The sequence below is a fragment of the Sandaracinobacter neustonicus genome, from assembly GCF_006385875.1.
Lineage (GTDB): Bacteria > Pseudomonadota > Alphaproteobacteria > Sphingomonadales > Sphingomonadaceae > Sandaracinobacteroides > Sandaracinobacteroides neustonicus.
Genome location: NZ_VFSU01000016.1, coordinates 1 through 56,022, shown reverse-complemented (window position 1 = coordinate 56,022; position 56,022 = coordinate 1). Strand labels below are relative to the sequence as shown.

The window sequence follows — 56,022 nt, the reverse complement described above, 5'->3', positions numbered from 1 at the left end:
GCAGGACAGCTGAGGCTGACTGCGGCCGCGCACAGGCGCATGAAGGGCGGTGCCGCAAGGTGCCGCCCTTTTGCGTTACGATTGAAGGGGTTGACCGGCGACGTGAATAAGGCACATAGTCTGTATTCCGACGACAGGGGCAGACCATGATCCGATCCGAGCTGGTGCAGAAGATTGCCGACGCGAACCCGCATCTGGGGCAGCGCGAGGCCGAGCGTGTGGTTTCGACCATCCTCGATTCGATCACCGACCGGCTGACGGAAGGCGGCCGCGTGGAGCTTCGCGGCTTTGGCGCCTTCTCCACCCGCGGCCGCAACGCCCGCACCGGCCGCAACCCGCGCACCGGCGAGTCGGTGGACGTGGACGCGAAGCGGGTGCCGCACTTCAAGCCCGGCAAGGAATTGCGCGAACGCCTCAACATGGATTGAGAGGCCCGGCCTTTCCGGCCCGACGCGCGTTTCGCCACGAACATCGGCGCAGCAGGTTGCGCCACCTGATATGCCGTCGCACCCCCGTGCCGCTCGCGGATCAAGCGCCCGCTTGCTGTTGCCAATAAATACAGCCGCCTCTAGGCGTTACCCTTATGCGGACGTGGCGAAACTGGTAGACGCACGGGACTTAAAATCCCTTTCCCCTCGGGGAGTGCGGGTTCGAGTCCCGCCGTCCGCACCAATCTTGCCCTCACGCTGGCCGTGCCCGCCAATTTTCATTGCCCCCCGTTTTCACGCCCTTCGCTTTGCGCTAGCAGCGCGCGATGAACGTGTTTGACCTCAGCTTCATGGCCGAGCCGGGCGCCTGGGCGGCGCTGGGCAAGGTGATCATGATCGACCTTGTGCTGGCGGGTGACAACGCCATCGTGATCGGCGCGCTGGCTGCCGGTCTTCCGCCTGCCGAGCGCAAGAAGGTGATCGCGCTGGGCATGGTGGCCGCGCTGGTGATGCGCATCGCCTTCGCGCTGGTGGTGACGCAGTTGCTGGATGTCGTGGGCATCCGGCTGGCGGGCGGCATCCTGCTGCTGTGGGTCTGCTGGAAAATGTATCGAGAACTGCAGCCCGATACCAAGGTGGTGCTGGACGACGGCACCATCGCCCATGATGCGCCGCGATCCGCCAAGACCTTCTGGGGCGCGGCCTGGGCCGTGGCCATCGCCGATCTTTCCATGAGCCTGGACAATGTGCTCGCCGTGGCGGGTGCGTCGCGCGACCACACCGAAATCATGATTCTGGGGCTGGTGCTGTCTGTCGCGCTGATGGGCGTGGCGGCCAACTACATCGCCCGGCTGATCGAACGCTATCACTGGATCGGCTGGATCGGTCTGGCGCTGATCTTCTATGTGGCGATGGAGATGATCATTTCCGGCGGGCGCGATGTCGTGCCGCTGATCCCGGTGCAGGCGCTGGAAAGCGCCGTTGCCAGCGGCTGACGGCGCGCCCGCAAACCGACAATTCTTCAGGGGATCAGCAGCGACGACCCCACCGTCTGCCGCGCTTCCAGTGCCTTGTGCGCGGCAACGGCATCCGCCAGCGCGAAACTTTGGCCGATATGCGCCTTCAGCACGCCGGAAGCGATTTTCGCGAACACGGCCGCCGTGCCTGCCGCGAAATCCTCGGGCGTGGCATAATAATCGAACAGGGTGGGCCGGGTGACGAACAGCGAGCCTTTGCGGGCGAGCAAGCCGATATCCAGCGGCGCGGCCGGGCCGGAAGCGTTGCCGAAACTGGCGAGGATGCCGCGCCGCTTCAGACTGTCCAGCGAACTGTCGAAGGTGGATTTGCCCACCCCGTCGATCGCGGCGTCCACGCCCTTGCCGCCCGTGATCTCGCGCACGCGGGCGGGGACTTCCTCGTAAGACAGCACATGGTCGGCCCCCGCCGCGCGGGCGATGTCCACCTTCGCGGGTGAGCCGACGGTGCCGATCACGGTGACATCCTTCGATTTCAGCCATTGGCACAGCAGCACGCCCACGCCCCCGGCTGCCGCGGGCACCAGCACCGTCTGCCCCGGCTGCACCCGGGCGCAGCGCTCCACCAGCGATTCGACAGTGCAGGCCTTTAACCACAGGGCCGCCGCCTGCTCGTCAGACACGCTGTCCGGCAGCTTCACCAGCGGGCGGGCGTCCATCAGCCGATGGGTGGCATAGGCACCGGGCGGGTTGGCGAAATAGATCACCCTGTCTCCCACGGAGACATGGGAGACGCCCTCCCCCACCGCCTCCACCACGCCGGCCGCTTCCATCCCCAGCCCGGAGGGCAGCTGCATCGGATAAAGGCCGGAGCGGTGATAGGTGTCGATGAAGTTCACGCCGATCACGCTGTGGCGAACGCGGGCCTGCCCGGGGCCGGGCTCTCCCACCTCCACGTCCAGCAGCTTCATCACCTGAGGGCCGCCGGTTTCGGCGAAGCGGATGGCTTTCATTGTTTCACTCCCAGCAGGCAGATGGTGCCGTCGCGGTCGGCGGATTTCAGCGCGCGCCATGCCACGACGGGCTGATCGCTGGCGATCAGCGCCACGCCGCGTTCCGCCAACGCTGCATATTCGCTGGCGTTGCCGTCCGCCAGATAGCGGTCGTCCAGCCGCTCGCCGGCTTTGCCCAGCGTGCCGGTGATGGCTTCCACCCCGGCGGCGTCCAGCCGGGCGATCAGCGCCGGGTCCGGCTCTGCAACGCCGGTGAAGAACAGCATGCGCGGGTTCGCCATGGCAAGGATCGCGGCGTTCTCGCTGGCGTTGCGGCCGCTGGCGGAAATCATCATTTCCGGCGCGGCGCGCTGGAAATTGCGCACGTCCGCCAGACTATAGGCGATCAGGATCACCTGATTTTCCATCCGCTGCTCGCGCACCTGTTCCAGCACATCGGCCAACGGCACGCCCGGCTTGATATCCAGTTGCAGCACCCCGCCGTTGCGCCGCGCCCACACCAGCGCTTCCTCCAGCGTGGGGATGCGCTCATCGGTGATGGCGCCCTTGCCGTCTTTCAGCCAGGCGCGGCGGAGCTGCTGATAGCTATAGCCCGCCAGCGGGCCGAGGCCGGTGGTGGTGCGATCCAGCGTCTGATCGTGCATCAGCATCAGCACGCCGTCTGCCGAGCGGGAGACATCCACCTCGATGAAGATGGGGCCGCGCTCAATGGTATCCGCGAACGAAGCGATGCTGTTTTCCGCCGCCATCGGATCCTTCTGCCCGCGATGCGCAGACACCAGCGCCAGGCGGCGTTCGCGCAGGCAATCGAATACGTCGGGCATGGCCCGCATCACCGGCGCGGGCGGGCGATGGGTATCCACCCGGCCCATGGCGCAGGCGGACAGGATCAGCAGCGCGGGCATCAACATGGCGGAAAGGAACTGGCGGATACGCATCCCCCTTTCCTAACCGCTCGGGCCGGGGGGGCAAGGGCAGGCGAAACACTCTGTCGCGCAGTTTTCAGCATTATGCGGAGGGTTTCTCCGCGTAACGGGCTGGGCTAGGAAGGGGCAGGCCTTTGGGAGAAGGCGGGAGGAATTCGAGTGGACGACTTTGATTTCGTGATCGTGGGCGCGGGTTCGGCCGGATGCGTGCTGGCAGCGCGCCTGTCTGAAGATGCGGGTACGCGGGTGGCGCTGCTGGAAGCGGGCGGCAGCGACAAGGCCATGCTGGTGCAGATGCCCGCCGGAATCGGCGAAATCATCCCGCCGGAAAAGAACAGCGATCTGAACTGGGGCTTCTGGACGGAGCCGCAGGCGCAGCTGAACGGGCGCAAACTCTATTGGCCGCGCGGGCGGACGCTGGGCGGATCTTCGTCCATCAACGGCATGGTCTATATCCGTGGCCACAGCAGCGATTATGACCGTTGGGCGCAGATCGGCTGCACCGGCTGGGGCTGGGCCGATGTGCTGCCCTATTTCCGCAAGGCAGAGGATTCAGACCGGGGATCGTCCGACTGGCATGGCAGCGGCGGCCCGCTGGCGACCACGCGGCGGGTGCTGCCGCACGTGCTGAACGAGGCCTTCATCGAAGCGGGCGCAGAGGCCGGATGGCCGCGAACCGACGATTTCAACGGCCCGCAGTTCGAAGGTGTGGGCGGCTATGATTCCACCATCCGGGGCGGGCAGCGCTGCTCCGCCGCGCGCGCCTACCTAACAGACGCGGTGCAGCGGCGGCCGAACCTGAAGATCATCACCGGCGCGCTGGCGGAGAAGGTGATTTTCGAAGGCAAACGCGCGGTCGGCGTCAGCTATTCCGGCGGGCAGACCGTGCGCGGGCGGCGGGTGATCCTGTCTGGCGGGGCGATCAATTCGCCGCAACTGCTGTTGCTGTCCGGCGTGGGGCCGGGGGCGCAACTGAAGGCGCTGGGGCTGCAGACGGTGGCGGACCGGGCGCAGGTGGGGCAGAATCTGCAGGACCATCTGGACGTGCTGGTGCAATGGAAGTGCAGCCAGCCGATCACGCTGAACGCCAACACCAACCCGCTGGTGAAGCTGTGGACGGGGCTGAACTGGATCCTGCGCAAGCAGGGCAACGCCAGCTATATGCCAACCGCCGTCGGCGCGTTCGTCTCCACGCGCGAGGGGCTGGCCGCGCCGGATATCCAGATGCACTTCATGCCGGTGAAGGGCATGGCGCATGGCGTGGGCGGGCTGACGCCGGAGCATGGCTATCAGGTGCATGTGTGCCAGGTGCGGCCGGAAAGCCGGGGGGCGATCTGGCTGAAATCGCCTGATCCGCGCGCGCATCCCGCCATCGATCCGCGCTATCTCTCCGCGCCGGAAGACCTCGATACACTGCTGAAGGGCGTGGAAATCGCCCGCGCCATCGGGAGGCAACCTGCGCTCGCGCCCTATAATGCGGGCGAGGCATGGCCGGGCGAAGCCGTGCAGGGCGCGGCGCTGGCGGACAAGCTGAAGGGCTGGGCCGAAACCATCTATCACCCCGTAGGCACCTGCCGCATGGGCGCAGACGTCGACGCCGTGACCGACATCGCCCTGAACGTGAACGGCGTGGAAGGGCTGATGGTGGTGGACGCCTCGGTGATGCCCTATCTCGTGAGCGGCAACACCAACGCTCCCACCATCATGATCGCGGAAAAGGCGGCGGACCAGCTCCGGCGCGCGCAGAAATCCGGCGCGAAGCTGGCCGCATGAGCGTGACCCCCTTCACCGTGCCCGCCCACCCCGAGGAATGGGAGTGGGTGCGGCAACGCGTGGAGGAGTTCCGCTTCTTCGAGGAACCCGAAGGCCATCATTGGGAGCATGGGGCCAACCGCGCCTATATGAAGCGGCTGCGCGCGCACTGGCTGACCGGCTATGACTGGGCGGCGAGCGTCAACCGCATCAACGCCTTCCCGCATGTGCGGGTGGAGGTGGAGCCGGGCTTTTCCCTGCACGCGATCCACCTGCGATCCTCCCGCGCGGATGCGCAGCCGCTGCTGATCGCCCATGGCTGGCCCGGCTCCATCCTTGAGTTCGAAAGCATCTACCGGCGGCTGGCCGAACCCGAAGACCCGGCCGCACCCGCCTTCCATGTGATCGCCCCTTCCCTGCCGGGTTATGCGTGGAGCGACCGGCCCAAGGTGCCGATCGGCCCGCGTGCGGTGGCGGGCCTGTATGACCGGCTGATGCAGGTGCTGGGCTATGACAGTTTCCTGTATCAGGGGGGAGACTGGGGCTGTGTGATCGGCGGCTGGATCGGGCTGGACAGCCGCCATGTCCGCGCCATCCACCTGAACGGCTATGGCCTGCGCTCCGCCAACATGCGCCCCACCACCGAGGCGGAGACGCGCTGGCTGCAGCGCGCCGCCGTTACGCAGGCGGCCGAAACCGGCTATCTCCACCTGCAATCCACCAAGCCGCAAAGCCTTGGCTTCGCCATGATGGATTCCCCCATGGGCGTGGCCGCATGGTTCGCGGAAAAATATTGCGGCTGGTCAGACCAGACAAAGGGCGCGATCGACCCACCCTTCCCGATGGATGTCCTGCTGGACACCATCATGATCTACCTCTCCACCCGCAGCTTCCTGTCCGCCACATGGATCTATCGCGGCATGGCGCTGGAAGGCGGCTTCAGCATCCCCGAAGGCCGCCGCATCGAAGTGCCCGTCGGCGTCGCCTCCTTCCCCTACGACCTGCTCGCCTTCCCGCCCCGCTCCATGGTGGAACGCGGCTATAATGTGGTGCACTGGACGGATATGCCCCGCGGCGGCCACTTCATCGGACTGGAAGAACCGGAGCTGCTGCTGGCTGACCTGCGGGCCTTTGTGCTGACAATTGGTTAACGAACCAACTGATTGTTAAGGTCTTTCTATATTTGACATATATAATGCCATCAGGCAGCTTCCCGGCCTGCCGCATGTCAGGGGCGCGGCTGTCAGGGGGGAGGGGTTCATGAGCATCATCTTGTTCGCCGCGCGCGCATCATTGGCCGCAAGCATGGTTCTGCTTGGGGCTGGGGCAGCTTCGGCGCAGGCGCAGAATTTCGGTTCGGCCGCTTTTCAGAGCGTGCGGAACTGCTGGGGCCTTCCCGGCAATGTGGACTGCATGGGGACCGGGAACCCGGACCTTGGCCGCAAGGAAACCTATATCCCCGGCGGGCCGGGCGCTTCGGTCAACAATGTGGTCTATCCGCAAAGCGGCGGCACGATCGTTTCACGCGTGCAGTTCGGCGAACTTGACTTGCCGCTGGTGAAGTCCGGCGTGTGGGCCGGAGACGACAACCGCATCGGCAGTACGATCGTTACCTATATGGGTTTTGACTTCAATGGCCCGGACGGCAGCGCCTATGCGCTGGATGCACTGATCGACTGGACATCGTCTGGCGCTCCGCTGCGCGTGGCGAACGGCTTCGGTGAGTATTCAGGCGAGGCTATCGGCGGCTTCTATATGTTCCTGTTCGACGCAGCCTATGTGCCGAACTTTGCCAATGCCAGCCAGATCATCGATTTCCCGACCGGCAAGGGATGCGGATCAGCCGGCGTTCTGGGCTATTCCGAGACCAGCATGATCACGGCGACCGCAGGCTATCACGAAGCATCCGCCACGCTGGGCACGGACTGCGACGGCAATCCGCTGACGCTGCAGTCCGGCGGCGAATATGTGCTGCTCACGATGAAGCAGACCATTGCAAACCGGCTCGGCTATATGGACGCAACCAACACCGTTCGTGTGAAGCTTTCGGATTCGCTGGGCGAGGACGCGAAGCAGGTTCTGCTGGAAAATGTGGTGACGGCCCGCTCGATGGTGCCGGAGCCTGCCACATGGGCGATGCTGATCATCGGCTTTGGTGCCGTGGGCATGGCGGCCCGCCGGCAGAGGAGCCATGCCGCCGCCTGAGGGGGTTGTTTACGCCATCGGGGAGGGCCTAGGGGAGCGGAAGCATGCCTTCCGCCCCTTCCAGCCTCGATTTTCCGGCCGCACGCTCGCGGACATGGCCCTTTGTTGCGCTGATCCTCGGCTCGGCCTGCCTTGCGTTCGGGCCGATGCTGGTGCGGCTGTCGGACGTGTCGGCGCTGTCGTCCGCTTTCTGGCGGATGGGGCTGGCGCTGCCGGTGCTCACGCTGGTCGCCGTGCTAGCACGGCGGCGGGAGGTGGCCCCGCTGGCGGTCCGGGCGCTGCCCTGGGGGCTGACGCTGGCGGCTGGCGCGATGTTCGCTGCCGATCTTGCCGCATGGCATATGGGCATTCACCGCACCACCGTCGCCAACGCCACTTTGTTCGGCAATGGCGCGGCCTTCATGCTGGCGGGCTGGGCGATGCTGGCGGGGTGGGAACGGCCGGAACGGCAAAAGCTGATGGCGCTGGGCATGGCGTTGGCGGGCACATTGCTGCTGCTCGGCGCGTCGGCCGAACTCAGCCCCCGGCATCTGGCGGGCGATCTGCTGTGTCTGCTGGCGGCTGGTTTCTATGCCGGCTACCTGATCGTGGTGATGCGGCTGCGCGGGCAGCTTCCCACCGCCACCCTGCTGGCGATGAGCACGGGATTTTCCGCGCTGCTGTTGCTGCCGGTGGCGCTGCTGGGACCGGGGGCCTTCTGGCCCGGCGATTGGCGGCCACTGCTGGCGCTGGCGGTGACGAGCCAGCTGGTGGGGCAAGGGCTGCTGGTGTTCGCCACCGGATCGCTGCCCGCTGCCGTGATCGGCGTGGGGCTGCTGGTGCAGCCGTTGCTGGCCGCCACCATCGGCTGGCTGGTGTTCGGCGAAACCATGGGGCCGCTGGAACTGCTGGGGGCCGCCATCATCTGCGCCGCGCTGGTGCTGGTGCGGCGCTGACGCTCTTGCCGCCGTAACGCGTGCGGCGCTAGGACTGCGCCATGGATCGTCGCACTTTCGTTGCCGGCAGCCTTGCCGCCGCCCTGCCCGCCCCACCCCTTCTTACACAGCCCCTTCTCGCCAAAGATGGAAAGCCCCGAATGAAGCCACCCGTTGCGCGCCGTGGAAATCACAAGATCACGGTGCAGGGGGTCACCATCGAGGATCCTTACGCATGGCTGCGCGACAAGGACTATCCCAAGGTCGATGATGCGGAAATCCTTGGTTATCTGAAGGCGGAAAACGCCTATTTCGCCGAATGGCAGCGCGAAGCCTCCATGCTGACAGAGGCGCTGTTCGAGGAAATGAAGGGCCGCATCAAAGAGGATGATTCTTCCGTGCCGAACCCCGATGGGGACTGGCTCTATTGGTGGGCGTTCGAAACCGGGGCGCAATATCGCAACTGGTATCGCAAGCCCAAGGCGGGCGGCGACGCGCAACTCCTGCTCTCCGAACCCGAACTCGCCAAGGGCAAGGAGTATTTCCGGCTGGGGACGATGGATGTCTCCCCCGATGGCAAGCTGATGGCCTTTTCGGTGGATAGCAACGGTTCGGAGCGGTTCGAACTGAAAATCCGTGACATCGCCAGCGGCAAGGACATCGCCACCGTCGCCCCGGATTCGCTGGGTGGCGTGGCATGGACGTCGGATTCGAAGGGGCTGGTGTGGGCGCAGGCCTCCGCCGAATGGCGGCCGACGAAAATCTGGCTGCACCGGCTGGGGGCTGCGGCCAGCGAGCTTATCCATGAGGAGAAAGAGGCCGGTTACTGGCTGCTGCCCTCCACCACGCAGGACCGCAAGTGGATCCTGCTGAACAGCTACACCGAAACCAGCAACGACATCCGCCTGCTGGACCCGGCAGACCCTGCGAAGCCGCTCGTGCTGGTAAAGCCGCGGAAGGCGGGCGTGCGCTATTCCATCGATTCCCGTGGCGACAAGCTGTTCGTGCTGACGAACGACGATCATGTGAACTTCCGCATCGCCACCGCGCCCGTTGCCGATCCCGGCAACTGGACGACGCTGGTCGCCGGGTCAGACGATGTCTACCTCACCGATATCACCGCCTTCACCTCCTATCTGGCGGTGGAACAACGGCTGCGCGGGCTGGACCAGATCCGCCTGATCTTCCCGGACGGCACGGAGCGGCAAGTGCAGTTCCCCGAGGCCAGCTACACCGCCAGCCTTGGTGCCAACGCAGAGCCGGACGCGCCCGCGCTGCGGATCAGCTATTCCTCGATGATCACGCCCAACACGGTGTTCGATTACAAGCTGGCGTCCTCCGAACTGCTCACGCTGAAGGTCCAGGAAATCCCATCGGGCTATGACGCCAGCCAATATGCGACCGAGCGGCTCTATGCCCCGGCGCGCGACGGCACGCGGGTGCCGGTTTCGGTGGTGTATCGACGCGATTATGTGAAGGACGGCACCAAGCCGCTGCATGTCTATGGCTATGGTGCCTATGGCATCGCCACGCCGCCCAGCTTCTCCTCCACCCGGCTGTCCATGCTGGATCGCGGCTTTGCCTATGCCATCATCCACACGCGCGGCGGCGACGATCTGGGCTACCAATGGTATCTGGACGGCAAGCTGGAGAAGCGGGAAAACACCTTCAACGATTTCGTGGACGCCACCCGTTATCTGAACAAGCAGGGCTTCGGCCGGCCGGGGCTGAATTCCGCCAGCGGCGGATCGGCGGGCGGCTGGCTGATGGGCGCGGTGGTGGTGCAGGCCCCGCAGCTGTGGGGCGCGATCGTGGCGCATGTGCCCTTCGTGGATATCGTGAACACCATGCTGGACGATAGCCTGCCGCTGACGCCGGGCGAATGGCCGGAATGGGGCGACCCGCGCACGGACGAGGTCGTGCTGAAGCGGCTGATCCACCTTTCCCCGTATGAGCAGGTGAAGCCGGGGCCGTTCCCGCCGATGCTGATCACCGGCGGCCTGTCAGACCCGCGCGTGACCTATTGGGAACCCGCCAAATGGGCCGCGCGCATCCGCGCGGTGAAGACGGACGACAATCTGCTGCTTCTGAAGATCAACATGGGCGCGGGCCATGGCGGCAAATCCGGCCGCTTCGACCGCCTGCGCGAAACGGCGGAGGAATATGCCTTCATCATGATGGCGCTGGACGGCCGGGCGAAGGCGTAATGGCCCTGAGCCGGATGGCGATACGATAATGGCCGACTCGTTCCGCATGGCGTTGAATCCCGCGCCGGAGGACATCGACGAGAACGGGCATGTGAACAACATCGTCTATGTGAAGTGGCTGCAGGATGTGGCCACTTCGCACTGGGCGGCGATTGCCCCGGCGGAGGCGCAGGCGCGTTACCTGTGGGTGATTTCCCGGCAGGAAATCGATTATCGCGCCCCCAGCTTCGCGGGCGAGACGCTGCAGGCGGAAACATGGGCGGAAAACCCAAAGGGTGCCCGCTTCGATCGCTACACCCGGATCACCGGGCCGGACGGCAGCCTGCGCGTGCAGGCGAAAACCACATGGGTGATCATGGACCGGGAATTGAAACGCCCGGCGCGGCTGCGGCCGGAGCTGATCGCGCTGTTCCTGAAAAGCTGAGCCTTACTGCGCCGGGGCCTCGTTCAGCGCGCGGGCCGCGAGCGTCGCCGCATCCGTGCCCGGCGATTGCTGCACCACTTGCCCCCACAGCTTGCGCGCGCCGGGAATGTCGCCGGATGCGGCGAGGATCGCGCCCTGTTCGAACTGCACATCGGCATCCTTGGGTGCCAGTTCGGCGGCCTTGGCGATATCGGTGCGGGCGCGGGCGAGATCGTCCTGCCGCCGCGCCAGCGTGGCCGAAAGCAGCCAGCCGGTCGGCTCCGTGGGGGCGAGGCTGGTTGCCTTGTCCAGATCGGCGCGGGCGGATTTCAGCTCTTTCAGCTCGGTGTTGGCGCGGGCGCGGTCGATCAGCAAATTGGCGGTGCGCACGGGCGCGAACTCGCCTGCCGCGACGATGCCGCTGGAGAAATGGGCGACCGCCCCGCGCGCATCGCCCGCCAGCAACGCGGCATTGCCCGCCTGCCCCCAGAAATCCGCGGCCATCGGGCTTTTCTGCGCTTCGGCTGCCTGCGCCGCCTTCGCCAGCGTCAGCGCGGCGGCCGCATTCTTGCCCTGCTGCAACTGCGCCAGCGCCTGACAGTGGCGCGCGGGCAGGCCGCCGCCCATGCCCTGCCATTGCACGGCGAACTCCTCTGCCTTCGCCGCATCGGTGGGGATGGCGCGAACGCAACCATCATAGCGTTTCGGATCGAGCGAGGGATCATAGGCTTCCTGCGCAAGCGCCGGGGCGGCGGCGAGCAGGAGGATCATCAAAGCAGTGCGCATCGCTGCGAGGTAGGCGCTGCATGGCCACAAGAAAAGGGCCGCAGCGGCAGGCTGCGGCCCTTTCCGACCCTTCTTGCGACAGGCCGATCAGGCCGTCGCGGTTTCCCGGCGGCGGCGGGCCGCCAGACCGACGAGGCCGAAGCCCGCGATCAGCATCGCCCAGGTCGACGCTTCCGGCACCGCCCCGAACTGCGGGAAGGCCGCGTTCAGGATCTGCGCGCTGTTGAAGGTGTAGGTCGGCGTGGTGAGGATATCCCACGCCAGTGTCCAGCCGATGGCGTCCATCACGGCAAGGTCGGCCGCTGTCACAATACCCTGCTGGCAGATGCCGCCTGTGGGATCCATGATGCCGATCTGCGGCTCCAGAAGCTGGGTGCAGGTGACGCCATCATGGATGCGCGCGCCGTCTTTCCAGTGCGAGGTCTGGCGGCCATCCGCCCCGGTGGACATCCAGCTGCGATCGAAGATCTGGGTCTCGCCGCCGTCGATGGAGAGATACGGATCCCCGCCCCACGCCATGCTCCAGCTGCCATTCTGGTAGCGCAGCAGATCGGTGTTGGCGGCCTGCCCGTTGCCGCTCTGCGTCACGCCGGAGGCCCAGCCCAGCGCATGGCCGATTTCATGCACGGCGACGCTGATGAAATCCGACGAATAGCCGGTGAAACCGTCGTTCGTGTTGAAATCCCACGCGAACGTATTGTTGAAACGAATGGTGGAATCATTGTTGGTGGTGTTGGTGTACAGCCCCAGCGCCTTGCCCAGCGCGGTGTAGACCCGATAATTGTTCGAGGTGAGATTATCGAGATTGGCCACCACGCTGTCATCCAGATCGGACGTGGCGCTGGCGGCAAGCGCCGTCTTGTAGGCGGCCGTGGTGTAAGTCGCGCCGGAACTGGACGCCGAACCCAGCGTTGTCGCGCCAAGATCGGAGAAGCCCACCCGGATGTTCACCGTGACATCGTTGGTGAGCACCGATTCCCAATATTTCGCGGCGGCGGTGAAGCCGATCCACGCATCGGTGCCTTCTTCGACACCGCCCATGTTGGTAAGCACAATGCTGAGCGCATTGGCCGGAACAGCCGACATCGCAACCGCTGCGAAACCGGCAAGCATCATCGTCTTGCGAACACGAATCATCGTGGCAACCCCCTTCTGGTTGTGTGGTGACGAACGCATGGAAACACGCCCCTTCCCCCCATCCTGGCCGGAGCGTGGTTTCAGACAATCATGGTTAAAAGCAATTGGCAACCCCCTGATTGCAGGGCAGTTACATCAGGGTACAAATTCCGTCAGCGTGCGTTCCAGCAGGGCAAGGTCAGACGGCGACGACAGGCGGTGATCCCCGCCCTTCACCAGCGCCAGCTGCACATCGGCCGAGCGCAGCTCCACCATCAGACATTGCGAGATGTGCCATGGCACATCCGCATCCGCCGTGCCGTGGATCAGCCGCACCGGCATGTCCAGCGCGACGGGGCCATCCAGCAGGCAGGCGGTTTCGGCATCCTCGATCAGCGCCCGGCTGTAGCGATAGGGGCTGTCGGCATAGGCTGACGGACGGGTGGTGAAGCCCTGATGCGCCAGAGCCTCCACATCGTTTGCGTCCAGAGACAGGCCCCAGCGGGTGAAATCCGGCGCGGCGGCGATCCCCACCATCGCGTGGATTCGCGAAGGCTCCGCCAGCGCCAGATGCAGCATGATCCAGCCGCCCATCGACGAGCCGATAGGGATGAGCGGCCCCGGTGCCAGCGCATCCACCACCGCCTTCGCATCCGCTGCCCAGCGCCGGATGGAGCCGGCCTCGAACGCCCCTTCCGAAGCGCCGCAGCCGGAATAATCCATGAGCAGGCACTGGCGGCCGGTTGCGGCAGCCCATTGCAGCAGATGCTGCGCCTTGGTTCCCGACATGTCCGACATATAGCCGGGCAGGAACATCAGCGTGGGGCCACGGCCGGGCTGGAAGCGGGCGGCGAGGCGGATTCCATCGCCCCTGTCGATCATCTGCTCAATCATATGGTTCATGCCTGCTGCTTTAGCGTTGCGGACGGGCATCATGCCAGCGCACAAGCGGCGGCATGATTCGAGACCCTGAAGAAGCGCTGCATTCCGTTTTCGGCTTCGAAGGGTTCCGCGGCGTGCAGGGCCGGGTGATCGCCGACGTGGTGGCGGGGCGCGATATGGCGCTGGTGATGCCCACCGGCGCGGGCAAGTCGCTCTGCTACCAGATCCCCGCCATCTGCCGCGAGGGCTGCGGCATCGTCATTTCGCCGCTGATCGCGCTGATGGCGGATCAGGTGCGGGCGCTCGAGCTTGCGGGCGTGAAGGCCGCCGCGCTGAACAGCCAGTCCGGCGATGGCGCGGAAACCGCGCGCGCCTTCCGCGCAGGCGAGTTGGACCTTCTGTATGTCGCCCCGGAACGCGCTGCGATGGAGGGGTTCCGCACGCTGGTTTCGCAAGGGCCGGTCAGCCTGATTGCCATCGACGAAGCGCATTGCGTGAGCCAGTGGGGCCATGATTTTCGCCCGGATTACCGGCGGTTGAAGGCACTGTGCGATCTGCTGCCCGGCGTGCCGCGCGTGGCGCTGACCGCCACCGCAGACGCCGCAACCCGCGCCGACATCTGCGAGCAACTGGGGATTTCGCCCGAACGGTTGCTGGTGGCCGGGTTCGACCGCCCCAACATCCAGTATCGCGCCGAATCCAAGCGGCGGCCCGCCGAACAACTGGCGGCCTTTGTGAAGGCGCAGGGCGAAGTGGCGGGCATCGTTTACTGCCAGACCCGCGCCGGGGCGGAACAGGCAGCAGAGACGCTGACGGCATCGGGCATGGAAGCGCGCGTCTATCATGCCGGGCTGCCCGCCGAGGAACGCTCCGCCAGCCAGCGCTGGTTCCAGCGCGCCGAAGCGGGCGTGATGTGCGCGACCGTGGCGTTCGGCATGGGCATCGACAAGCCAGACATCCGTTTCGTGGCGCATATGGGCCTGCCGAAATCCATCGAAGCCTATTATCAGGAAACCGGCCGCGCCGGGCGCGACGGCGCGCCCGCCACCGCCATGCTGTTCTGGGGCGCGCAGGATGTGACGCTGGCGCGCCAGCGCATCAATGACGGCGAGGCGGACGAAGCCCGCAAGGCGCATGAGCTGAAGATGCTGAACAAGCTGGCCAGCTGGGCGGAAACGCTGGGCTGCCGCCGCGTGCCGCTGCTGCTGCACTTCGGAGAGGCCGACCCGAAGCCTTGCGGCAATTGCGACAACTGCCTTGAAGCGCCCGTTACGGTGGAAGTGACGGAAGCCGCGCGCAAGCTGCTCTCGGCCGTCTATCGCACCGGGCAGATGTTCGGCGTGCGGCATGTGGCGCAGGTGCTGCGCGGCGCGAAGGACGAGAAGGTCGAGCGCTTCGCGCATGACAAGCTGAGCCTGTTCGGCATCGGCGCCGATCTCGCCGAAACGCAATGGCTGAAGCTGGGGCGGATGCTGGAAGCGGGCAATGCGCTGGCGCGCGACGAGCATGGCGGCGTGCGCCTTGGCCCCGCCGCGCGCGACATATTGAAGGGCGAAGTGCCCGTCGCCGTGCGCAAGGATGATTGGGCCCCCGAACGGCGCGTTCGCGCCAAACGCACCGAACGCGCTGTCGCCGAACTGGGTGCCGCCGACGCCGGGCTGTTCGAAAAGCTGCGCGCATGGCGGCGCACCCGCGCCGAGGCCGAGGATGTGCCCGCCTTCGTGATCCTGCACGACAGCGCCCTGAAAGCCATCGCCGCGATCCGCCCCGAAACCCGCGCCGACCTCGCCGCCGTGCCCGGCATTGGAGACGCCAAACTGACCCGCTTCGGCGACGAATTGCTCGCGCTGGTGGCAGACGAGTGACGAAACCATATGCCGTTCAGGCAGTTTGCGTCAGAGTGAAGACTGAGAGGAGATTGAACATGCGGAGTCTGACCCTTGGGCTGGTGGCAATCGCCATGACCACCGCCCCAGCGCTGCCGCTGGCCGCGAAAGAGAAAAAGCAGACCGTCTGGGAATATGACGGCCACCATTATGAAAGCTACGAAGCCTGCAAGAAGGCCAAGCAGAAAAGCAAGGAACGCGCAGCCATCGTCGGCGCTGCCTCCGCCGGAACCGTGGCGGCAATCGCGGGCGGCAACCTTGGCGAGACGGCGCTGGTGGCCGGTGCAGGGGCACTGACCGGGGCAGTGATCGGGAAGAACGCGAAGAAGTGCTAGGCGGGATCGGGGGTTCAGGAACGAAAGTTTAAGGCTTTGGCCTTGGCCCCCACCCCCGGTTGTTTGCGCGCCGCGCGGGCAGGGCTTTGCCCTGCACCCAGCAGGGAAATGATTTCCCTGCACCCTCGATATTGGCGTTGCGATTCTACTTAAGCCTCGCGGGAGTGGTCCACTTTGATTGCCTGCGGCGCTACACAGCTCTCTCCCCCTGCAAGGGGGAGAGTACGAGAGGGGGTGTCATCGGTTGGCCTGATCCGCTATCCTTCCCACCTCCACACCCGTCATCCCCCCCAACCCGCTCAGGCTGAGCTTGTCGAAGCCCCCGAAGCGAAAGCGCAATGGCTGAGCCCGGGGGTCATACCGCATGGGGCTTCGACAAGCTCAGCCTGAGCGGGGGGAGAGATAGCGGGGTTCATCCAAAAGCGCCGCAGGCACTAAACCTTTAACCTCGCGCCAAGCGAATGGCCCCCACCCCAACCCCTCCCCTGCAGGGGAGGGGCTAAGTAAAAAGTCCGGGGGTGCAGGGGAATCATTCCCCTGCCGGGGGAGTTTGATGGGGCAGCGCCCCCTCAACTCCAACCTCACCGCCACACCCCAACCGTCACCGCCCGCGCTTGTCCTCCTCGAACAGCGCTGCCAGCTGGTCCACGATGGCACCGCCCAGTTGCTCGGCGTCCATGATCGTCACGGCCCGGCTGTAATAGCGGGTCACGTCGTGGCCGATGCCGATGGCGATCAGTTCCACCGGGCTTTTGCCTTCGATCCAGCCGATCACCTGCCTCAGGTGGCGTTCCAGATAATTGCCGGAGTTCACCGACAGCGTGCTGTCGTCCACCGGCGCGCCGTCTGAGATCACCATCAGGATGCGCCGGTCTTCGCGGCGGGCCATCAGCCGGTTGTGCGCCCACAGCAGCGCTTCGCCGTCGATATTTTCCTTCAGCAGCCCCTCGCGCATCATCAGCCCGAGGTTGCGGCGCGCCCGCCGCCATGGCGCGTCGGCCTGCTTGTAGATGATGTGGCGCAGGTCGTTCAGGCGGCCGGGCTTGGCGGGGCGGCCGCTGGCCAGCCATTTTTCGCGGCTCTGCCCGCCTTTCCACGCGCGGGTGGTGAAGCCCAGAATCTCCGTTTTCACCGCGCAGCGTTCCAGCGTGCGGGCGAGGATGTCGGCGGAAATGGCGGCGATGGAGATGGGGCGGCCGCGCATGGAGCCCGAGTTGTCGATCAGCAGCGTCACCACCGTGTCGCGGAAATCGGTGTCGCGCTCCACCTTGTAGCTCAGCGCATGATCGGGCTGCACCACCACCCGCGTCAGCCGCGCGGGATCGAGGATGCCTTCCTCCTGATCGAAATCCCAGCTGCGGTTTTGCTGCGCCATCAGCCGCCGTTGCAGCCGGTTGGCGAGCTTCGTCACCGCCCCTTGCAGGCTGACCAGTTGCTGGTCGAGATAGCCGCGCAGCCGGGCCAGTTCCTCGGCGTCGCACAATTCCTCGGCGGTGACGGTCTCGTCAAACTCGCTGGTCCATGCGCGATAGGTAAAATCGGGCGGCAGCTTCGAATCCGGCAGGTTCGGCCGCCATGGCATCATGCCGTCCTCGCCCTCGTCACCCGGCTCCGCGTCGGACGACATCTCGCTCTCGGATTCGGCCTCCTGCGTCTCGCCGTCGGAGTCGCCGCTTTCCTGTTCCTCGCTGCGGGCGTCGGCGGAGGGCTGGGGAGTCTGGGTTTCGGCGCTGTCGTCGCCTTCATCCTCGCCCTGGCTGTCCTGCTCCTCCTCGTCCGACTCGTCCTGCTGCTCATTGTCGTCCGGCCTGTCCGGGTCGTCGGCAAGGCCAAGGTCTGCGAGCACGCGGCGGAAGGCGTCCGCGAAGGCGGATTGATCGTCCAGATTGGCGGCGAGCTGGTCCAGATGCGCGCCTGCCTCGTCCTCCAGCCCCGCACGCACCATGGCCACAGCACTGGCGGCGGCTTCGGGCACCGGCTCCCCCGTGAGCCGTTCGCGCACGATCAGGCCCATGGCGGTGGCCAGCGGCACTTCATCGGGCGTGCGGGCGCGGTGGATCGGGTCCGTCTTCATGCGGTTGTCCAGCATGCGCCGCAGGTTCAGCGCCACGCCCGCCATGTCCCGCCCGCCCAGCGCTTCCACCCGGGCCTGTTCGGCGGCGTTCAGCATCTCCCGCGCGAGGCCGGGGCCGACATCCACCTTCGCATGCGCCTTCGCATCATGCAGCCGGGCGCGCAGGGCGAAACTGTCTGCCCAGCCGCGTGCGTCGGCCGCCTGTTCGGCCGTCAGGTTGCGCGAGGGCTGCGGCACCCGCGCCTGATCGCCATGGCAGGCGGGCTTGTCCGCCGTATAGGCCAGCTCGAACTCCGGGTGGCGGCCCAGCGCGCGCATGCCGGCGGCGAGCGCCTGACGAAAATCTTCCAGCGGATTGGGATCGATGGCCATCGCCCCCGTCTAGCCCAGCCGAAGGCCGGGTTGAACCCTGCGAAATGCGCGCCCCGGCTATTCCGAAACCGTCAGCCCCTCTGTCGGCATCTGGAACGGCTTCAGCCCGGTGGGAACGGGGCGGGCATTGGCCGTGTGCGGGAACACCTCGAAATCCGGGTTGAACAGGGTGAGGATGGAGCGCAGCTGGTTGAAGGGTTCGCGATTGCCTTCGAACTTCGCCTTGCCCTCTGCCTCCAGCTGTTCGAAGCCCTTCACCCCCATCATCACCGCATTCAGATCCGTGCGGTTCAGCGTGATCGTCAGATCGGCCTTCGGGTTGGTGAAGCCTTCGATATTGGTGAGCGTGGCGTTGGACATTTCCACCAGATATGTCTCGCCATTGTCCGGCGTGACGAGGTTGATGGACCAGCGCATGCCGTCTGCCTTGCGGCTGTCCATGCTGATGGCGAGGAAATCCAGCCACTGGCCCGTGCTCATGGCGCCGATCACGTCCGGGCTGGCGGCGTTGGCCACCGTGCCTTCGGCGATGCCGCTGCGCAGTTCGGCCGCCAGTTGCAGGTAGGAGTTGCGGAAGCTCGTGCTCTCGCTCTGGTAGCCAAGCTGTTCGAACGCATCGGCCAGCAGGTTGCGCGCGGGCTGGTTATCCGGCTGCGCAAACACGAGGCGGGAGAGGATTTCCCCCGATTCGCGGTAACGCCCGGCTGCGTTCAATTCCTTCCCTTTGGCCATGATCGGGGCCGCGCCGCCCATCATTTCCACATAGAGCGGGGCGATATCTGCCGGGGACAACGGGTTCAGGTTCGCAGGATTGCCATCCCAGAAGCCCAGATAGCGGTTGATGATGGCGCGCACATTGTTGCGCACATCGCCATGATAGCTGCGCGCCGCCCATTGCGCCTGCAGGCTTTTGGGCACTTCATACACATTCTGCACCTGATTGATCGTCACGCCCTGATTGGCGAGGTGCAGCGCCTGCGAATGCATGTTGCCGTAAAGATCGCGCTGGGCGCGCAGCACTTCCATGATCCGTTCATTGCCCCAGCGCGGCCAGCTGTGGGAGGCGAACAGCACCTGCGTATCGGGGAAGTGATGGATGGCGCTGTTGATCTCTTTCGACCAGTTCAGCGCGTTGCGCACCGGCGCGCCGCGCAGGGTGTAGATGTTGTGGATGGTGGCCGTCACATTCTCGCCCGCCCAGAACGCCTTCATATCCGGGAACCATGTGTTCATGCCGGCCGGCGCTTCGGTGTCGGGCGTGTGCTGGAACACCATCTTCACGCCATCGACGGTGATTTCCTGAAACGGCTGATCCACGGTGATGGTGGGGGCGATCAGCCCCGGCATGCCGGCAGAGACATTCTTGCCGATGGACTGGTCCACATGGCCGAACGGGCTGCGGCGCAGGATAGTGGCATATTGGATACGGCTGCGCCGTGTCATCGCGTTGCCCGCGAAGACGTTTTCCGAAACGGCCTCTTCCATGAAATTCTCGGGCGCGATGATGGGCACCTTGCCCGCGCGCACATCGGCTTCGTCCACCACGCCGCGCACGCCGCCGAAATGGTCGATATGGCTGTGCGAATAGACGACGCCCGTGACAGGGCGAGCACCCAGCGTATCGTTGATGAACTTCAGCGCCGCGCGCGCGGGTTCTTTCGTGGTGAGCGGATCGAACACGATCCAGCCCTTGTCGCCCTTGATGAAGGTAATGTTGGCCAGATCGAAACCGCGCACCTGATAGATTTTGCCCGGCAGCACTTCATACAGACCAAAGCCCATGTTCAGCACCGCCTGCCGCTGCAGCGACGGGTTGATGCTGGGGAAATCCTTGCCCTGCAGCAGCCATTGGTAGCTTTCCATGTCCCACGCGATATGGCCCGCATCCGCCATGATCTTGGTGTAGGGCGGGGCCTTCAGGAAGCCGCGCTTGGCTTCGGCGAAGTCGCGCTGATCCGCGAACGGCAGCGCGGCCTTTTCCTGTTCCCGAACGGCGATGGTGGCGGCAGAGGCGGGCTGCCCCAGCGGGTGGAAGTGCAGGCCCTTGGCGGCGTTGGGATCGAGCAGCGGGTTCGCGGCCTGCTGGGCAAACGCGGCGCTTCCCAGCAGCAGCGCGGCAATGCCGACGCCCGCCAGGCGGCGGACGCGGACTGTGATGTGACCGTTCATGGACCCTCTCCCTTGCGCGCGGCGCGCGTCTGTCGCGGGCCGGGTGGATTGCTTCGCGCGGCCAGCTACTAGGACGGCGGAACGCAGCGGATAGGCCTGTTGCGGTTGCCGCAGTGTAAACCAAAAGTTTACGCGCGGATCAGTCTTCCCATTGCCGCAGCGTTTCGTCGATCAGGCTGCTGACGGCGGCGATGGCCGATGCCTCGGGCGAATCCGGCTGAATGAGGTTCACCTCGTGCGAGAAGCCCGTCCAGCCGATATCCAGCGCAACCAGCCCGTGCGAGCGCGCCAGCCCGACGGCGATCCCGCGCGACGCGACGAGCAGCAGATCGGACTGGGCGACGGCTTCGGCAAGAAGATCGAAATCCGGGGCGACGAAGCCGCTCTCCGCCTCTGCGCCGACTTCGGACTGATACCAGCGCAGGAAGCGCTTGTAGGGCTGGAAGCCCGCGAGGCCGTAGCCTGCCAGCCGGGTGGGCGGCAACGCCGCAATCCCCGCGAGCGGATGGCCGGGGCGGGCCATCAGCACCGAATGCAGCCGCTGGATCACATGCGCGTGGAAGCCCGGCGGCAGCGACACATCCTCGAGATGGCAGAGGGCGAGATCAAGCCGGCCACGCTGAAGCCCGGCCAGCAGTTCCTCGGCGGTTCCCAGCTCCACCGACAGGCGGACGTCCGGCAGGCGGCGCTTCGCCTCCGGCACCAGAATGCGGGCGACGGATGCTGCCGGAAAAGGCCCGGCCCCGATGCGGACCTGCCCGGCAATTCGGCCCGAGCGGTTGCGGAACCCGGCCTCTGCCGCGGAGAGTTCCGTCAACGCCTTGCGGCCGGATTTCAGCAGGGCGGCGGCGGCCTCGGTTGCGGCCATGCCCCCTGCCCTACGTTCGAACACCGGCGCGTCCAGCCGTGCCTCCACCATGCGCACCGTCTTGCTGACGGCGGCGGGCGTGAGGCCCAGAAACTGCGCGGCGCGACGGACGCTGCCTTCATCGGCGACAGCCAGCAAAATGGCCATTTCGCGCGACGCGAGGGCATGGCCCGTGCCGTGGTTACGGATACTCACGCAGGCGGGTTTAGCAGAGCCGCGCGAGGGTCGCCAAGGTGGCGGTCAGGCCGGGGCGGAGGCCTTCAGCGCCAGCGCGTGCACACGTTCTTCCAGCAAATCCGCCAGCGCGCGGTTGACGGCGCGCTGGCACTGCACCCGGCTGAGGCCAACAAAGCGCACGGAGACGATTTCCACGGTGAAATGGCTTTCGCCGCGCGGGTCGTGCCCGGCGTGTCCTGCGTGTTTGGCGCTGTCGTCCGTCACCGCCAGATGGGTGGGGGTGAAATTCTCGCGCAGGCGGCGTTCGATTTCGTCTTTCACTGCGCCCATCATGGCCTCCCGCAAACTGAACCGCTTCCTATATGGAGAATTTTGGCGTTCAGGGAACCGGCATGAAGGCAAAGGGTGGCGCATTTCCGGGAAATCACGCCTGCGCGCACGAAGGCTGCGGCGAGGCGGGGGATTATCGCGCGCCGGTGCGGCGGCCGGGCAGCAGCTTCGCCGCGCCTTCGGGGCCGCCGGAATGGCAATATTTCTGCCTTGAGCATGTGCGCGCCTTCAACGCCGGGTGGAATTATTTCGACGGTATGAGCGAGGACGCCATCTGGGACGCGCAGACGCCCTATCCCAGCTGGGATCGCGAAACCCGCGCCTTCGCCCACAATGCCCGCGATGGAGACATGCGGGTGGACGATGCGCTGGGCGTGCTGCGCTGGAAAACCGCCACCGAGGTGCGCGCGACAAGCCCGCTGAGCCGCGAGGACCGGCAGGCGCTTTCGAAGCTGGGGCTGCCGGACAGCGCGACTCTGGCCGAGGTGAAGGCGACCTATCGCAAGCTGGCGCGGCGCTATCACCCGGATGCCAACAAGGGCAGCCGCGAGCATGAAGCCCGCTTCAACGCGCTGACGGAGGCTTATAACCACCTCGCCGCCAGCGCGTCCTTCGCGAAAACAGCTTCAGGGCGTTAGCGGCTCGATCCCGGCGCGCAGCACGCGAAGGGCGTTTTCCCCCATCACCGCGCGGATTTCCTCGGGCGTGAAGCCTTCGTCCATCAACGCCTGCGTGATCTGTTCCAGATGCGCGGTATCGAAGCGCACCGTGGTCGCGCCGTCATAATCGCTGCCCAGCGCAACATGCTGGATGCCGACGAGATCGCGCACATGCTTCATCGAACGGGCGGCCGCGCGCGGATCGGTGCCGCAGATCGCCCCATCCCAGTAACCGATGCCGATGATCCCGCCTGTCGCGGCGATGCCGCGAATCTCCTCATCAGACAGGTTGCGGTTGGTCTTGCAGATGGCCTGCACCCCGCCATGGCTGGAGACCAGCGGCCGGCGCGCGATGCGGATCAGTTCGGCCAGCCCCGTGTGCGAGAGATGGGCGACATCGACGATCATCCCCTTGTCTTCCATGCGGCGGACCACCTCGCGGCCCAGCGGCGTCAGCCCCGCTTTGGAGATGCCGTGCATCGAACCGGCCAGTTCATTGTCGAAGAAATGGGTGAGGCCCGCCATGCGGAACCCGGCGGCGTAAAGCGCGTCCAGATTGCCCGCTTCGCCTTGCAGATTTTGCAGCCCCTCGATGGTGAGCATCGCCCCCACCGGGCCGCCGCCGCCTGCGCCCGCCTTATCCGTGCCCGCCCCGGCGCGCGCCGCCAGCAGCGCGTCCAGAGAGGCGGCGTCCTCCACCTTCTTCAATTCCCCGCCCGAGGCATCGACAGCGCGGTCCAGCTTTTCCGCATGGAACAAGGAGCGTTGCAGCAGGGAAAACCATGTGCGCGGCGGCTGCAACTGGGCGATCACCAGCGGGGTGATATTGTCGGTATCGCCGCTGTTGCCGTCGTAATTCTGCCCGCGCGGCGATTTGGTGACGGAGGAGAACAGCTGCAGCGCGACATTGCCCTGTTGCAGCCGGGGCAGATCCTCGTGCCCGCGATTGGCGCGGTGCAGGATGTTGCGGTTCCACATCAGCGTATCGGAATGGAGATCGACGATCCGGAGGCTGCGGTGCAGCGCCTTGGCTTCCGCGGACACGGGGATCAGCGGCAGCCCATCCACCTTGTTGGTGCGGGCTTCCAGCCAGCCGGGGACAAATCCGAACGCCGCCGCCAGCAGGATCAGCAACAGGGCCGGTATCCAGATTCTCTTGCGCATCAGCTTCCCCTTTGACGAAGGGGGCAAGGGTTAGCGGGTGGATCGACGGACCGCCAGCCCCAGGGTCAGAACCCATTAAATCCGCCCTTCGGGACGGGGTTTGGAAGCCCGGTGGGAGTGAGGGAGCGCAGACCAGATAGCTGAAGCTATCTGGCAAGCGAACTGAGCGCGCCACCGGGCTTCCAAACCCCGGCTTCGCTGGCCCGGAGAGGCGAAATCAACGCCGTCGCCGTCCTCACCGGGGGTTCCACCCCGCTTTCGGCCGCCGCCAACGCCGATTTCGCCTCTCCGGGCCATCACGAAGGGCGGATTTAATGGGTTCTGACCCTAGCCTTCCCAGCCGAACACATCTTCCACGCCCGCGCCGAACAGGCGGGCGATACGGAAGGCGGTTTCAAGGCTGGGGGAATAATGCCCCTGCTCGATGGCGATGATGGTGTGGCGCGTCACCCCCACCGCTTCGCCAAGCTGCGCCTGCGTCAGGCCGCCGTGACGCTCCCGATAGTCGCGCACACGGTTGGTGATGGGGGGGCGCTTCGTCATCCTATGCCCCGCGCCGGAACAGCCAAAGCTGAAAGATGAATTCCGACATGGCCGAGACGATCAGGCTGAGGAAGATGGTGTGGAACAGCAGATCGCCGCTGCCATGTTGCAGATAGTGCAGGATAGAGGCGACGCAGCCCACCGCCAGCACCGTGCCGGACCATGAACTGGCCTTGTCAAGGATCGGTCGCTCCCGCTCGTCGGCCGGGGCGGATGCCTCTTTCGGATCACGGGCGCCGAGCACGGCCTGCACAATGATCGAGCCGATGATGATGGCGATGGTGGCAACGACGAACGGCTTCATCGGCGCATGGATGCTGTGCATCGTCCAGCGCCAGGGCTGCATTTCCACGATGTAGAAAGCGGTGACGAGCAGCCAGAGCATCAGCATGGCAAGCGCCGATTTTTCGCGGAACGAGGCTTCGCGGAGAGGCATGGGTGTGATCCTTCATGTCGAATATCTTCGACATCAGATGCACACGAAATCCGTGAATGTCAAATATTTTCGACATCGCGCGCTGTGCACAACAGCGAAGAGCCAGCAGCGCGCTCGCGCTGCTGGCTCTTGCCCCCTGGCCCCGCTTGGGGTGTGGGCCTGGAAGTCGTCAGGCCTTAGAAGCGGAAGATCACGGAGCCGCGCACGCCATGGTCCGAAGCGCCGTTGCCCGCGACGCCGCTATAGCCCACGTCGAACGAGACATTCTTGCCGATGCTGCCGCCCACACCCAGGCTCAGGGCCGCCATGTCCTTCGCCAGCGGTGCGCCCATGATGCTGAACGAGGGGCCAGCGCCCAAGTTCATGGTGACGGGCGTGTTGCGATCGCCCCCGGTCAGATGCCGCCAGCCGATCGAGCCGGTGACGCCGATGCCGGTGCCCAGCCCGAAGTTGAAGCGGGTGCCAAGCTGGGTCAGCCAGAAATTCTCGCTGCCCGAGCCATCCAGCGCCGCCGCGCCGCCGGTTTCGGAGAAGCTCCCACCGGAGACATCGACATAGGCCAGCTGGAAGAACGGCTCCAGCCCGGCCCCGCCCAGTTCCAGCTTGTAACCGGCGTCTGCGAAGGCCTGGAAGGTGTTCAGATTGTATTTTGCCTGCGCCGTGTCGCTGAAGCCGGTGAAGGCGATGTGGCGCGTGGTCTTCACGTCGCGCCACTGATAGGCCAGCCCCGCCCGGGCGTTGAAGCCCAGCGCGTTGAAGCCGACATAGCCACCCAGATAGGCGTCGGAAGTGTCAGCCTTCGAACTGCGGTCGTCCACCGTGATATCGCCCTTGCCATAGCCGGTGACGGCCCCCACGATCAGGCCGCTTTCGTTGGACATTTCGCCACCGATGAAGAAGCCGCCGATGTCGCGGTTCACATGCGCGGTATTGCTGTCTCCGCTGATGGAGGCCCAGCTGCCGTAGCCGCTGATCCACAGCCCCTTGCCGGGTTCCCGCGCGCCCACGGTGCGGTTGACCATCGCTTCGCGGACGAAGCGGCTGTCTTCCAGCGAGACACCGCGCAGGGAGGCATGGATTTCGCCCGAGATCGAGTCGAAGGCGGCCTGCGCCTCCGCGTCGGTCTGCAGATAGGCGATCGCCGTGTAGAGCGCGCCGTTTCCGGCGGCGTCCGCCCCGGTTGCCGCCGCGATCTGGTTGGGCGTAAGGCCCGCCGCCGCGAAGGCCCGGTTGCGGGCGACGTTCAGATAGACGTTGTTGGCATCATAGGAAGGCACCAGCCCGATGAAGGCCGAAACCCGCGCGGCCGCGCCGGTGACGCTGCCATAAGTGCCGGTGCGGCCGCCATCCGCCGTCAGCACCGTGTAACGGGTGCCGAGCGCGAGGCGCGGCGTGTCCAGCTTGGTGACGTTCAGCACCGTGCCCGCTTCGATGGTGGCGGTGCCACTGATGCGGATCAGGTCCGACTGGCCGAGCGAGTTCAGCTCCACATCATAGAAGGAGCCTGTGCTCTGGGTGAAATTGCCAGCCACGTTCAGCGTGCCAATGCTGCCGCCGGGGGCGATCCGGCCGCCGGACAGGATCACCGTATTGCCGACCGTTCCGGTGCCGCCCAGCACTGCGCCTGCGCCCACCGTCACGTCGGAGGCCCCAAGGCTGCCGTCCACCAGCAACAGGCCCTGATTCACCAGCGTGTCGCCGCTGAAGCTGCTGACACCCGTAAGGGTCAGCGCGCCCGCTCCCGTCTTGATGAGCGTGCCCGAACCGCTGAACGACTGGCCGAAGCTGCCGGCCACGGCCTGATCGAAGATCGCGGTGCCGTCCTCGCTGATCGCCATTCCGCCGGTGCCGAAGGTGCCTGAATTGCCGATCAGCGTGCCTTCGGAAACCGTCGTGGTGCCGGAATAGCTGTTCGCGCCCGTCAGGATCAGCGTGCCGATCCCCGTTTTCGCGAAGCCCTGCGTGCCGGTAATCACATTGCCGATGGTGGCGACGAACGGCGTGGTGCCGCCTTCGCCCACCTCTCCGCCGACGAAGACCTGCGGCGTGCCCTCGCCAGCCAGTTCGAAGCTGTCGCCAGTCAGAACATAGCCGTCGACGTTGAACTTCAGGCCCGCGAATGACAGCGCGCCGTCGACATCGTCGATCGTCACCGTGCCCGGCGCGCCGCCGAAGATCACCGTGGCGCTTTCCGGCAGGATGTTGTTGACGGCCCCATTGGCCAGCGTGAGGTTGACGCTGGCGGCGGTGAGGACGCCGGTGCCGCCATCGACATTGCCATTGTCCGCGCTGCCGGACCCGTCTCCGTCCCAATAGACGTCGATGCCGGGCGGCGGGGGCGGGGTTTCCGGATCGGGCGAAGCCCCCGGCGCGAAGGCGGCGCCACCATAGGTGAAGTAGCTGTCGTAGCTGTCCACGCCCATCAGCATCAGCTGGAACGGCGTATCGGCAGAGATGGTGAACGGCCCGGTGGTGCCGGACACATCAATGCTGCCATAGCTGTAAATACTGGAGCCCAGCGTGTTGAACAGGCTGGCATCGGCCACGACGCCATCTACCGTCAGCGTTCCAAGCGACGAGGTCTGGATCACGATCGAGACGAAGTCGGTCGGGAAATCCGCCGTGCCGGAGGGCGTGGCGAACACATAGCTTTTCAGCCACTGGTCAGCACCCGGAACGATCGCCATTGCCGGATCGGTGTTGGCATTGGCTTCGCCTTCGCCCACCAGATACTGGGCGACCAGCACCGGATTGGTGGCGACCAGTTCGACCCCGCCGGCCACCCGGCCCTCATAAAAATCTCCCGCAGCCGTCAGCGTGGCGACCAGCGTGCCGTTCATGCGGACTTCCGTGTTATCCGCCGTCGCAACCACGCGGATCACGTTGCCCAGCGTGCCGGTGCGCGGCGTCTGCGCCAACATATAGGTGGACGACAGCTGATCGACCGAAGGCATCTGCTCCATGATATGATCGCAGGCATAAACGCCCGTCGGCACGTTGGTGCACTGGTTGCCCGAGAAGACGGAGATCGGCTTGTCGGCCAGAATGCTGCTGCCGGTGAGGTTCGCGCTCGCCGTGTACATATAGGTCTGGCCCTTATCGAGCATGACCGTGAACGGATCACTGCCCTTGGGCGTGAACGTAACGGTGGTGCCATCCTGCGTGGCCTGCACCGACATCTGGTCCGGCGAGATGTTCTGATAGCCGGCGACCACATAGTTGGTACCGAGCTTCTCGCCATCGATCAGGTAGGTCATGTCGGTGGTGTAGGGTATGCGGCTGAGGTAATAGCCGCTGACTGCCGACGACGAGGTGACGACGAACCCGAGATCCTGCACCGATCCGGACGACAGTTCATCCGAAACCGACAGGTCGATGACGGCGAATCCTTCCGCCCCCAGATCAAAGGACTGGTTGAAGCCCGCCCGGCTGGTGACGGTTCCGGTTGCGTTGGCCTGGCCAAAAACGAACAACTGGCGCTGACCGCCACCACCGTAGTTCGGGTTCATCTGGAAATATAGAGTATTGGCCGACGCTGTGCCGGAAAATGCAAGCGCAGCGGCCACGGCCAGAGCGGCCGTCGTAGATTTCAGATTTCTCATGCCAACCCCCAAGCTGGACGGCAGCAGACAACAGCCCGGATTCCTCCTCCGGACTCCCTGCCGTCAATGAAATAGAACTTACGCAACTGCCCCGTGCAGAGTCCGTGACTTCATGCACGGCAACCGTTGTCTGCCCGTAACTCTTAATCCCAACCGGGGCATCAGCGATTGTATTTTTCCGACATCAATTCGCCCGCTAACCATCCCTCGGGCCGTTTACCCTGTTGCAAGGGTGAGGTGAGGTCGGGCGCATCCTGCCTGAATCGGCTCTTGCGATTCGGGCGCGGGGGCGGCAACGCTGCCCGGCATGACCAGCCTGAACCTCGCTTCCGATACTGACCGCCACGCGCCGACCCTGATGGACGAGCCTGATATCGAGGTGGACGCCCGCGAGGTGTTCGGCGTGGACATCGATATGAAGGTGCCCGCCTTCAGCAAGGCCGACGAGCGGGTGCCCGATCTGGACCCGACCTATGTGTTCGATCCCGACACCACGCTCGCGATTCTGGCGGGCTTTGCCTATAACCGGCGGGTGATGGTGCAGGGCTATCACGGCACCGGCAAATCCACCCATATCGAGCAGGTCGCGGCGCGGCTGAACTGGCCCTGCATCCGCATCAACCTGGACAGCCACATCAGCCGCATCGATCTGGTGGGGAAAGACGCCATCGTGCTGCGCGACGGCAAGCAGGTGACGGAATTCCGCGAAGGCCTGCTGCCCTGGGCGCTGCAAACCCCCACCGCGCTGGTGTTCGACGAATATGACGCGGGCCGCCCGGACGTGATGTTCGTGATCCAGCGGGTGCTGGAAGTGGAAGGCAAGCTGACCCTGCTGGACCAGAATCGGGTGATCCGCCCGAACAAATGGTTCCGCCTGTTCGCCACCGCCAACACCGTGGGCCTTGGCGACACATCGGGCCTGTATCATGGCACGCAGCAGATCAATCAGGGCCAGATGGACCGCTGGTCCATCGTAACGACGCTGAACTATCTGCCGAACGAGACGGAAACCAGCATCGTTCACGCGAAAAGCCCGCACACCGATGCGAAGGTGATCGCCAACATGGTGAAGGTTGCCGACATGACGCGGCAGGGCTTCATCGCCGGGGACATCAGCACCGTGATGAGCCCGCGCACGGTGATCACATGGGCGCAGAACGCCGACATCTTCAAGAACGTCGGCTTCGCCTTCCGCACCAGCTTCCTGAACCGCTGCGACGAATCCGAGCGCGGCATCGTGGCGGAATATTATCAGCGCGTGTTCGGCGAGGATCTGCCGGAGAGCGTGGTGAGCCGGGCGCGGAAGTAGGGGGTGTGGGGGGTGCACGTCTTCCGCCCGCCTGAAGTCTTGCTTTCCCGCACGTCACCCCGGACTTGATCCGGGGCCCAGCTTTTCTGCTGCAACGTTTGGGGGTGAAGCTGGACCCCGGATCAAGTCCGGGGTGACGGTGTGTTTGTGGGGGTGGCGGTTTTGCTCAGGGGCCTTCGACAAGCTCAGGCTGAGCGGGTTGGGAGGTTGTGGGTTTGTTGTGATGTCAGTGGATCAGGCCAACCGTTGACACCCCCTCTCCATCTCTCCCCCTCGCAGGGGGAGAGGGCTCCGTAGCGCCGCAGGCAATCAAAGCGGATCGCTCACACGGCGCTGGAGTTGGGCCGCTCCGCCAATTTTGAGGGTGCAGGGAAATCATTTCCCTGCTGGGTGCAGGGCAAAGCCCTGCCCGCCGGAGGCAAACTACGCCGCCTCCACGCCCCCCAGAGCCTTCAGCGCCTCGCCCGAGCGGCGGCGGCGTTGGGCGGCTTCCAGCATTGCGGGGCCGTTCACGCGGCGGGTGATGCTGTCGATGGCCCATGCGTCTGCCAGTTCGTTGCAGCCTTTGGCTTGCCAAAACCATGCGGCGGTCAGCACGGCGTCGGCCGGGTCTTGCAGCAGGTCCGGCTTGTCGGCGTAGGGGCGGCCGGTGGCGGCCCCGGCGTCGCGATAATTGGCGCGTCCGGTCAGTTGCTTCAGCCCGCGCCCGCGATAGCGCCAGCCATCGCCGGAGGCTTCCGGGCCGTTGCCGTTGCGGTTCGCATACACACGGTTCGCCAGCCGTCGCGGGTTGCGCACGAAGGGGGTGGCGGCGTTTTCGTCAGCGAAGCGGCTGGGCCAGATGCGGCGCAGCCGGGTAGCGGATGTATACATCAGATTTTCCTCCAGCGCGGTGAAACCGGCGGATTCGACGTGGCATTGCGCCAGAAAGGCGGCGACGCGCCGGGGGGTGGTGATGCCGAAGCGGGCCAGCGGCGCGGCCAGCACGGGCTGAAATTGCCGCGCGGCGGTGGGGCCGATCCCGGCCGCGACCAGTTGCTCGACGGTTGGTGTCATAGATGCTCCCTCGACCGGCCCCGCAGGCTTTCATGCCGAAAAGGGGATGTGTAGGACAGCCGGATGGCCGACCTGTTCGTGACCCCTGCTGACGAAACCCGCGCGCCGCTGGCGGAGCGGCTGCGCCCGCACAGCCTGACCGAGGTGGTGGGGCAGCAACATCTGCTGGGCGCGGAGGGCGCGCTGACGCGCATGGTGGCGGCCGCCAAAGAGAAGAGGGGGCGCTTACCCAATCTGATCCTGTGGGGGCCGCCGGGCACGGGGAAAACCACCATCGCCCGTCTGCTGGCGGAGGCGACGGGCTATCGCTTCGTCGGCGTGTCGGCTGTGATGACGTCCACCGCCGATCTGAAGGCCATCTTCGCTGCCGCGCGGGTGGCGGGCACGCGCACGCTGTTGTTCGTGGACGAAATCCATCGCTTCAACCGCAGCCAGCAGGACGGCTTTCTAGCGCCGATGGAGGATGGCACGATCACGCTGGTGGGGGCGACGACGGAGAACCCCAGCTTCGAACTGAACGCCGCCATCCTGTCTCGCGCGCAGGTGCTGGTGCTGGAGCGGCTGGACGAAGCCGCGCTGGAGGCGCTGCTGGCGCGGGCGGAGGCAGGCGAAGGCCGGGCGCTGCCGCTGACGCCGGACGCCCGCGCGGCGCTGCTGGCAGGCGCGGATGGCGATGGCCGCTTCCTGCTGGGGCAGGTGGAGACGCTGTTTTCGATTTCCCCGCGCGAACCGCTGGACCGCGCGGGGATGGCGGCAGCGCTGCAACGCCGTGTGCCCGTGTATGACAAGGATCGGGATGGCCATTACGACCTGATCTCCGCCCTGCACAAATCGCTGCGCGGATCAGACCCGGATGCCGCGCTCTACTGGCTGGCGCGGATGCTGGTGGCGGGGGAGCAGCCGCTGTACGTGCTGCGGCGGCTGGTGCGCTTCGCCAGCGAGGATGTGGGGCTGGCAGATTCGAACGCGCTGACGATCACGCTGGCGGCCAAAGACGCCTATGATTTCCTCGGCAGCCCGGAAGGCGAACTGGCGATCGCCCACGCCTGCCTCTATCTGGCGACCGCGCCCAAATCCAACGCGGCCTATGTGGCGCAAAAGGCCGCCTTCAAGGCCGCACGAGACAGCGGCAGCCTGCCGCCGCCGAAGAACATCGTGAACGCGCCCACAAAGCTGATGAAGGAACTGGGGCATGGTGCGGGCTATGCCTATGACCATGATACGGAACATGGTTTTTCCGGCGACAATTACTGGCCGGACAGACTGGGGAGGCAAAGCTTCTATCGCCCAACGGATCGCGGCATGGAAAAGCGGATATCGGAGCGGCTGGCGTTTTGGGAGCAGCTTCGGGCCGAGCGGCAGAGATGACCACATGGCCAGACATCGAACAGGCAGGGCTGGCGCTTAGGGGAACGGAACCGTCCACCGCCTATGGCCGCCCGGCGCTGAAGGTGAAGGGTAAGGTGATCGCCTGCACGGGCCGCGCGGACGATCATTTCGTGCTGATGCTCGATGTGGAACGGGTCGCCCTGTTGATAGAGATGGAGCCGGAGATCTTCTTCCAGACGCCGCATTATGTCGGCTGGCCTTGCGTGCTGGTGCGTTACGAAACCCTGCCGCCCGCCGATCTCGCGCCGCTGCTGGCGGAAGCCTGGGCGCGGCGTGCACCCAGGGGTTGGCGTTAACCTAAATCCCGTTGACTTCGCCCGCGCACAGGCCAGAACTGGCGGCGGGCAAATTCAAAAAGGGGCTTTATGAAGACTCGGATTCTCGGCGCCATTCTGGCGTCTGCACTGATCGCGCAACCGGCGCTGGCGCTGAAGATCGACTTGTTCGATCAGGGCGGGCTGGCGGAAGACACCGCCGCCTACAACAGCTTCCGCAAGGCGGCCGATTTCTGGGAATCGATGATCACCACGGACACCACCCTGCGCATCGACATCAAGTTTTACGGGCAGGGCGTGAACGGGCCGATCGGCGGCACCGAAAACTATTATTATGTCCCGAATGTCGGCACCGTCGTCACCGCGCTGGGGGCGGTGGGCAATTCCGCGCTGGATGCAATCGCCATCGCCAATTTGCCGGATGCCTCCAGCGGTTCCATCGGGATGTGGAAGCCGGGTTATACCAACGCCTTCTACCAGACCGGAGCAGACCCCTTTTCCAGCATCTATGACAATGACGGCAGCTGGAACAACCAGGCCTTCGGCGTGACTTGGGCGCAGGGCAAGGCGCTGGGGCTGATCCAGGTGGACAGCTACAAGGACGGGAAAATCAACTTCAACTCGGACCTGAACTTCGATTTCGACCCGACGGACGGCATTTCCAAGGGGGCCTATGATTTCACCTTCACTGCCTTCCATGAAATCGGCCACATCATGGGCTTCACCTCTGGTGTCGACTATTATGACGCTTACGCACCGAACATCTGGCGCAACTGGAATTACGACTGGATCGGCCACGGGATGGACATGTTCCGTTACTCCGCGAACGGGCTGGACTGGTCGATGGGGGGCAACCCCTTCTTCTCCATCGATGGCGGCGCAACCGCGTTCATGGATGGCTATTTCTCCACCGGCGTGAACTGGGGCGATGGCCAGCAGGCCTCGCACTGGAAGGAAGGGCTGGGCATGATGGACCCGACATCCCGGCGCGGCGAAATGGGCGTGGTGAACGCGCTGGACATGGCCGCCTTCGACGCGCTGGGCTGGAACCTGAACTTCGACGTGCTGGCGAACCCGGATTTCCGCGCCAACACGCGGCTGATGTTCGGCGTGGTGCCGGAACCCTCCAGCTGGGCGATGCTGATCGCGGGCTTCGGCTTCGTGGGGCTGATGGCGCGCCGCAGATATCGGCCCAACAATTCCGGATCATCCGCCGAACGAGAACATCAACTCTTCGGATAAAATACCATGACAACAGGAGCTTCTGACATGTTCCGGGGGCTGGCAGCAATGCTCCTGATGTTATCGCTGATTTCCTGCGACAGCTCTCCGCGCAAGGTGATTTTTAATATCGAGTCGCCCGATGGGAAACATGTGGCACGCTTGGCTGTCAGTGAAGAAGGAACGCTCGGCTCCACCCGTTATCGGCTTGACTTGGCCGAAACGAGGAAGCCCGAATTTAAGACCGTGTTCAAAGGAGAGAATGGCGATGTAGCCGCTCCGGTTTGGGATGGGCCTTCGTCAATCATAATACCCTTCTGCTTTGGGTCGATCACATCGGTTGAATCGGTGACGCAGTTTACCTCGGGCGCAGCAGTCACTTTCAGGGGGCGCACATCTTCCCAAATCCGGGTGCATGTCGTTACTTCCCCAGACACCGACATTTCGGGGCGGAGATATTGTGCACGCTAGACGGCGCAAACGAAAAGCACGCCCCCCTGCCTGAGTTCGACTGTTTCGTTGGCGTCGACTGGTCCGGCGCGAAGGGGGTTCGGCACAAAGGCATCGCCGTGGCGGTGGCAGAGACCGGGGCGGATGCGCCCCGGCTGGTGCCGCCGCCCGCGCGCGGCGGCTGGGCGAGGGCCGAAGTGGCGGAGTGGCTGCTGGCTCTGCCCGGCAAGGTGCTGGCCGGGTTCGATTTTTCCTTCGCCCCACCCTTTGTGGACAAAGGCGCTTACCTGCCGGGGCTGGAAACTGCCGACACCGCGCCAGCCTTCTGGCGCCATGTGGAAGCGCACGCCGGGGATGCCGATTATGGCGCGCTGGGGTTCATGACCGGCGCGGCGCGGCCTTACTTCTGGATGGGCGCGGCCGATGGGCCAAAGGCGCCGTTCATGCGCTTCCGCCAGTGCGAAATGGCCTTCAACGCGCGCGGCGGCGGCAAGGCGGCCACCCTGTTCGATTGCGTGGGGGCAGCGCAGGTGGCCAAGGCCAGCTTCGCGGGCATGCGCGTGCTGAACCGGCTGCGCGGGGAATTTGCGGTCTGGCCCTTCGATCCGCGGGCCGAGCGCACCGTGGTGGAAATCTATGGCCGGGCGATGCTGCGTCATGCGGGCGGGCGCGGGCTGAAAATCCGCGATGGCGCTGCACTGGATACGGCGCTGGCCGCGCTTGGCAGCGCCCCCTTCCCCGGCGGCGGGCAACTGGACGACAACCAGACCGACGCCATCGTCATCGCCGCTGCGCTTCGGCACCTGCATGCCGACCCGCGCTGGTGGCAGCCGCCCGGACTTACCGACAAGATCGCAAAAACCGAAGGATGGACGTTTGGCATCGGCTGAGGGCCGGGCTATGGCAAGGCTGTGACAGCCTTTTTACTTGTGGGACTGGGCGGCGCGCTGGGCGCCATGGCGCGCTTCGGCGTGGGCCGGATGCTTGGCGCGACCGCCCTGCCATGGGCCACGCTGATCGTGAACGTGTCGGGCGGCCTCGCCATGGGACTGCTGGCCGGCTGGCTCGCCGCGCGGTCGAGCGGCGGCGAAAGCTGGCGGCTGCTGCTGGGGGTGGGCGTGCTGGGCGGCTTCACCACCTTTTCCGCCTTCTCATTGGACATGATGCTGCTGATCGAGCGCGGGCAGGCGGGTATCGCCATTGCCTATGCGCTGGCCTCGGTTCTGCTGGCGCTCGGCGCGCTGGCCGCCGGGCTGTGGATTGCAAGGAGCCTGACGGCATGAGCCAGGAATTCCCCATCGCCGCCGATGATGACGGCATCCGGGTGGACCGCTGGTTCAAGCGGCACATGCCCGACATCAGCTTCAATCAGGTGAGCCGCTGGGCGCGCACCGGGCAGCTGCGGCTGAACGGCGCGCGGGTGGGGCCGGGAGACCGGCTGGCCGAGGGGCAGGTGCTGCGGGTGCCGCCCATCGAGGTGCAGCCCGTTGCGGCGCTGGCCCCGAAGCCGGTGAAGCCCAAGCGCGAGCTGTCGCCCGAAGAAACGGAATTCGCCCAAAGCCTTGTGATCCACCGATCGAAACATGCGCTGGTGCTGAACAAGCCGCCCGGCCTTGCCACGCAGGGCGGCAGCAAGACGTTCGAGCATGTCGACGGCCTGCTGGACGCCTTGCAGTTCGAGGCGGAAAACCGCCCCAAGCTGGTGCACCGGCTGGACAAGGACACGTCCGGCGTGCTGCTGCTGGCGCGCACCTCTCGCGCGGCGGCCTTCTTCGGCAAGCTGTTCGCCACGCGCGACACGAAAAAGATCTACTGGGCCGTGACGGCGGGCGGGCCGCATCTGGATGACAGCCTGATCGACCTGCCCATCGGCAAGCAGCCGGGCACTGGCGGCGAGAAAATGCACGTGGACGAGGCCGAGGGGCAGATCGCCAAATCCCGCTTCCGCGTGATCGACCGCGCCGCGGACCGCGCCGCGTTCGTGGAAATGCAGCCGCTGACGGGCCGCACCCACCAGTTGCGCGTGCATGCCGCCGCCACCGGAACCCCGATCGTGGGGGACGGCAAATATGGCGGCAAGGACTCGTTCCTCACCGGCAATGTCTCGCGCAAGATGCACCTGCATGCGCGGCGGCTGGTGATCGCTTTGCCAGATGGCGGCACGCTGGATGTGAAGGCGGAGCTGCCGCCGCACTTCGCCGAAACACTGGCCAGCCTTGGTTTCGACCCGCGCGAGGCCGACCTGCCCGAGCCGGAGCCGATGGCGGGGCCGCCGAAGAAAAGCCGCAGGCTGAGCTCCGCCACATCGGGGAACCGGCGCGGCGAACGGCGCAGCCGGGGGGATACGGATTCACCAAAAAGGGGACGCAAATGACCGAGATCGGACGCAGGGACTTGCTGGCGGGTGCCGCCGCTGTGGCATTGGTGCCGGGGGTGGCAAAGGCCTCCCCGGCGAGCGACCGCACGGCGGTGATGGCGGCCGTGGATGCCGACAAAGATGCCGGGGTGAAGCGGCTGGTGGACTGGATCGCGCATCCGGGGATCGCGGCGGAAAACTGGCGGATGCCCGAAGCCGTGGATTACACCATGGGCATCCTGAAAGACGCCGGTTTCCAGACGGTGAAGAAAATCCCCACCAGCGGCCAGCCCGGCATCTTCGCCACGCTGGATTCGGGCGCGAAGCGCACGCTGGGCATCTATTTCATGTATGATGTGAAGCAGGTGAACCCGGCGGAATGGTCCTCCCCGCCGTTCGAAGCGACGCTGACGGACAAGCCCGGCTGGGGCAAGGTGCTGGTGGGGCGCGGTGCCGTGAACCAGAAGGGGCCGGAAATGGCCTTCCTGAACGCGCTGCACGCCTTCAAGGCGGCAGGCAAGAAACTGCCGGTGAACCTCGTGCTGGTGGCCGAAGGCGAGGAGGAAATCGCCTCCCCCAACTTCCACGAGATCGTCGCCGTGCCGGAGGTGCTGAAGGCCCTGAAAAAGACCGACGGCATCGTCATCCCCTCCGCATGGCAGGGCGCGAACGGCAATGTGGCGATCAATCTGGGGGCGAAGGGGCCGCTGGAATTCCAGCTGATCTCCAGTGGCGAACGCTGGGGCAAGGGGCCGAAGGGCGATGTGCACAGCTCCACCCATGCCATGATCGATTCGCCGGTGTGGCATCTGGTGCAGGCGCTGAACACGCTGGTGGAGGCCGACGGCCACACGCCCGCCATCGAGGGCTGGTTTGACAATGTCCGCCCGCTGACGGCGCGGGAAAAAGAACTGATCGCGCAAAGCGCGGCCGCCATGAGCGAGGCCGAGGCCAAGGCGGCCTATGGCGTGAAGATGTGGATCAACGACGAGCCCTGGGAAAAGGCGCTGGAGCGCCTCGCCTCGCAGCCGACCGTGAACATTCAGGGCCTTGTGGCGGGCTATACCGGCCCCGGCGGCAAGACGATCCTGCCCGGCAAGGCGGAGGCCAAGCTGGAAGCGCGGCTGGTGCCGAACCAGACGAAGAAGGAAGCCGAGGAAAAGCTGCGGGCGCACCTGAAAAAGAAGGGCTTCGGCGACATCGAAGTGATCGTCTCTGGCGGTTACGACCCCACGGAAACGGCCGAAAACGCCCGCATCATCCGGGCGCAACAGGTGGTTTATGAACAATATGGCGCGAAAACGACTTTGAACCCTCGCCTTGCGGGCAGCTGGCCGGGCAGCGTGTTCACCCAGCCGCCGGTTTCTATCCCCGCCGGGCAATTCGGGCTGGGCCATGGCGGCGGCGCGCACGCGCCCAACGAGTATCTGTTGATCGAAAGCACGAACCCCAAGGTGCAGGGCTATGCCGGGGCGACCAAGGGCTTCGTCGATTTCCTGTATGAAATGGCGAGCATCGGCTGACCGGCATGAAGCTCGCCGTGTTCGATTGCGACGGGACGCTGGTGGACAGCCAGGCCAATATCTTGCGCGCGATGCACAGCAGCTTTTCCCGGCTGGGGCTGGCCGATCCGGACCCGCATGCAGTGCGCCGGGTGGTGGGCCTCAGCCTTGTGGAGGCGATGCAGGCGCTGCTGCCGGACGCGCCGGCTGACCTGCATGTGCGGCTGGCGGAGGATTACAAGCTGGCCTTCCAGCGCCTGAGGGCAGATCAGCAGCTGGACCCGGAGCCGCTGTTCGACGGCGTGCGCGAGCTGCTGGAGGAACTGGAAGCGGGCGGCTGGATGATGGCCGTGGCCACCGGCAAGAGTGACCGGGGGCTGAAGCTCTGCCTTGAGCATCATGGGCTGGAAAAGCATTTCATCAGCCTGCAAACGGCGGACCGGCATCCGTCTAAACCGCACCCCTCCATGTTGCTGCAATGCCTGACGGATGCAGGCGTCGGCGCGGACAGGGCCTTCATCATCGGCGACACCGTGTTCGATATCGGCATGGGCGTGGCGGCCGGCGTCACGGCGCTGGGGGTGGACTGGGGCTATCATGACGCCGCCGAACTGCTGGAGGCGGGCGCAGCAGCCGTGGCGCGAGACGCGGCGGACCTGAAGGCGCTGTTGCATGGATAATGACAATCATCCGTTCGGCGAACCGCCGAGGCAGCCGCAGGCAGCCGAACCTTCTCCATGGGACGTCTGGCTGGCGCGCGGGCTGCTGGTGGTGGGCCTGTGGTTCACAGGCAGCGGTCTGTTCGATCTGGTGCGCGCCCTGCCCGCCCATTGGGCAGACCTGCTGGTGCACGCCCCCGGCATCGGTGCGGGCGTGCTGTTCCTTGCAGGCGCGTGGCGGATGCGCGCCGTTCTGCGCTGGGATCCCGGCGACGATGGCTGAGCGCGACCCCGCAGAGGCCCGGCTGTGGCTGATGACTTTGGTGCGTCTGGCCGGGCTGCTGACCGTGTTCGGCGGCATGTGGCTGGTGGGCCGCGCCCCGGAAACGGGGGGGCCGATGGGCGGCGGGCTGATGCTGATGGCGGCGGGCGCGATCATCGTGCTGTTTGGGCCGCGCGCGCTGAAAACGCGCTGGAAGTGAAGCGCTTCTGGACCGAAGTGGCGGTGGAAGCCGCAGACGGCGGCTTTGTGCTGAAGCTGGACGGGCGCGCGGTGAAAACGCCCAAGGGCCTGCCGCAACTGCTGCCCCACGCCGGGCTGGCCGACGCGCTGGCCGAGGAATGGCGCGCGGTGGAAGGGGAGCTTCAGCCCACTGCTATGCCGTTGACAGGGCTGGCCAATGCGGCGGTCGATCTGGTGTCCGCCGATCCGCACAGCTTCGCCGACGGGCTGTCGCGCTATGCCGAGTCCGACATGCTCTGCTACCGCGCCGATCATCCCGACGAGCTGGCCGTGCTTCAGGCCGCGCGCTGGCAACCGCTGCTGGATTGGGCGGCGGCCCGCTTCGACATCGACTTTGTCGTGACGGCGGGCGTGGTGCATCGGCCGCAGCCGCCGCAGACGCTGGCGCGGATCGCGGCCGCCTATCGCGGTTTCGGGCCGTTCGCGCTGGCGGCGCTGTCTCCGCTCGTCACCTTGTCCGGATCGGCGGTGATCCCGCTGGCGCTGGCGCATGGCGCGCTGGAGGTGGACGCCGCGTGGGCGGCCTCCATCCTCGACGAGGCGTTTCAGGCAGATCTGTGGGGCGAGGATGCGCTTGCGGCGGCAGACCGCGCGGCGCGGCGCGCGCAGTTTGCCGCAGCCGCGCGCTTTCTACAGCTTGCAGACGCGAGCAATTTCGGGCGGTGACAGCAGCGCAAGTGGCCGCTAGGCCAATCCGCGACACGATTTGAAGGGGACGACAGGCAATGCTGAAGGTGCTGGACGAGCTGGAACAGCGGCGCGCGGCAGCCCGCCTTGGTGGCGGACAGGCGCGGATCGATGCACAGCACGCCAAGGGCCGTCTGACGGCGCGCGAGCGGCTGGACATCCTGCTGGACGAAGGCAGCTTCGAAGAGCTGGACATGTATGTCGAGCATAATTGCGTCGAGTTCGGCATGGAAAAGACCAAGGTTCCGGGCGACGGCGTCGTCACCGGATCGGGCACCATCAACGGCCGCCTCGTGTTCGTCTTCTCGCAGGATTTCACCGTGTTCGGCGGCTCCCTGTCTGAACGCCACGCCCAGAAAATCTGCAAGATCATGGACATGGCGATGAAGGTGGGCGCGCCGGTGATCGGCCTCAACGATTCGGGCGGCGCGCGCATTCAGGAAGGCGTGGCCAGCCTCGCGGGCTATGCCGAGGTGTTCCAGCGCAACGTGCTCGCCTCCGGCGTGGTGCCGCAGCTCTCCCTCATCATGGGCCCCTGCGCGGGCGGCGCGGTTTACTCGCCCGCCATGACGGACTTCATCTTCATGGTGAAGGACAGTTCCTACATGTTCGTGACCGGCCCGGACGTGGTGAAAACCGTGACGAACGAAGTCGTCACGCAAGAGGAACTGGGCGGAGCGATCACCCACAGCACCAAATCCGGCGTGGCCGATCTGGCGCTGGAAGATGATGTGGATGCACTGCTGCGCGCGCGCGACTTCTTCGATTTCCTGCCGCTGAACAACCGCGCAGGCGCGCCGCACCGGGACAGCGTCGACCCGTTCGACCGGCCGATCCCGTCTCTGGATACGCTGGTGCCGCCCAGCGCGACCAAGCCCTATGACATGCGCGAACTGATCGCCAAGGTGGCCGACGATGGCGATTTCTTCGAAATCCAGCCGGGCCATGCCGGCAATATCCTGATCGGCTTTGCGCGGATCGAAGGGCATACCGTGGGCATCGTCGCCAACCAGCCGATGGTGCTGGCGGGCTGCCTCGACATCAACGCGTCGAAGAAGGCCGGGCGCTTCGTGCGCTTCTGCGATGCCTTCAACATCCCCATCCTCACCTTCGTGGACGTGCCCGGCTTCCTGCCCGGCGTCGCGCAGGAGCATAACGGCATCATCAAGCATGGCGCGAAGCTGCTGTTCGCCTATGCCGAAGCGACGGTGCCGAAAATCACCGTGATCACCCGCAAGGCCTATGGCGGTGCCTATGACGTGATGGCCTCCAAGCATCTGCGCGGAGACCTGAACTATGCCTGGCCCACCGCCGAAATCGCGGTGATGGGCGCGAAGGGCGCAGTGGAAATCATCTTCCGCAAGGACATCGGCGACCCGGACAAGATCGCCGAGCGCACCAAGGAATATGAAACCCGCTTCGCCAACCCGTTCGTGGCGGCCAGCATGGGTTTCATCGACGAGGTGATCCTGCCGCACGCCACCCGCAAGCGGATCGCCGTGGGCCTGCGCAAGCTGCGCACCAAGCAGCTCAGCAACCCATGGAAAAAGCATGACAATATCCCGCTCTAAGCGCTGAGTGCGGCAGCCCCGTCCGCCGCAACTGAAACAACTGTGGCCGGTTTCGGGCACCTTGCTGCCCCTTTCCGGTCGCAATCGGCCCTTAGCTCGGCAGGGTCATGATCCGCGAGTCCGCCCTGCAGAGCCTTGAAGCCAGCCGCGCCCGGCTGGCGCATGCCGTCTCCATGTCTCCGGGGACGAAGCGGCTGCTGTCGTTCGGCCTGTCGGCGGCGATCCTGGCCTATCTGATGCGCGCTGTCGCCAATATCGGCTGGCAGGAAGTGCTGAACGTGCTGCCGGCCAACCCCATCTTCTACCTGCTGGTGGCGATGTCCTACATGGCCACCCCCGTGACCGAATATATCATTTTCCGCCGCTGGTGGCCGCTGACGCCGCGCGCGCTCGCCGTCTTTTCCAAGAAGCGGGTGCTGAACGAGGCCGTGTTCGGCTATTCCGGAGACGCCTATCTGTTCATGTGGGCGAAGAAGGCGCTGGGCGCGCGCGAAGTGGGTGCCGGGCCGCTGGCCGCCGTGAAGGATGTGGCGATCACTTCCGCGCTGGCGGGCAATGTCGCCACGCTGCTGATGCTGGGGCTGGCGCTGTCCATGGGCGGCGGCGAAGCGGTGCAGGCGGCGTTCACCGGCGGGGCGATGCGTTCCGTGGGCTTCGGCTTCGCCTTCGTGATTTCCATCAGCCTTGCGATCCTGCTGTTCAGCCGCAAGGTCATGAGCCTGCCGCTGCGCGAGAATTTCGTGATCTTCCTGCTGCACTGCGGGCGGCTGCTGATCGGCTCCGCGCTGCTGCTGCTGGCGTGGATCGTGGCACTGCCTTCGGTGGACGTCGGCACATGGGTGGTGCTGGGGGCATTGCGCATGGTCGTCACGCGGCTGCCGTTCGTGCCGAACAAGGAACTGCTGTTCGCGGCGATCGGGGTAAGCCTGACGGGTTCCGCCGCGCCCGAAGTGGCGGCGCTGATGGCGGCGGCCGGGGCGCTGCACCTTGTGAGCCATGTGATTTCCTATGTGGGGGCATCCACCATTGAAAGCCGCGGCGACACCGTGGCCGAAGAAGGGCTGCCGCAGGCAGCCGGGAGCCTTTGATGATGAAAAAGCTGATCCCCCTCGTCGCCCTGATGGCCGCAACCGCCACCCCCGCGCTGGCTGGTCCGGACATTCTCGGCCCCGACGCCGCCGCCTGCCTGCCCGGTTCCGGCCGCGATGCCGTGCTGCTGACGGTGGACGGATTCAAGAACCGCGACGGCACGCTGCGCATCGAGCTGTGGCCCGGCAATGATCAGGATTTCATGCGCAACCACCATGAGCTGGTGGCCGAAGGGAAAGCGTATCAGCGCGTGACCGTGCCGGTGCCGAAAACCGGCGTGGCGAAGGTCTGCGTGCTGATCCCCGGCCCCGGCACCTATGCGATGGGCGCCTTCCACTCCCCCACGGGCGTGCGGAAGTTCAACTATCGCGACGATGGCGCGACCTTCACGCGCAACCCGCGCGTGAGCATCCTGAAGACGAAGCCCAAGGCATCCGAAGTCGCCATGCGCTTCAACAGCGGGCTGAGTGAATCAAATGTGACCATGAACTATCTGCGGGGGCTGGGTTTCGGCCCGATCCCCAAGGAAGAACTTCAATCGGCCGGAAACCGGTAGGGGCAACCATGCATATCGTTGACGTCGCTGAATTCTATGCGCCGCTGGGCGGCGGGGTGAAGACCTATATCGACGCGAAACTCGCCTTCGGCCACCAGACGGGCGTGAAGGTCAGCGTGATCGCGCCCGGCCCGGAAGACCGGGTGGAGCAGCGCGAGGGCGGGCAGGTCATCTATGTGAAGGCCCCGGTGATCCCGGTGGACACCCGTTACCATGTGTTCTGGAAGGCCGCCCCCGTCGTGCAGCTGCTCGACGAGCTGAAGCCCGATGTCGTGGAAGCCTCCTCGCCATTCCGGGGGGCGTGGATCGTCGCCAACTGGCAGGGCCGCGCCGCCAACATGGCGCACAAGGCGCTGTTCATGCACGCCGATCCGGTCGCCGCGCACCTGCAGGTGTGGACACAGGATTTCCTGCGTGCAGACACGGTGGACAAGGCCTCTTTCTGGTACTGGCGCTACCTCGCCCGCACCGCGCGCCGCTTCGACAGCGTGATCGTGGGCAGCCGCTGGTTCGGCCAGCGCATCGAACAGCAGGCCGGAATCCAATCCGAACTGGTGCCGCTGGGCGTGGACAAAGAACTGTTCCACCCCTGTAAGCGCGACAGCGAACTGCGCCGCCAAATGCTGGCCGAATTCGGCCTGCCGCAATCCGCCCGGCTGCTGGTGGGCGTGGGCCGCCACCATCATGAAAAGCAGTGGCCGGTGGTGTTCAAGGCGGTGGGTGCGCTGCGCGACGAGAATGTCGCCATGATCCAGATCGGCAACGGCTTCGCCAACGAGCGGGTGCACAAGGCCGCCACCGCCGCCGGGAATGTGAAGCTGCTGGGGCAGGTGAGCGACCGGGAGAAACTCGCCCGCATCCTCGCCTCGTCAGACGCGATGATCCACGGCAGCCGCGCGGAAACCTTCGGCCTTGTTGCCAGCGAAGGTCTGGCGGCGGGCATCCCGCTGATCCTGCCGGCCGAAGGCGGCTGCACGGATGCGGCCGACCCGGCCTGGTCCGAACTGTATGAGCCGGGCAACCCGGCCGCCGCCACGGATGCGATCCATCGCCTGCTGAACCGCAACCCGGATCAGCTGCGGGTGAACGCCATCGGCGCGCGCCGCAGCCACATTTCCACCCCGGCGCAGCATTTCGAACGGCTGTTCAGCCTGTATCGCAACAATGCGACTCCGGTGCTGACCCCCGCGCCCGCGGTTGCGCCGATCCCGGCCGGAGTGCGCAAGGCGGCCTGAGCGGGGTGGGGATGGGTGGGGGATGTTTCCCTCGTTGTCTCCTTCACCCGTCACCCCGGACTTGATCCGGGGTCCAGCTTTCTGCTCCAGCCTTGCCGAAGAACAGCTGGACCCCGGATCAAGTCCGGGGTGACGGTTGTGGTTGGTGGGGAGGTTGGCGGGCTTGCTCCGGGGCCTTCGACAAGCTCAGGCTGAGCGGGTGGAGGGGTTGGTGGGTTTGGCCCGGCGTCGCTCCCCTCTCTCCAACTTTCTCCCCAGCGGGGAGAGAGAGTCTTCGGAGTGCTTGTTTCGCTGTTGTGGCTCAGGCCCGGCGGGGACACCCCCTCTCCATCTCTCCCCCTTGCAGGGGGAGAGGGCTTTCGTTGCGCCGCAGGCAGTCGAATCTGATCACTCACGCGACGTTGGAGTTCAGGCGCAACGCAAAGTTAGAGGGTGCAGGGAAATCATTTCCCTGCCGGGTCCGGGCAGAGCCCGGCCGCCGGAGGCAAAGGCGCTTCCGGGAAAGCCCACCCGCCCCCGCTACTCGGCCGCCTGTGCGAACGGTTGCGCCCGTGCCGGGGCCAGTGGGTGGAATTTCAGCGTTCCGTCTGACAGCGGGTCCTGATGGATGGACTGGCGGTCTCGCAGATAATCCTGCGTGTCGCGCCATGGGTCCGTGCTGGATTGGCGCGGCAGTGTGTCCAGCGCGCGCTGGACATAGCCGGAGTTCAGCAACAGCGGCTCGTCTTGCAGATCGACCCCGCGTTCCGGCACGGCGATGGGGGTGGCGGGGTTGTCCAGCGCGGCCAGCAGGCGGCAGGCCCATTCGCAGGTGAGGTCTGCGCGGAGTGTCCATGAGGCGTTGAAATAGCCGAATACGTAGACGAGGTTCGGCACACCCTCCAGCATCATGCCGCGATAGACATAGCGGTCATTCGGGCGGATTTCCTTGCCATCCACCATCACTTTCGCGCCGCCCAGCACTTGCAGGCGCAAGCCCGTTGCCTTCACGATGATGTCGGCATCCAGATGCTGGCCGGATTTGAGCGCGATGCCGCCCGCGTCGAAATGATCGACATGATCGGTGACGACGGAGGCGGTGCCGTCTTTCACGGCGTTGAAAAAGTCGCTGTCGGGTACGAGGCAGAGGCGCTGATCCCAGACATTGTAGCCGGGCTGGAAGTGCGCCTTCACCACATCTTCGGGCAGTTCCTTCAGCAGCATGTCCGTCACCGCCTTGTTCACCTTTTCCGGGTGGCTGCGGGTGCGCTTAAAGAACCAGTTCTGCATCAGCACGTTGCGCCAGCGGACAAGGTTGTAGGCAGCCATCGGCGGCAGGATGCGACGCAGGAAATTGGCGATCTTGTCTTCCGCCGGGCGGGAGACCATCCATGTGGGCGAGCGTTGCAGCATCGTCACATGCGCGGCATCGCGGGCGACGACAGGGACGATGGTGACGGCGGTCGCGCCCGAGCCGATCACGACGACGCGCTTGTTGCGATAATCCACATCCTTCGGCCAGAGCTGGGCGTGGAAGATGCGGCCCGCGAAGCTGTCCTCGCCTGCGAACGGCGGGTTGTGCGGATTGTCATAGCTGTAATAGCCGGCCGCCATCAGCAGCATGCGGCAGCTGAACTGGCGGGGGCCGTCCGGCGTATCGGCGGTGACCGTCCAGCGGCCGGTGCTGCTGTCGAAGCTGGCTTCCGTGACCTTGTGGTGGAAGCGGATGTGCTGATCGATGCCGCCTTCGCGCGCGGTGTCGTTCACATATTTCAGGATGTGCGGGCCGTCTGCGATGGCCTTCTGTTCCGTCCATGGGCGGAAGTTGTAGCCCAGCGTGAACATGTCCGAATCGGAGCGGATGCCGGGGTAGCGGAACAGGTCCCAGGTGCCGCCGATGGCGTCGCGCGCTTCCAATATGGTGAAGCTCTTGCCCTTGCACTTGTCCTGAAGGTGCCATGCGGCACCAATGCCGCTGAGCCCTGCGCCGACGATCACGACGTCGAAGCTGTCCATAAACCTGTCCTTCCCTACTCCCTGCCCCAGAGCGTGACATGCGGAGTCGGACTCCGCAAGTCTGGCACTTGGCGCAGGGCGAAACTGGTGGCAGACTGCACGATGGAGGGGGAAAGCCGACCGCGTGGGAGTGCGGAGGGCTTTCCCGGGAGACTGGATATGGGATCTGTGACCCGGGCGCTGACGACGGCGCTGGTGATGACCTTGGCGGCTCTGCCGACGTACGCGCTGGCGCAAGGCGTGGCATCCTGCGCGCAAGCGCCCGCGCCGCGCACTGCAGTGGCCGACATCGCGCGGCTGATCCGCGCCAGCTATTTCGATGCGACACGGGCGACGCGGATCGCCAACGGGCTGGAGGCAGACGCGAAGGCGGGACTGTTCGACCGCTATACAGACCCGCGCGACCTCGCCTTCGTGCTGACGAAGCGGCTCTCTACAGAGGATCGGCATTTCGCCGTCAGCTGGGCACCTAAGGGCAATGACGCGACGACGACGGTGGCCGCGCTGGACGACAGCGACACGGCGCGGGCGAACCATGGCTTCAGCGATGTGGCCGTGCTGCCCGGTGGGGTGGGTTATGTGAAGCTGGACCTGTTCGCCGGGTTCGAAGGGCCGGGAAGCCCGCAGCAGGCGGCGGCCGATGCCGCGCTGCGCTTCGTGGCTGGCACGCCGAGCCTGATCATCGACCTGCGTGACAATGGCGGCGGCTCGCCCAACATGGTGGCCTATCTGGTGCAGCAGTTCGTGGCGGAACCGGCGAAAGTGGCCAGCGTGTTCCGATCCCGTACGGGGCTGGACGGCTATGAACTCTCCCCCGTCGCCTCCACCCTGCCGAAGCGGCTGGACACGCCGCTGTTCATTCTGGTGAGCGCGCGGACCGGCTCATCGGCGGAAGCGCTGGCCTACACGCTGCAGGCGGCGGGGCGCGCGGTGATCGTGGGCGAACGCACCGGCGGCGCGGCCAATCCGGGCAGCGCGCGGCAGACGGCGGACGGCTTTTCCATCTTCATTTCCGTCAGCACGCCGGTGAATCCGATCACCGGCACCAACTGGGAAGGCCGGGGCGTGACGCCCGATGTCGCCGTGCCGCAGGATGACGCGCTGCGGGTGGCGCGAATCCTCGCGCTGGAGGCGGAGGGCAAGGCTCTGCCCCGGCAGGCGGCGCTGGTGCTGGAGACGTTGAAAGCCGAAACCGCAGCCAATGCCGCCGATCAGGCGCTGGCCGGGCGCTTCGGCGACTTGCAGATCGCCGAATCCGGCGGAGCGCTGCGGCTGGTGCAGGGGCGTCGCCCGCTGCGCACGCTGGTGCCGCTGGGGGCAGATCGCTTCAGCCTTGCGGAGGAACCCGCCGCGCGCTTCGCCGTCGAGCGGGCCGGGCCGGGCGGGGATATCACCGCGCTGGTCAGGACATTGCCCGGCGGGGGTGAAATCCGCTATCCGCGCATGATGGAGATGTCGGCCACCCTGCAATGACGGACCGGCTTGCGCCGTTCGAGGCGGAGCTGTGGGAGTGGAAGGGGCAGGCCCCCGCCCGCTGGTTCTTCGTGACCCTGCCGCCCGAGCAGGCTGAAAAGGTGCAGCTGCACGCCATCCTTTCCGCCACCCGGCGCGGCTGGAGCACGGTGCGGGTGCGCGCGCAATCGGGCGATGTCAGCTGGGAAACCTCGCTGTTTCCCAACAAGGCGCAGAGCAGCTGGATGCTGCCGGTGAAAGCAAGCGTGCGCCGCAGCCTTGGCATCGGTGCTGGCGACAGAATTTGGCTGGACCTGACACTGCGCGATCCGGCGATGATCTGAGAGCGGCCGCCTTAGAACCCGGCGCGAACGAACAGCGCGGGGCCGGAGAATTGGTAGCGGACGCGGCCGTTCCAATCCTCTTTCGACACCCTCAGCTTGTAATCGACATAGCGATAGGAGGCGCCGATGTCGAAGTTGCGGTGGATGCGGTAGGACAGCGACGCTTCCGTGTTGATCAGGCGGCCGCGATAATCGTCGATGCCCAAAGACAGCCAGTCGATCCGGCCGAACAGCGTCCAGCGCGAGGCTGGTTCCCATTGCCCGAAGATACCGATGGTGGGCAGCGGCGCGAAGATTTTGCGGCCCTCCCGATGGAAGCGGACGGGGCCGTCGCCCACCTGCCCCTCGCCTTCGATGAACAGCTCGAAATCGGTGGCGTGCAGCCCGACGCCGAAACCCAGTTCCAGTTTCGGCCCCTGATACAGAAGGTTGCCGATGGTGAAGCGATAGACATCGGAATCGAAGCCCGCGCCCACGCGGGCGGAGACCGGCCACACCGTCTCCCCGAAGCTGATCTCATGATCGAGGCTGGCGGATGCCCGGCGCGACAGGCCATAATATTGGCCCTGCAACACCCAATCGTCATTGATTCGCCAGCCGATTTCCAGCGCGGGCAGCGTCTTGGAATCGTCGAGCCGCAAGTCCTTCTCGAAATCGATGCTGGTGCCCAGCGAGCCGGAGACAGTGGTGGCACTCGCCGAACTGCCCACTCCGGCGAAATAGGCCTCCACCCGCAGCGATATCGTGTCATCGAAGCGCTGGGCGGCAGCCGGGGCGGCCTGAGAGGCGAGAATGGCGGCGAAAGTGCAGCCTGCGGAGCGGAGGCGGACGGTCAACATGCCCCAGCCTAAGCGAGGTGCCCGGCGGCCTCAAGCCGTCATGCGTAATTGAAGCTGACGCTGATTCGCTCTGCCTTTGCACGGCCTTGCGGCACCTCGTGGCGAAGCCAGCTTTCCCACAGCAGCACGGTGCCGGGCGCGGGTTGCAGATACACGAACGGCCTGGCTTCGCGCTGGGCGTCGGCCGTGCGGCCGGGGGCCGCCATCAGCAGCGGCAGGCGCGGATCTTCGATCTTCAGCGCGCCCGCGCCTTCGGGCACCTCCAGATAGACGGTGCCGGAGATGATGCTGTGCGGGTGGATATGGCCGCTATGACCGCCGCCGGGCTTCAGGATATTCACCCACAGGCTGTCCAGCTTTGGCTTGCGCCCGCCCAGATCCATATGCGCACCCTCTGCAAAGGCGCGCACATGCGGGGCCAGCCGCTTCACCAGTTGCGCAAAGGCCGGATCACGCGCGGGCAGATCGTTGAGAGAGGCGTAGCTGGTGTAGCCGGGATAGCCATTGTCGCGGCACCAGCGCCGCCCTGCCCTGTCATCCGTTGCCAGCGTGCGCGTGCTGTGGATCAGCTCGGCGATCAGCGCCTCGTCTGCGATCTCGCCCTGATAGACGGGCGTGGGGAACAGCTGGTGGATGGGCATCGCGGGCTTCCACTCAAGCGCCGCTTGCCATCCGGCGCGCGCCCTGCGGTTGGGGCGCATATCAGTTGAACCGCTGGCTCCCCTTTGTGGAAGCGTTTCGAACCGCTTGCCGCTTACCGAGCCAGTCACTGGCCGTCAGACTGGACCTCGTGAGTTCATTCCGTGCAATCTGACACGTTCGCAGCGTTGCAACGCGTGCGGGGCGCCGACCATCTGCGTCGTGGCCGTCGCACGGGGGTTGGCGGTGCAAGGTTTCAAGGCCAAGTCCTCGGTGCGGACCAATTTTACACGCAAACCCTCTCCCGAAGCGAACACTCGTCAGTGAAGTTGCTGATCGACGAGTGCCTGCACAGGTCCCCTCGGAGTCCGCGACGGTTTTATAGATCTTTCGCCGCCAAGAATTGGAGTGGGCGGCCACCCGGTTATTCGCCTCTCGACTAAGAAGGTCGATAGTTTCCTGCGACTTGTTCGTAAGCGTCCGGTGAAAACCGTGGCGTCATATGGCCGGTTTCGGGAAAACGGCCGAGAGGTCGGAATGACCGGAGGTGGGTGGGGAGCCGCTTGTCCGCTTCTGGCAGCGGTCAAGTGTACAAGCGGCCATCGTCAAAAGTTATTTTAGCGGCAAAAACAGGTCCGCCACTGCCTCGTGTTCAGGCACTTCGGGGAAGAATGAGACGCGCTGGCAGTAAAGCGGGAAATCTCGCGCTTCCTCGCCGCTTTTGGGAAGCCAGTCGCGGTAGAGATAGAGCGCGGCGGGTTCCAGATCGTCGGTATTACCCACTATTCGCAAGACTGCGCACCGGCCGCCCGGAATGATACCGGAGACCACACCTTGATCATCTGCATCGAAGGTCCGTTCTGTTCCAGCACACAAGTCTAGCCGATAATCGCTCGGGTCGGTGGTTCTCGGGTCGCAATGGAAGACGTTGAATGTCTCGCTCGTGCGGGGAGAAAGCCCGTTCGCCTTTCGCCAGGCAATGAACTGCTGGATGGTTTCGCCGACTTTGGCCGGTGGTCCGCGGTGCTCCATGATAGCCACCGGGATGGGCGATACCTCTTGAATTGTTACGTCGCTTGCATTGAAAGTCTGTTGCATGAGTTTGCTCCTTGCGTCGGTGAGAGGCCCGAAGGCCGCAAGCCACGGCTCCCAGTCGGGAGATTTCCGGAATGACGATGGCGATTGTCCGAACCGCTGGCGAAAAGCGCGGGCGAAGGCGTCGGGTGCGTCATAACCGGCATCCATCGCGATCTGTATGACGGTCTGATCGTCACGATAAGCCAAGCGGAACGAAGCGCGCTTCATTCGAGAAAGCTGAACGTAGCGATGCACAGAGAGCCCAAAGATCGCCGTGAATTGCCGGTGGAAATGGAACTTCGAGAATGCCGCGACAGCGCTTACTGCTTCCAGATCAAGCTGATCGTCGAGATGCCGATCGATATGATCGAGCGCCCGCTTCATCCTGTCATGGTAGTATTGAAGTGCTGTCGTCACTGTCCGCTCCATCCTGGCGAAACCATTTACGCGCGTGGCAGTATGCGCCGCTCGACCGATCTTGCGGTTCCACTTATAATGACTCGTCCGATTATGACATTTGGTGGCTGCGGACGAGTTATTGAATTACGGCTCTGGGGTCGCTTCACCTGAAAGGCAGGAGTTTTTCAGAAGCGTAGCAAAGCTGCAAGACAGCTTTCAGGATCGCGCATCAGCCCTGCTCATGGCCGGTCGTGGGTGGTTTTGCGAACGTCGGGTTTCGCCACCGGCTTCGAGCACACAATTACGTCGCCCCGCTTCAGGTCAAACGATAATCCCACTTGCGCCACAAACTCTACATATATAGATTGGTGTAATGCCGAGACGCCCCAACATCTCCAAACAGACTCGAACCGCCTTGCTGGCGCTGCTCGAACGCCCGCAGGATTGGCGTTATGGGTATGAATTGATGGTGCTGACCGGTATCGCCTCGGGGACGCTTTATCCGATGCTGATTCGGCTGTGTGATCAGGGGAACCTCGAAGCCCAATGGGTTCCTTCGCCGCACGAGAGCAGGCCGCCGCGCCATGCCTATCGCTTGACGCCATCAGGCATTGCACTCGCTCGCACCATTGAGTCCGACGATGTGCGCACTGCAAACCACGGGAAAGGATTTGCAATATGAGTTCGAAACGGAACTCCCTTGCACGCGCTTGTGTCGTGCTGGCCTTCAAGATCGCGCCGCCGGTCCGCCGGTCCTGGTTTGCTGCAATGGCGGCCGAATTCGATCACGTCCCCGAGGCTGAGCGCTGGCGTTTCGTGGCAGGCTGCCTCTTCACGGCCGTCACTGAACGCATCATTTCCCCTGCCTTCATTCATGAGGTTGCTCGCAGCGTCTTGGTCGGAGGAGCGATGGTCTGGGCAGCGCTGAACATTCGCTTTGCGGGGCGCATGTCCGTTACCGACGCATTCGTGCTGGAAGTTTTTGGATATGGCACGGCCCTGTTGTTTGTCGTCGGCGCGATCGCCACGGCCCGGTTCGGATTTCGTGCCACAATCAGCCTAGCCGCGCCTTTGATCGCCGTGCTGACAATGGCGGCGACGATGATCTGGCTCGGCAGTGCCCCAACGCCAATGTCGAACCTGTATCTTGCGCTGATCGTGGAAGATCTTGTGATTTTGATGTTCGCACTGGCGCTCGCAGTTTCCGCTGCGCGTCTGATCCCTCTTCGGCAGGGGTTGAACTGATGCGCGTGCAAACCCCAGCCTTGGCATTGGCGATTATTGGCGTGCTGCTTGGGGCCGTCCACCTCGCTTTGACCCCGCTAGCCTATGCCGATTGGACAATCGATGCATTGTGGTTTGTTGGAACCGGCTTGGCGATTGTGCTGGCAGCCGCCGCGAACCTCATCGGATTCCAATCGTCAGGCGTGGGCAGCCGGTTGATTGTGGCGGCGATAAACTTCGCCATGGGTTTCTACTTCGCTGCGGCTTGGCTGGTCCTGCCGGGACCGCAGGTTGTGATCGGAGGAGTTCTGTTCTTCGCGCTGGCCATTTGCTCGTTGGCCAATCGGCGGACCAAGGCCGTGACGAGCTAGGGACCGTATTGATCGCAAAAGTTTATGACCGTTTCGGGGTCGCTTCCTGAAAGGCAGCTTCTGGCGGAAAATCGCAGATAGCTGCCATTGGCGCAATGGCCCTCAGGCAACGTCCTGGCCGCCGGATTAGGCCGCCTTCCAGGCCCAGGGCAGGAGTTCGTCGATGCGATTGATCGGATGACCCTTGCCGATGCGGTCGAGGACGTCGCTGAGCCACACCTGGGGGTTCACATCGTTGAGCTTGGCGGTCTCGAGCAGCGAATACATCGCCGCGGCCCGCTCGCCGCCGCAGTCCGCGCCGGCGAACAGCCAGTTCTTGCGCCCGACCGCGATGCCGCGCAGCGCGTTCTCGGCAAGGTTGTTGTCGATCTCAAGCCGCCCGTCCTGGGTGTAGGCAAGCAGCGCGGGCTTCAGCTTGATCGCATAGCGCAGCGCCTCGGCCAGCGGCGAACGCGCGGATGCCTTGGCAAGGACGCCATCTGCCCATGCGAAGAAGTCGAGCGCGATGAGCCTCGATGCCGCTCGCTGGCGCAAACGCTCTTGGGGAGGTTCCTGCTCGATCGACCGCTCGATCTCGTAGAGCTGCCCGATGAGGCCGAGCCCCTTGCGCGCAGCAGAACTGCGATCGGCAACAAGGACATCGTGCAACTTGCGCCTTGCATGGGCCCAGCAGGCGACGGGCGTGATGACGCCGGGCATGCGGCCGGGATCATAGAGCGGGTTGAACCCGGCATAGGCATCGGCCTGCAGAAAGCCTGCAAAGGCCGCAAGGTGCTCGCGTGGCCGCTCGCCCTTGCGATCTGGGCTATAGCGGAACAGCGCGGCAGGCCTGTCTGCCGGGCTCCATCGGCGGTTATCGCGCAGATAGACCCATAATCGCCCGGTCGACGTCTTGCCCGTGCCGGGAGCCAGCACCGGGACCGGTGTGTCGTCGGCGTGAAGCTTCTGACTGGCCATGACGTGGGCACCGAGACGCTCGACCAGCGGATCGAGCAGCCAGCTGACCTGGCCGAGCCAGTCGGCCATCGTCGAGCGGGACAGCTCGACTCCCTCACGCGCGTAGATCTGCGACTGGCGATACAGCGGCAGGTGATCGGCGAACTTGGCGACGATGACGTGCGCCAAGAGGCCGGGACCGGCGCGGCCGCGCGGGATCGGCAGACCGGGTGCAGGTGCCTGGGCGATGGTATCGCAGCATGTGCATGCAAGCTTGGGACGGACATGGCGCACCACGCGGAAGCTTGCAGGCACGTATTCCAGCACCTCGGTGACGTCTTCGCCGAGAACCGATGCCGCGCGGCCGCACGCCGCGCAGCGATCCGCGCCTGGTGCCGGATGCACGATCACATCGCGCGGCAGATGATCGGGCAGCGGCGCGCGCTTCGGTTTGCGCCTGGCCTTCGGCGGTTCGGCCTCGTCCTGATCGACCTGCCCGCGCATGACGCACTCGGCATGGGCCTGCTGGGCTTCGAGATCCTCGAGCGTGAGTTCCAGCTGATCGGCAAGCTGCATCATGCGTTCGGACGACTGGCCGAACTTCATGCGGCGCAGCTTGGCAAGCTGGGCTTTGAGCTTCTCGATCTGGAGCGTGGTCAGCTTGATCGCGTTGCGTGCAGCACCAAGCTCGTCGCGCGTTGCATCATGTGCTTTGCGCTCGTAAGCGAGCGCCTTTTGTTCCTGCGCCAGCGCCTGTTCCGAGGCGGCCAGACGCGCCTTGATCACCTCGGCAAAGGCGCGAAGCTCGTCCGGATCGGAAGGCAGATCGAGGTCGGCGGGAGACACGAACAGCGGATAACATGACGGGCGATCTTGACCAAGCCGAAGGCAGGAAAACCGCGCGCGAGTCGCTAGATATGCACAGGCCGCTGCGGGGGTTTTGGTGCAACCGTTCGCCGCCAGTCCATCGCCTCCAGAAGCAGCGAAAACTGCGCAGGGGTCAGCACCACTCCGCCGTCGACCAGCGGCGGCCAGACGAAGCGATGGCGCTCGAGCCGCTTGGCGAACAGGCACAGGCCGGTGCCGTCCCAGACCAGCGCCTTGAGGTAGTTGCCGCGCTTGCTGCGGAACAGGAACACATGGCCGCTATAGGGATCGAGCCGGAAAACTTCGCTGGCAAGCACGCTGAGCCCGGCGAAGCCCTTGCGCATGTCGACCGGCTTGCTGGCCAGATAGACCTTGGTTCCTGGCGGCAGGCTCAGCATGACACGGCCTTCAAGGCGCGCAGAACCCGGGCAAGCGCCTTCTCGTTGACGAAGCTGTCGACGGTCAGGCGCGCGCCGCCCTCAAGCTCGATGGCAATCGCGCCTGCTCGTTGTTGCCCGGGCGGAGGAGAAGCCGCAACATCTTGCGCCAAGGGGCCGACCGAAGACTCCGGTTCGTCAGCGATGATCTCGCACGCTGAAGCTCGCTCCGAGGTCGCCACGAACTGGCCACATGGGATGAACTCCAGCGCCTCCCTTGCAATCGCTTCAGCCTCGCGCCGGTTGGCACGCCAGTTGTAGATCACACTCTTGGCAATGCCATGCCTGCGCGCGACCGACACCACCGTAACGTCGGGGCGCAGGCTCTCGGCGACGATCGCCGCCTTCTCTGTGTCAGAATAGCGCCGCCGCCGCTCCGTGCGCACGATCACGCCGCCACCTTCGCTCACAGGACCTCCTTCTGGAGTCCAGAAAGAACTCCGTTCAGGATCCGTCCTTCACCGTCCAGCGCCGACCGCGCAACTCGTGGCTGGCCGGCTTTCAATTACCCACAAGTGGTCGCGAGCGTGATTCCGTTGGCCGCATGAGCATTGCCCGTCTGGAATCAAGCATGATTCATTCCCTGGCACCTGAATCGGTTGGCGGGGTGCAACGTGGAGACGTCCGTTTTCGATGCGGCAGGATGGGCTGACGGGGAAGTCGATCCCGCCGCCTTTCGTGATAAGCGACTGGGCGAACGGCTTCGAACGATGCTTAAGCAGATGGCAGGAGCGATTGGCGCACCGATACCGATGGCGTGTCAAGACTGGGCCAATACAAAGGCGGCCTACCGTTTTTTGTCTAATGGCTCGGTGAACGAGGGAGACATACTTGCCGGGCATTTTCAGGCGACACGGACACGCGCGGCGGCGCTTGAGGGGTTCATCCTGGTTTTACAGGACACCACCGAATTCTCCTATCAAAGGCGCAATCCTGAAACGATTGGCGCCATCGGGCTTGCGCCGAGCCGGCGTGATGAGAATGGTCGGCTTCGGCTTCATACGGTCTGCGGCCTGCTCATGCACTCCAGCCTTGCGATCACGACTGAGGGATTGCCACTGGGTCTGACAGCGGCGAAATTCTGGACCCGCACCAAGTTCAAGGGCGCCAACGCGTTGAAGCGGCGGATCAATCCCACGCGCGTGCCGATCGAGGAGAAGGAGAGCTACCGCTGGCTCGAGAATATGCGTCAATCGACCACCCTGCTAGGCGATCCGGAGCGACTGGTTCACATTGGCGATCGAGAGAACGACATTTACGAGTTCTTCTGCGAAACACAGGCGCCCGGCACGCATTTCTTGGTCCGCACCTGTGTCGATCGTCTGGCGGGCGACGGTGGCCAT

54 protein-coding genes, 1 tRNA gene and 3 pseudogenes (1 of these 58 only partly in view) are annotated in these 56,022 nt (G+C 65.1%); 37 read left to right on the top strand and 21 right to left on the bottom strand.

All coding sequences use genetic code 11. The features are described 5' to 3' along the window. The 4 genes from rpsA to FJQ54_RS04950 all read left to right on the top strand — a co-directional run. Positions 1-13: the end of a 30S ribosomal protein S1 gene (gene rpsA / locus FJQ54_RS04965; protein ID WP_140927312.1), read on the top strand. It extends 1,724 nt beyond the left edge of the window; the window shows 13 of its 1,737 coding nt (coding positions 1,725-1,737); its start codon lies off the left edge, out of view; its stop codon occupies positions 11-13. Between the two features lie 133 nt (positions 14-146). Next, positions 147-428, top strand: a complete 282-nt coding sequence (locus tag FJQ54_RS04960) for an integration host factor subunit beta (RefSeq protein ID WP_140927311.1) — start codon at positions 147-149, stop codon at positions 426-428. Between the two features lie 157 nt (positions 429-585). Beyond that, positions 586-672, top strand: a tRNA-Leu gene (locus FJQ54_RS04955). Positions 673-754: 82 nt separating this feature from the next. Next, positions 755-1,423, top strand: a complete 669-nt coding sequence (locus FJQ54_RS04950) for a TerC family protein (RefSeq protein ID WP_140927310.1) — start codon at positions 755-757, stop codon at positions 1,421-1,423. A 26-nt stretch (positions 1,424-1,449) separates the two neighbouring features. Here the strand turns inward: FJQ54_RS04950 and FJQ54_RS04945 are convergent, their stop codons facing one another. Next, positions 1,450-2,415, bottom strand: a complete 966-nt coding sequence (locus FJQ54_RS04945; RefSeq protein WP_140927309.1) for a quinone oxidoreductase family protein — start codon at positions 2,413-2,415, stop codon at positions 1,450-1,452. Then, positions 2,412-3,353: a glycerophosphodiester phosphodiesterase family protein gene (locus FJQ54_RS04940; protein WP_140927308.1), complete on the bottom strand. Its 942-nt coding sequence runs from the start codon at positions 3,351-3,353 to the stop codon at positions 2,412-2,414. The genes FJQ54_RS04945 and FJQ54_RS04940 overlap by 4 nt, the downstream gene beginning before the upstream one ends. A 147-nt stretch (positions 3,354-3,500) precedes the next feature. Between FJQ54_RS04940 and FJQ54_RS04935 the strand changes: the two genes are divergently transcribed. From FJQ54_RS04935 to FJQ54_RS04910, 6 genes and pseudogenes are all read left to right on the top strand, one after another. Then, positions 3,501-5,114 carry a GMC family oxidoreductase gene (locus tag FJQ54_RS04935; RefSeq protein ID WP_140927307.1) on the top strand — a complete coding sequence of 538 codons (1,614 nt, stop codon included), beginning with the start codon at positions 3,501-3,503 and terminating at the stop codon, positions 5,112-5,114. Then, positions 5,111-6,244, top strand: a complete 1,134-nt coding sequence (locus tag FJQ54_RS04930) for an epoxide hydrolase family protein (RefSeq protein ID WP_140927306.1) — start codon at positions 5,111-5,113, stop codon at positions 6,242-6,244. The genes FJQ54_RS04935 and FJQ54_RS04930 overlap by 4 nt, the downstream gene beginning before the upstream one ends. A gap of 958 nt (positions 6,245-7,202) precedes the next feature. Beyond that, a pseudogene (locus FJQ54_RS18080) lies at positions 7,203-7,298 on the top strand (PEPxxWA-CTERM sorting domain-containing protein); the annotation flags it as partial. Positions 7,299-7,342: 44 nt separating this feature from the next. After that, on the top strand, positions 7,343-8,233 hold the full coding sequence (locus FJQ54_RS04920; RefSeq protein WP_140927305.1) for a DMT family transporter: 891 nt from the start codon (positions 7,343-7,345) through the stop codon (positions 8,231-8,233). A 140-nt stretch (positions 8,234-8,373) separates the two neighbouring features. Next, positions 8,374-10,419, top strand: a complete 2,046-nt coding sequence (locus FJQ54_RS04915) for a S9 family peptidase (RefSeq protein WP_140927304.1) — start codon at positions 8,374-8,376, stop codon at positions 10,417-10,419. Positions 10,420-10,447: 28 nt separating this feature from the next. Then, a complete protein-coding gene (locus FJQ54_RS04910) occupies positions 10,448-10,843 on the top strand; it encodes an acyl-CoA thioesterase (RefSeq protein ID WP_140927303.1) in 396 nt (131 codons plus the stop codon). A 3-nt stretch (positions 10,844-10,846) separates the two neighbouring features. On the opposite strand, the gene FJQ54_RS04905 is transcribed toward FJQ54_RS04910, so the two are convergent. The 3 genes from FJQ54_RS04905 to FJQ54_RS04895 form a co-directional block, all read right to left on the bottom strand. After that, the gene (locus FJQ54_RS04905; RefSeq protein WP_140927302.1) at positions 10,847-11,608 is read right to left on the bottom strand and encodes a tetratricopeptide repeat protein; all 762 of its coding nucleotides are present in this window, start codon (positions 11,606-11,608) and stop codon (positions 10,847-10,849) included. A gap of 87 nt (positions 11,609-11,695) precedes the next feature. Further along, positions 11,696-12,745, bottom strand: coding sequence for an NF038122 family metalloprotease (locus FJQ54_RS17615; RefSeq protein ID WP_207790366.1), 1,050 nt, complete (start codon positions 12,743-12,745; stop codon positions 11,696-11,698). 135 nt (positions 12,746-12,880) lie between these two features. Further along, complete coding sequence (locus FJQ54_RS04895) at positions 12,881-13,627, bottom strand: alpha/beta fold hydrolase (protein ID WP_140927301.1); 747 nt, start codon at positions 13,625-13,627, stop codon at positions 12,881-12,883. 53 nt (positions 13,628-13,680) lie between these two features. On the opposite strand from FJQ54_RS04895, the gene recQ reads away from it, so the two are divergent. Next, positions 13,681-15,471: a DNA helicase RecQ gene (recQ, locus tag FJQ54_RS04890; RefSeq protein WP_140927300.1), complete on the top strand. Its 1,791-nt coding sequence runs from the start codon at positions 13,681-13,683 to the stop codon at positions 15,469-15,471. Positions 15,472-15,530: 59 nt separating this feature from the next. Then, positions 15,531-15,827 (top strand): hypothetical protein, encoded by a 297-nt coding sequence (locus tag FJQ54_RS04885; RefSeq protein ID WP_140927299.1) that lies wholly within the window; start codon positions 15,531-15,533, stop codon positions 15,825-15,827. A 601-nt stretch (positions 15,828-16,428) separates the two neighbouring features. Here FJQ54_RS04885 and cobT read toward each other — a convergent pair. The 4 genes from cobT to FJQ54_RS04865 all read right to left on the bottom strand — a co-directional run bounded on the left by cobT (position 16,429) and on the right by FJQ54_RS04865 (position 21,820). Next, complete coding sequence (gene cobT, locus FJQ54_RS04880; protein WP_140927298.1) at positions 16,429-18,273, bottom strand: cobaltochelatase subunit CobT; 1,845 nt, start codon at positions 18,271-18,273, stop codon at positions 16,429-16,431. 57 nt (positions 18,274-18,330) lie between these two features. Further along, the gene (locus FJQ54_RS04875) at positions 18,331-20,442 is read right to left on the bottom strand and encodes an alkyl/aryl-sulfatase (RefSeq protein ID WP_140927297.1); all 2,112 of its coding nucleotides are present in this window, start codon (positions 20,440-20,442) and stop codon (positions 18,331-18,333) included. 139 nt (positions 20,443-20,581) lie between these two features. Further along, on the bottom strand, positions 20,582-21,505 hold the full coding sequence (locus FJQ54_RS04870) for a LysR family transcriptional regulator (protein ID WP_140927296.1): 924 nt from the start codon (positions 21,503-21,505) through the stop codon (positions 20,582-20,584). A gap of 45 nt (positions 21,506-21,550) precedes the next feature. Further along, the gene (locus tag FJQ54_RS04865; protein ID WP_140927295.1) at positions 21,551-21,820 is read right to left on the bottom strand and encodes a BolA family protein; all 270 of its coding nucleotides are present in this window, start codon (positions 21,818-21,820) and stop codon (positions 21,551-21,553) included. Between the two features lie 59 nt (positions 21,821-21,879). Between FJQ54_RS04865 and FJQ54_RS04860 the strand changes: the two genes are divergently transcribed. Continuing rightward, positions 21,880-22,455 (top strand): J domain-containing protein, encoded by a 576-nt coding sequence (locus FJQ54_RS04860; RefSeq protein WP_181159980.1) that lies wholly within the window; start codon positions 21,880-21,882, stop codon positions 22,453-22,455. On the opposite strand, the gene FJQ54_RS04855 is transcribed toward FJQ54_RS04860, so the two are convergent. The 4 genes from FJQ54_RS04855 to FJQ54_RS04840 form a co-directional block, all read right to left on the bottom strand. Beyond that, positions 22,444-23,640 carry a dipeptidase gene (locus FJQ54_RS04855; RefSeq protein ID WP_140927293.1) on the bottom strand — a complete coding sequence of 399 codons (1,197 nt, stop codon included), beginning with the start codon at positions 23,638-23,640 and terminating at the stop codon, positions 22,444-22,446. The two genes, FJQ54_RS04860 and FJQ54_RS04855, sit on opposite strands and share 12 nt — an antisense overlap. Positions 23,641-23,967: 327 nt before the next feature. Beyond that, complete coding sequence (locus tag FJQ54_RS04850; protein WP_140927292.1) at positions 23,968-24,183, bottom strand: helix-turn-helix transcriptional regulator; 216 nt, start codon at positions 24,181-24,183, stop codon at positions 23,968-23,970. Position 24,184: 1 nt separating this feature from the next. Next, complete coding sequence (locus tag FJQ54_RS04845) at positions 24,185-24,619, bottom strand: hypothetical protein (RefSeq protein WP_140927291.1); 435 nt, start codon at positions 24,617-24,619, stop codon at positions 24,185-24,187. Between the two features lie 176 nt (positions 24,620-24,795). Further along, positions 24,796-28,221, bottom strand: a complete 3,426-nt coding sequence (locus tag FJQ54_RS04840) for an autotransporter domain-containing protein (protein WP_140927290.1) — start codon at positions 28,219-28,221, stop codon at positions 24,796-24,798. A 307-nt stretch (positions 28,222-28,528) separates the two neighbouring features. Here FJQ54_RS04840 and cobS point away from each other — a divergent pair, with 307 nt between their 5' ends. Then, positions 28,529-29,530, top strand: coding sequence for a cobaltochelatase subunit CobS (gene cobS / locus FJQ54_RS04835; protein ID WP_140927289.1), 1,002 nt, complete (start codon positions 28,529-28,531; stop codon positions 29,528-29,530). 423 nt (positions 29,531-29,953) lie between these two features. Here the strand turns inward: cobS and FJQ54_RS04830 are convergent, their stop codons facing one another. After that, positions 29,954-30,586, bottom strand: coding sequence for a glycoside hydrolase family 19 protein (locus FJQ54_RS04830; protein WP_140927288.1), 633 nt, complete (start codon positions 30,584-30,586; stop codon positions 29,954-29,956). 63 nt (positions 30,587-30,649) lie between these two features. On the opposite strand from FJQ54_RS04830, the gene FJQ54_RS04825 reads away from it, so the two are divergent. The 17 genes and pseudogenes from FJQ54_RS04825 to FJQ54_RS04750 all read left to right on the top strand — a co-directional run bounded on the left by FJQ54_RS04825 (position 30,650) and on the right by FJQ54_RS04750 (position 44,099). Next, the gene (locus tag FJQ54_RS04825) at positions 30,650-31,954 is read left to right on the top strand and encodes a replication-associated recombination protein A (RefSeq protein ID WP_140927287.1); all 1,305 of its coding nucleotides are present in this window, start codon (positions 30,650-30,652) and stop codon (positions 31,952-31,954) included. After that, a complete protein-coding gene (locus FJQ54_RS04820; RefSeq protein ID WP_140927286.1) occupies positions 31,951-32,271 on the top strand; it encodes an MmcQ/YjbR family DNA-binding protein in 321 nt (106 codons plus the stop codon). Before FJQ54_RS04825 ends, FJQ54_RS04820 begins: the two co-directional genes overlap by 4 nt. Positions 32,272-32,340: 69 nt before the next feature. Continuing rightward, positions 32,341-33,288 (top strand): annotated as a pseudogene (locus tag FJQ54_RS17750) (NF038122 family metalloprotease); the annotation flags it as partial. A 69-nt stretch (positions 33,289-33,357) separates the two neighbouring features. Next, positions 33,358-33,492 (top strand): annotated as a pseudogene (locus FJQ54_RS18075) (PEPxxWA-CTERM sorting domain-containing protein); the annotation flags it as partial. Positions 33,493-33,519: 27 nt separating this feature from the next. Further along, on the top strand, positions 33,520-33,942 hold the full coding sequence (locus tag FJQ54_RS04810; RefSeq protein ID WP_140927284.1) for a hypothetical protein: 423 nt from the start codon (positions 33,520-33,522) through the stop codon (positions 33,940-33,942). Positions 33,943-33,968: 26 nt separating this feature from the next. Beyond that, on the top strand, positions 33,969-34,811 hold the full coding sequence (locus tag FJQ54_RS04805; RefSeq protein WP_140927346.1) for a hypothetical protein: 843 nt from the start codon (positions 33,969-33,971) through the stop codon (positions 34,809-34,811). A gap of 21 nt (positions 34,812-34,832) precedes the next feature. Continuing rightward, a complete protein-coding gene (gene crcB, locus FJQ54_RS04800; RefSeq protein WP_140927283.1) occupies positions 34,833-35,204 on the top strand; it encodes a fluoride efflux transporter CrcB in 372 nt (123 codons plus the stop codon). Beyond that, on the top strand, positions 35,201-36,295 hold the full coding sequence (locus FJQ54_RS04795) for an RluA family pseudouridine synthase (protein WP_140927282.1): 1,095 nt from the start codon (positions 35,201-35,203) through the stop codon (positions 36,293-36,295). The genes crcB and FJQ54_RS04795 overlap by 4 nt, the downstream gene beginning before the upstream one ends. Further along, positions 36,292-37,800, top strand: a complete 1,509-nt coding sequence (locus tag FJQ54_RS04790; RefSeq protein ID WP_140927281.1) for a M20/M25/M40 family metallo-hydrolase — start codon at positions 36,292-36,294, stop codon at positions 37,798-37,800. Before FJQ54_RS04795 ends, FJQ54_RS04790 begins: the two co-directional genes overlap by 4 nt. Positions 37,801-37,805: 5 nt before the next feature. Further along, entirely contained in the window at positions 37,806-38,459 is a 654-nt protein-coding gene (locus FJQ54_RS04785; RefSeq protein ID WP_140927280.1) for an HAD-IA family hydrolase, read from the top strand. Continuing rightward, a complete protein-coding gene (locus FJQ54_RS04780; protein WP_140927279.1) occupies positions 38,452-38,721 on the top strand; it encodes a hypothetical protein in 270 nt (89 codons plus the stop codon). Before FJQ54_RS04785 ends, FJQ54_RS04780 begins: the two co-directional genes overlap by 8 nt. After that, positions 38,714-38,920 (top strand): hypothetical protein, encoded by a 207-nt coding sequence (locus tag FJQ54_RS04775; RefSeq protein ID WP_140927278.1) that lies wholly within the window; start codon positions 38,714-38,716, stop codon positions 38,918-38,920. Before FJQ54_RS04780 ends, FJQ54_RS04775 begins: the two co-directional genes overlap by 8 nt. Then, a complete protein-coding gene (locus FJQ54_RS04770; protein ID WP_140927277.1) occupies positions 38,917-39,627 on the top strand; it encodes an ATP12 family chaperone protein in 711 nt (236 codons plus the stop codon). Before FJQ54_RS04775 ends, FJQ54_RS04770 begins: the two co-directional genes overlap by 4 nt. Positions 39,628-39,686: 59 nt before the next feature. Then, positions 39,687-41,219, top strand: coding sequence for an acyl-CoA carboxylase subunit beta (locus FJQ54_RS04765; protein ID WP_140927276.1), 1,533 nt, complete (start codon positions 39,687-39,689; stop codon positions 41,217-41,219). A gap of 107 nt (positions 41,220-41,326) precedes the next feature. Then, positions 41,327-42,307 carry a hypothetical protein gene (locus tag FJQ54_RS04760; protein WP_140927275.1) on the top strand — a complete coding sequence of 327 codons (981 nt, stop codon included), beginning with the start codon at positions 41,327-41,329 and terminating at the stop codon, positions 42,305-42,307. Further along, a complete protein-coding gene (locus FJQ54_RS04755; protein WP_140927274.1) occupies positions 42,307-42,864 on the top strand; it encodes a DUF2141 domain-containing protein in 558 nt (185 codons plus the stop codon). The genes FJQ54_RS04760 and FJQ54_RS04755 overlap by 1 nt, the downstream gene beginning before the upstream one ends. 8 nt (positions 42,865-42,872) lie before the next feature. Next, positions 42,873-44,099, top strand: coding sequence for a glycosyltransferase (locus tag FJQ54_RS04750; protein WP_140927273.1), 1,227 nt, complete (start codon positions 42,873-42,875; stop codon positions 44,097-44,099). Between the two features lie 519 nt (positions 44,100-44,618). Here the strand turns inward: FJQ54_RS04750 and FJQ54_RS04745 are convergent. Beyond that, positions 44,619-46,094, bottom strand: coding sequence for a flavin-containing monooxygenase (locus FJQ54_RS04745; protein ID WP_140927272.1), 1,476 nt, complete (start codon positions 46,092-46,094; stop codon positions 44,619-44,621). A 159-nt stretch (positions 46,095-46,253) separates the two neighbouring features. Here FJQ54_RS04745 and FJQ54_RS04740 point away from each other — a divergent pair, with 159 nt between their 5' ends. Both FJQ54_RS04740 and FJQ54_RS04735 read left to right on the top strand, forming a co-directional pair. Beyond that, positions 46,254-47,567: a S41 family peptidase gene (locus FJQ54_RS04740; protein ID WP_181159979.1), complete on the top strand. Its 1,314-nt coding sequence runs from the start codon at positions 46,254-46,256 to the stop codon at positions 47,565-47,567. Further along, the gene (locus tag FJQ54_RS04735; RefSeq protein ID WP_140927270.1) at positions 47,564-47,890 is read left to right on the top strand and encodes a DUF1905 domain-containing protein; all 327 of its coding nucleotides are present in this window, start codon (positions 47,564-47,566) and stop codon (positions 47,888-47,890) included. The genes FJQ54_RS04740 and FJQ54_RS04735 overlap by 4 nt, the downstream gene beginning before the upstream one ends. Before the next feature lie 11 nt (positions 47,891-47,901). Here the strand turns inward: FJQ54_RS04735 and FJQ54_RS04730 are convergent, their stop codons facing one another. From FJQ54_RS04730 to FJQ54_RS04720, 3 genes are all read right to left on the bottom strand, one after another. Continuing rightward, positions 47,902-48,729, bottom strand: a complete 828-nt coding sequence (locus tag FJQ54_RS04730; RefSeq protein WP_140927269.1) for a hypothetical protein — start codon at positions 48,727-48,729, stop codon at positions 47,902-47,904. A 38-nt stretch (positions 48,730-48,767) separates the two neighbouring features. Beyond that, a complete protein-coding gene (locus FJQ54_RS04725) occupies positions 48,768-49,370 on the bottom strand; it encodes a TIGR02466 family protein (protein WP_140927268.1) in 603 nt (200 codons plus the stop codon). Positions 49,371-49,980: 610 nt separating this feature from the next. Next, a complete protein-coding gene (locus FJQ54_RS04720; protein ID WP_140927267.1) occupies positions 49,981-50,862 on the bottom strand; it encodes an AraC family transcriptional regulator in 882 nt (293 codons plus the stop codon). Between the two features lie 355 nt (positions 50,863-51,217). Here FJQ54_RS04720 and FJQ54_RS04715 point away from each other — a divergent pair, with 355 nt between their 5' ends. Genes FJQ54_RS04715 through FJQ54_RS04705 form a run of 3 tightly spaced genes read left to right on the top strand, consistent with a single transcriptional unit; the run spans position 51,218 to position 52,439 of the window. Beyond that, positions 51,218-51,526 carry a PadR family transcriptional regulator gene (locus tag FJQ54_RS04715; RefSeq protein ID WP_140927266.1) on the top strand — a complete coding sequence of 103 codons (309 nt, stop codon included), beginning with the start codon at positions 51,218-51,220 and terminating at the stop codon, positions 51,524-51,526. Further along, positions 51,523-52,089 carry a hypothetical protein gene (locus tag FJQ54_RS04710; protein WP_140927265.1) on the top strand — a complete coding sequence of 189 codons (567 nt, stop codon included), beginning with the start codon at positions 51,523-51,525 and terminating at the stop codon, positions 52,087-52,089. Before FJQ54_RS04715 ends, FJQ54_RS04710 begins: the two co-directional genes overlap by 4 nt. Then, the gene (locus tag FJQ54_RS04705) at positions 52,089-52,439 is read left to right on the top strand and encodes a hypothetical protein (protein ID WP_140927264.1); all 351 of its coding nucleotides are present in this window, start codon (positions 52,089-52,091) and stop codon (positions 52,437-52,439) included. Before FJQ54_RS04710 ends, FJQ54_RS04705 begins: the two co-directional genes overlap by 1 nt. Positions 52,440-52,565: 126 nt before the next feature. On the opposite strand, the gene tnpC is transcribed toward FJQ54_RS04705, so the two are convergent. From tnpC to tnpA, 3 genes are all read right to left on the bottom strand, one after another. Continuing rightward, positions 52,566-54,146 carry an IS66 family transposase gene (tnpC, locus tag FJQ54_RS04700; RefSeq protein ID WP_408006013.1) on the bottom strand — a complete coding sequence of 527 codons (1,581 nt, stop codon included), beginning with the start codon at positions 54,144-54,146 and terminating at the stop codon, positions 52,566-52,568. Positions 54,147-54,286: 140 nt separating this feature from the next. Further along, entirely contained in the window at positions 54,287-54,640 is a 354-nt protein-coding gene (gene tnpB / locus FJQ54_RS04695) for an IS66 family insertion sequence element accessory protein TnpB (protein ID WP_066271397.1), read from the bottom strand. Continuing rightward, positions 54,634-55,089 carry an IS66-like element accessory protein TnpA gene (gene tnpA, locus FJQ54_RS04690; RefSeq protein ID WP_066271400.1) on the bottom strand — a complete coding sequence of 152 codons (456 nt, stop codon included), beginning with the start codon at positions 55,087-55,089 and terminating at the stop codon, positions 54,634-54,636. Before tnpA ends, tnpB begins: the two co-directional genes overlap by 7 nt. Before the next feature lie 204 nt (positions 55,090-55,293). On the opposite strand from tnpA, the gene FJQ54_RS04685 reads away from it, so the two are divergent. After that, on the top strand, positions 55,294-56,022 hold a 729-nt coding region (locus tag FJQ54_RS04685), incomplete at its 3' end, for an IS4/Tn5 family transposase DNA-binding protein (RefSeq protein WP_207790364.1).

Bases quoted from the DNA above. Each gene is read 5' to 3' on its own strand.
- FJQ54_RS04960 (WP_140927311.1), top strand. From the start codon at position 147: ATGATCCGATCCGAGCTGGTGCAGAAGATTGCCGACGCGAACCCGCAT.
- FJQ54_RS04950 (WP_140927310.1), top strand. From the start codon at position 755: ATGAACGTGTTTGACCTCAGCTTCATGGCCGAGCCGGGCGCCTGGGCG.
- FJQ54_RS04945 (WP_140927309.1), bottom strand. From the start codon at position 2,415: ATGAAAGCCATCCGCTTCGCCGAAACCGGCGGCCCTCAGGTGATGAAG.
- FJQ54_RS04940 (WP_140927308.1), bottom strand. From the start codon at position 3,353: ATGCGTATCCGCCAGTTCCTTTCCGCCATGTTGATGCCCGCGCTGCTG.
- FJQ54_RS04930 (WP_140927306.1), top strand. From the start codon at position 5,111: ATGAGCGTGACCCCCTTCACCGTGCCCGCCCACCCCGAGGAATGGGAG.
- FJQ54_RS04920 (WP_140927305.1), top strand. From the start codon at position 7,343: ATGCCTTCCGCCCCTTCCAGCCTCGATTTTCCGGCCGCACGCTCGCGG.
- FJQ54_RS04915 (WP_140927304.1), top strand. From the start codon at position 8,374: ATGAAGCCACCCGTTGCGCGCCGTGGAAATCACAAGATCACGGTGCAG.
- FJQ54_RS04910 (WP_140927303.1), top strand. From the start codon at position 10,448: ATGGCCGACTCGTTCCGCATGGCGTTGAATCCCGCGCCGGAGGACATC.
- FJQ54_RS04905 (WP_140927302.1), bottom strand. From the start codon at position 11,608: ATGCGCACTGCTTTGATGATCCTCCTGCTCGCCGCCGCCCCGGCGCTT.
- FJQ54_RS17615 (WP_207790366.1), bottom strand. From the start codon at position 12,745: ATGATTCGTGTTCGCAAGACGATGATGCTTGCCGGTTTCGCAGCGGTT.
- FJQ54_RS04895 (WP_140927301.1), bottom strand. From the start codon at position 13,627: ATGAACCATATGATTGAGCAGATGATCGACAGGGGCGATGGAATCCGC.
- recQ (WP_140927300.1), top strand. From the start codon at position 13,681: ATGATTCGAGACCCTGAAGAAGCGCTGCATTCCGTTTTCGGCTTCGAA.
- FJQ54_RS04885 (WP_140927299.1), top strand. From the start codon at position 15,531: ATGCGGAGTCTGACCCTTGGGCTGGTGGCAATCGCCATGACCACCGCC.
- cobT (WP_140927298.1), bottom strand. From the start codon at position 18,273: ATGGCCATCGATCCCAATCCGCTGGAAGATTTTCGTCAGGCGCTCGCC.
- FJQ54_RS04875 (WP_140927297.1), bottom strand. From the start codon at position 20,442: ATGAACGGTCACATCACAGTCCGCGTCCGCCGCCTGGCGGGCGTCGGC.
- FJQ54_RS04865 (WP_140927295.1), bottom strand. From the start codon at position 21,820: ATGATGGGCGCAGTGAAAGACGAAATCGAACGCCGCCTGCGCGAGAAT.
- FJQ54_RS04860 (WP_181159980.1), top strand. From the start codon at position 21,880: ATGAAGGCAAAGGGTGGCGCATTTCCGGGAAATCACGCCTGCGCGCAC.
- FJQ54_RS04855 (WP_140927293.1), bottom strand. From the start codon at position 23,640: ATGCGCAAGAGAATCTGGATACCGGCCCTGTTGCTGATCCTGCTGGCG.
- FJQ54_RS04850 (WP_140927292.1), bottom strand. From the start codon at position 24,183: ATGACGAAGCGCCCCCCCATCACCAACCGTGTGCGCGACTATCGGGAG.
- FJQ54_RS04845 (WP_140927291.1), bottom strand. From the start codon at position 24,619: ATGCCTCTCCGCGAAGCCTCGTTCCGCGAAAAATCGGCGCTTGCCATG.
- FJQ54_RS04840 (WP_140927290.1), bottom strand. From the start codon at position 28,221: ATGAGAAATCTGAAATCTACGACGGCCGCTCTGGCCGTGGCCGCTGCG.
- cobS (WP_140927289.1), top strand. From the start codon at position 28,529: ATGACCAGCCTGAACCTCGCTTCCGATACTGACCGCCACGCGCCGACC.
- FJQ54_RS04830 (WP_140927288.1), bottom strand. From the start codon at position 30,586: ATGACACCAACCGTCGAGCAACTGGTCGCGGCCGGGATCGGCCCCACC.
- FJQ54_RS04825 (WP_140927287.1), top strand. From the start codon at position 30,650: ATGGCCGACCTGTTCGTGACCCCTGCTGACGAAACCCGCGCGCCGCTG.
- FJQ54_RS04820 (WP_140927286.1), top strand. From the start codon at position 31,951: ATGACCACATGGCCAGACATCGAACAGGCAGGGCTGGCGCTTAGGGGA.
- FJQ54_RS04810 (WP_140927284.1), top strand. From the start codon at position 33,520: ATGTTCCGGGGGCTGGCAGCAATGCTCCTGATGTTATCGCTGATTTCC.
- FJQ54_RS04795 (WP_140927282.1), top strand. From the start codon at position 35,201: ATGAGCCAGGAATTCCCCATCGCCGCCGATGATGACGGCATCCGGGTG.
- FJQ54_RS04790 (WP_140927281.1), top strand. From the start codon at position 36,292: ATGACCGAGATCGGACGCAGGGACTTGCTGGCGGGTGCCGCCGCTGTG.
- FJQ54_RS04785 (WP_140927280.1), top strand. From the start codon at position 37,806: ATGAAGCTCGCCGTGTTCGATTGCGACGGGACGCTGGTGGACAGCCAG.
- FJQ54_RS04780 (WP_140927279.1), top strand. From the start codon at position 38,452: ATGGATAATGACAATCATCCGTTCGGCGAACCGCCGAGGCAGCCGCAG.
- FJQ54_RS04775 (WP_140927278.1), top strand. From the start codon at position 38,714: ATGGCTGAGCGCGACCCCGCAGAGGCCCGGCTGTGGCTGATGACTTTG.
- FJQ54_RS04765 (WP_140927276.1), top strand. From the start codon at position 39,687: ATGCTGAAGGTGCTGGACGAGCTGGAACAGCGGCGCGCGGCAGCCCGC.
- FJQ54_RS04760 (WP_140927275.1), top strand. From the start codon at position 41,327: ATGATCCGCGAGTCCGCCCTGCAGAGCCTTGAAGCCAGCCGCGCCCGG.
- FJQ54_RS04755 (WP_140927274.1), top strand. From the start codon at position 42,307: ATGATGAAAAAGCTGATCCCCCTCGTCGCCCTGATGGCCGCAACCGCC.
- FJQ54_RS04750 (WP_140927273.1), top strand. From the start codon at position 42,873: ATGCATATCGTTGACGTCGCTGAATTCTATGCGCCGCTGGGCGGCGGG.
- FJQ54_RS04745 (WP_140927272.1), bottom strand. From the start codon at position 46,094: ATGGACAGCTTCGACGTCGTGATCGTCGGCGCAGGGCTCAGCGGCATT.
- FJQ54_RS04740 (WP_181159979.1), top strand. From the start codon at position 46,254: ATGGGATCTGTGACCCGGGCGCTGACGACGGCGCTGGTGATGACCTTG.
- FJQ54_RS04735 (WP_140927270.1), top strand. From the start codon at position 47,564: ATGACGGACCGGCTTGCGCCGTTCGAGGCGGAGCTGTGGGAGTGGAAG.
- FJQ54_RS04730 (WP_140927269.1), bottom strand. From the start codon at position 48,729: ATGTTGACCGTCCGCCTCCGCTCCGCAGGCTGCACTTTCGCCGCCATT.
- FJQ54_RS04725 (WP_140927268.1), bottom strand. From the start codon at position 49,370: ATGCCCATCCACCAGCTGTTCCCCACGCCCGTCTATCAGGGCGAGATC.
- FJQ54_RS04715 (WP_140927266.1), top strand. From the start codon at position 51,218: ATGCCGAGACGCCCCAACATCTCCAAACAGACTCGAACCGCCTTGCTG.
- FJQ54_RS04710 (WP_140927265.1), top strand. From the start codon at position 51,523: ATGAGTTCGAAACGGAACTCCCTTGCACGCGCTTGTGTCGTGCTGGCC.
- FJQ54_RS04705 (WP_140927264.1), top strand. From the start codon at position 52,089: ATGCGCGTGCAAACCCCAGCCTTGGCATTGGCGATTATTGGCGTGCTG.
- tnpB (WP_066271397.1), bottom strand. From the start codon at position 54,640: ATGCTGAGCCTGCCGCCAGGAACCAAGGTCTATCTGGCCAGCAAGCCG.